Source organism: Phenylobacterium sp. (assembly GCF_024508875.1).
GTDB lineage: Bacteria > Pseudomonadota > Alphaproteobacteria > Caulobacterales > Caulobacteraceae > Phenylobacterium.
Genome location: NZ_JANINU010000081.1, coordinates 1 through 45,273, shown reverse-complemented (window position 1 = coordinate 45,273; position 45,273 = coordinate 1). Strand labels below are relative to the sequence as shown.

Annotated in this window: 41 protein-coding genes and 1 tRNA gene; 23 read left to right on the top strand and 19 right to left on the bottom strand. The window is 70.3% G+C overall.

Going from position 1 to position 45,273, the window contains the following annotated elements:
* Nucleotides 1–497 (bottom strand): glycoside hydrolase family 3 N-terminal domain-containing protein (locus tag Q0L11_RS07570; RefSeq protein ID WP_296596424.1); only part of this gene is annotated, 497 nt, incomplete at its 3' end.
* Between the two features lie 72 nt (nucleotides 498–569).
* On the opposite strand from Q0L11_RS07570, the gene Q0L11_RS07565 reads away from it, so the two are divergent.
* Complete coding sequence (locus Q0L11_RS07565) at nucleotides 570–1,679, top strand: S-(hydroxymethyl)glutathione dehydrogenase/class III alcohol dehydrogenase (RefSeq protein WP_296596423.1); 1,110 nt, start codon at nucleotides 570–572, stop codon at nucleotides 1,677–1,679.
* Nucleotides 1,680–1,835: 156 nt separating this feature from the next.
* Nucleotides 1,836–2,450: a response regulator FixJ gene (fixJ, locus tag Q0L11_RS07560; protein ID WP_296596421.1), complete on the top strand. Its 615-nt coding sequence runs from the start codon at nucleotides 1,836–1,838 to the stop codon at nucleotides 2,448–2,450.
* Nucleotides 2,451–2,591: 141 nt separating this feature from the next.
* Here the strand turns inward: fixJ and Q0L11_RS07555 are convergent, their stop codons facing one another.
* Complete coding sequence (locus Q0L11_RS07555) at nucleotides 2,592–4,241, bottom strand: GMC family oxidoreductase (RefSeq protein WP_296596420.1); 1,650 nt, start codon at nucleotides 4,239–4,241, stop codon at nucleotides 2,592–2,594.
* A gap of 78 nt (nucleotides 4,242–4,319) precedes the next feature.
* Between Q0L11_RS07555 and Q0L11_RS07550 the strand changes: the two genes are divergently transcribed.
* Nucleotides 4,320–5,180 (top strand): AraC family transcriptional regulator, encoded by an 861-nt coding sequence (locus Q0L11_RS07550; protein ID WP_296596418.1) that lies wholly within the window; start codon nucleotides 4,320–4,322, stop codon nucleotides 5,178–5,180.
* Between the two features lie 120 nt (nucleotides 5,181–5,300).
* Here the strand turns inward: Q0L11_RS07550 and Q0L11_RS07545 are convergent, their stop codons facing one another.
* The 3 genes from Q0L11_RS07545 to phhA form a co-directional block, all read right to left on the bottom strand.
* A complete protein-coding gene (locus Q0L11_RS07545) occupies nucleotides 5,301–5,867 on the bottom strand; it encodes an outer membrane beta-barrel protein (protein WP_296596417.1) in 567 nt (188 codons plus the stop codon).
* A gap of 147 nt (nucleotides 5,868–6,014) precedes the next feature.
* Nucleotides 6,015–6,986, bottom strand: a complete 972-nt coding sequence (locus Q0L11_RS07540; RefSeq protein WP_296596415.1) for a nitronate monooxygenase family protein — start codon at nucleotides 6,984–6,986, stop codon at nucleotides 6,015–6,017.
* 131 nt (nucleotides 6,987–7,117) lie between these two features.
* Nucleotides 7,118–7,996 carry a phenylalanine 4-monooxygenase gene (gene phhA / locus Q0L11_RS07535; RefSeq protein ID WP_296596427.1) on the bottom strand — a complete coding sequence of 293 codons (879 nt, stop codon included), beginning with the start codon at nucleotides 7,994–7,996 and terminating at the stop codon, nucleotides 7,118–7,120.
* A gap of 99 nt (nucleotides 7,997–8,095) precedes the next feature.
* Here phhA and Q0L11_RS07530 point away from each other — a divergent pair, with 99 nt between their 5' ends.
* Nucleotides 8,096–8,566 (top strand): Lrp/AsnC family transcriptional regulator, encoded by a 471-nt coding sequence (locus tag Q0L11_RS07530; protein WP_296596414.1) that lies wholly within the window; start codon nucleotides 8,096–8,098, stop codon nucleotides 8,564–8,566.
* Between the two features lie 3 nt (nucleotides 8,567–8,569).
* Here the strand turns inward: Q0L11_RS07530 and metW are convergent, their stop codons facing one another.
* Both metW and Q0L11_RS07520 read right to left on the bottom strand, forming a co-directional pair.
* Nucleotides 8,570–9,280 carry a methionine biosynthesis protein MetW gene (gene metW, locus Q0L11_RS07525; protein ID WP_296596412.1) on the bottom strand — a complete coding sequence of 237 codons (711 nt, stop codon included), beginning with the start codon at nucleotides 9,278–9,280 and terminating at the stop codon, nucleotides 8,570–8,572.
* Nucleotides 9,277–10,434, bottom strand: a complete 1,158-nt coding sequence (locus Q0L11_RS07520; protein ID WP_296596410.1) for a homoserine O-acetyltransferase — start codon at nucleotides 10,432–10,434, stop codon at nucleotides 9,277–9,279. Before Q0L11_RS07520 ends, metW begins: the two co-directional genes overlap by 4 nt.
* 170 nt (nucleotides 10,435–10,604) lie before the next feature.
* Between Q0L11_RS07520 and Q0L11_RS07515 the strand changes: the two genes are divergently transcribed.
* Genes Q0L11_RS07515 through Q0L11_RS07495 form a run of 5 tightly spaced genes read left to right on the top strand, consistent with a single transcriptional unit; the run spans nucleotide 10,605 to nucleotide 14,842 of the window.
* Nucleotides 10,605–11,096, top strand: a complete 492-nt coding sequence (locus Q0L11_RS07515) for a histidine phosphatase family protein (protein WP_296596408.1) — start codon at nucleotides 10,605–10,607, stop codon at nucleotides 11,094–11,096.
* A gap of 3 nt (nucleotides 11,097–11,099) precedes the next feature.
* A complete protein-coding gene (locus tag Q0L11_RS07510; protein WP_296596407.1) occupies nucleotides 11,100–11,432 on the top strand; it encodes a DUF952 domain-containing protein in 333 nt (110 codons plus the stop codon).
* A complete protein-coding gene (locus Q0L11_RS07505; RefSeq protein ID WP_296596405.1) occupies nucleotides 11,429–12,472 on the top strand; it encodes a quinone-dependent dihydroorotate dehydrogenase in 1,044 nt (347 codons plus the stop codon). The genes Q0L11_RS07510 and Q0L11_RS07505 overlap by 4 nt, the downstream gene beginning before the upstream one ends.
* Before the next feature lie 60 nt (nucleotides 12,473–12,532).
* Nucleotides 12,533–14,008, top strand: coding sequence for a HAMP domain-containing sensor histidine kinase (locus Q0L11_RS07500; protein WP_296596404.1), 1,476 nt, complete (start codon nucleotides 12,533–12,535; stop codon nucleotides 14,006–14,008).
* A gap of 57 nt (nucleotides 14,009–14,065) precedes the next feature.
* Nucleotides 14,066–14,842, top strand: a complete 777-nt coding sequence (locus tag Q0L11_RS07495) for an acyltransferase (RefSeq protein ID WP_296596402.1) — start codon at nucleotides 14,066–14,068, stop codon at nucleotides 14,840–14,842.
* A gap of 15 nt (nucleotides 14,843–14,857) precedes the next feature.
* On the opposite strand, the gene Q0L11_RS07490 is transcribed toward Q0L11_RS07495, so the two are convergent.
* Nucleotides 14,858–16,537, bottom strand: a complete 1,680-nt coding sequence (locus Q0L11_RS07490; protein ID WP_296596426.1) for a gamma-glutamyltransferase family protein — start codon at nucleotides 16,535–16,537, stop codon at nucleotides 14,858–14,860.
* Between the two features lie 132 nt (nucleotides 16,538–16,669).
* Between Q0L11_RS07490 and Q0L11_RS07485 the strand changes: the two genes are divergently transcribed.
* From Q0L11_RS07485 to Q0L11_RS07465, 5 genes are all read left to right on the top strand, one after another.
* On the top strand, nucleotides 16,670–17,680 hold the full coding sequence (locus Q0L11_RS07485) for a P1 family peptidase (RefSeq protein ID WP_296596401.1): 1,011 nt from the start codon (nucleotides 16,670–16,672) through the stop codon (nucleotides 17,678–17,680).
* Between the two features lie 108 nt (nucleotides 17,681–17,788).
* A complete protein-coding gene (locus Q0L11_RS07480; protein ID WP_296596400.1) occupies nucleotides 17,789–19,081 on the top strand; it encodes a hypothetical protein in 1,293 nt (430 codons plus the stop codon).
* A 107-nt stretch (nucleotides 19,082–19,188) separates the two neighbouring features.
* Nucleotides 19,189–19,265 (top strand) — tRNA-Arg (locus Q0L11_RS07475).
* A gap of 175 nt (nucleotides 19,266–19,440) precedes the next feature.
* Nucleotides 19,441–19,659 carry a helix-turn-helix transcriptional regulator gene (locus Q0L11_RS07470; protein ID WP_296596399.1) on the top strand — a complete coding sequence of 73 codons (219 nt, stop codon included), beginning with the start codon at nucleotides 19,441–19,443 and terminating at the stop codon, nucleotides 19,657–19,659.
* 76 nt (nucleotides 19,660–19,735) lie between these two features.
* Nucleotides 19,736–21,196, top strand: coding sequence for a deoxyribodipyrimidine photo-lyase (locus Q0L11_RS07465; protein WP_296596397.1), 1,461 nt, complete (start codon nucleotides 19,736–19,738; stop codon nucleotides 21,194–21,196).
* Here the strand turns inward: Q0L11_RS07465 and Q0L11_RS07460 are convergent.
* On the bottom strand, nucleotides 21,193–22,434 hold the full coding sequence (locus tag Q0L11_RS07460) for an LLM class flavin-dependent oxidoreductase (RefSeq protein WP_296596395.1): 1,242 nt from the start codon (nucleotides 22,432–22,434) through the stop codon (nucleotides 21,193–21,195). The genes Q0L11_RS07465 and Q0L11_RS07460 overlap by 4 nt on opposite strands.
* 135 nt (nucleotides 22,435–22,569) lie before the next feature.
* Between Q0L11_RS07460 and Q0L11_RS07455 the strand changes: the two genes are divergently transcribed.
* Together Q0L11_RS07455 and Q0L11_RS07450 are read left to right on the top strand one after the other, a co-directional pair.
* Nucleotides 22,570–23,844 (top strand): MFS transporter, encoded by a 1,275-nt coding sequence (locus Q0L11_RS07455; protein WP_296596393.1) that lies wholly within the window; start codon nucleotides 22,570–22,572, stop codon nucleotides 23,842–23,844.
* A 50-nt stretch (nucleotides 23,845–23,894) separates the two neighbouring features.
* Nucleotides 23,895–25,205 carry an aspartate aminotransferase family protein gene (locus Q0L11_RS07450; RefSeq protein ID WP_296596391.1) on the top strand — a complete coding sequence of 437 codons (1,311 nt, stop codon included), beginning with the start codon at nucleotides 23,895–23,897 and terminating at the stop codon, nucleotides 25,203–25,205.
* On the opposite strand, the gene Q0L11_RS07445 is transcribed toward Q0L11_RS07450, so the two are convergent.
* On the bottom strand, nucleotides 25,186–25,968 hold the full coding sequence (locus tag Q0L11_RS07445) for an aminotransferase class IV (RefSeq protein ID WP_296596389.1): 783 nt from the start codon (nucleotides 25,966–25,968) through the stop codon (nucleotides 25,186–25,188). The genes Q0L11_RS07450 and Q0L11_RS07445 overlap by 20 nt on opposite strands.
* 186 nt (nucleotides 25,969–26,154) lie before the next feature.
* On the opposite strand from Q0L11_RS07445, the gene Q0L11_RS07440 reads away from it, so the two are divergent.
* Complete coding sequence (locus tag Q0L11_RS07440; protein WP_296596388.1) at nucleotides 26,155–27,024, top strand: enoyl-CoA hydratase-related protein; 870 nt, start codon at nucleotides 26,155–26,157, stop codon at nucleotides 27,022–27,024.
* Nucleotides 27,025–27,028: 4 nt separating this feature from the next.
* On the opposite strand, the gene Q0L11_RS07435 is transcribed toward Q0L11_RS07440, so the two are convergent.
* From Q0L11_RS07435 to dgcA, 3 genes are all read right to left on the bottom strand, one after another.
* On the bottom strand, nucleotides 27,029–29,374 hold the full coding sequence (locus tag Q0L11_RS07435) for a TonB-dependent receptor (RefSeq protein WP_296596387.1): 2,346 nt from the start codon (nucleotides 29,372–29,374) through the stop codon (nucleotides 27,029–27,031).
* A gap of 25 nt (nucleotides 29,375–29,399) precedes the next feature.
* A complete protein-coding gene (locus Q0L11_RS07430) occupies nucleotides 29,400–31,217 on the bottom strand; it encodes a tetratricopeptide repeat-containing sulfotransferase family protein (RefSeq protein WP_296596386.1) in 1,818 nt (605 codons plus the stop codon).
* 77 nt (nucleotides 31,218–31,294) lie between these two features.
* Nucleotides 31,295–32,275, bottom strand: a complete 981-nt coding sequence (gene dgcA / locus Q0L11_RS07425) for an N-acetyl-D-Glu racemase DgcA (RefSeq protein ID WP_296596385.1) — start codon at nucleotides 32,273–32,275, stop codon at nucleotides 31,295–31,297.
* Between the two features lie 96 nt (nucleotides 32,276–32,371).
* On the opposite strand from dgcA, the gene Q0L11_RS07420 reads away from it, so the two are divergent.
* Entirely contained in the window at nucleotides 32,372–33,169 is a 798-nt protein-coding gene (locus tag Q0L11_RS07420; RefSeq protein ID WP_296596384.1) for a hypothetical protein, read from the top strand.
* Here the strand turns inward: Q0L11_RS07420 and Q0L11_RS07415 are convergent.
* The 6 genes from Q0L11_RS07415 to Q0L11_RS07390 are packed head-to-tail and all read right to left on the bottom strand — an operon-like array spanning nucleotide 33,166 to nucleotide 39,188.
* Nucleotides 33,166–34,083 carry an RDD family protein gene (locus Q0L11_RS07415; protein WP_296596382.1) on the bottom strand — a complete coding sequence of 306 codons (918 nt, stop codon included), beginning with the start codon at nucleotides 34,081–34,083 and terminating at the stop codon, nucleotides 33,166–33,168. The genes Q0L11_RS07420 and Q0L11_RS07415 overlap by 4 nt on opposite strands.
* Entirely contained in the window at nucleotides 34,080–35,078 is a 999-nt protein-coding gene (locus tag Q0L11_RS07410) for a stage II sporulation protein M (protein WP_296596380.1), read from the bottom strand. The genes Q0L11_RS07415 and Q0L11_RS07410 overlap by 4 nt, the downstream gene beginning before the upstream one ends.
* On the bottom strand, nucleotides 35,078–36,391 hold the full coding sequence (locus tag Q0L11_RS07405) for a DUF58 domain-containing protein (RefSeq protein ID WP_296596379.1): 1,314 nt from the start codon (nucleotides 36,389–36,391) through the stop codon (nucleotides 35,078–35,080). Before Q0L11_RS07405 ends, Q0L11_RS07410 begins: the two co-directional genes overlap by 1 nt.
* Nucleotides 36,392–36,395: 4 nt before the next feature.
* Entirely contained in the window at nucleotides 36,396–37,352 is a 957-nt protein-coding gene (locus tag Q0L11_RS07400; protein WP_296596378.1) for a MoxR family ATPase, read from the bottom strand.
* A complete protein-coding gene (locus Q0L11_RS07395; protein ID WP_296596377.1) occupies nucleotides 37,339–38,556 on the bottom strand; it encodes a DUF4350 domain-containing protein in 1,218 nt (405 codons plus the stop codon). The genes Q0L11_RS07400 and Q0L11_RS07395 overlap by 14 nt, the downstream gene beginning before the upstream one ends.
* Nucleotides 38,553–39,188 (bottom strand): hypothetical protein, encoded by a 636-nt coding sequence (locus tag Q0L11_RS07390; protein ID WP_296596376.1) that lies wholly within the window; start codon nucleotides 39,186–39,188, stop codon nucleotides 38,553–38,555. Before Q0L11_RS07390 ends, Q0L11_RS07395 begins: the two co-directional genes overlap by 4 nt.
* A gap of 107 nt (nucleotides 39,189–39,295) precedes the next feature.
* Between Q0L11_RS07390 and Q0L11_RS07385 the strand changes: the two genes are divergently transcribed.
* The 5 genes from Q0L11_RS07385 to Q0L11_RS07370 all read left to right on the top strand — a co-directional run bounded on the left by Q0L11_RS07385 (nucleotide 39,296) and on the right by Q0L11_RS07370 (nucleotide 45,124).
* On the top strand, nucleotides 39,296–40,306 hold the full coding sequence (locus Q0L11_RS07385; protein ID WP_296596375.1) for an adenosine deaminase: 1,011 nt from the start codon (nucleotides 39,296–39,298) through the stop codon (nucleotides 40,304–40,306).
* A 246-nt stretch (nucleotides 40,307–40,552) separates the two neighbouring features.
* Nucleotides 40,553–41,449, top strand: coding sequence for a DNA/RNA non-specific endonuclease (locus tag Q0L11_RS24655; RefSeq protein WP_367183364.1), 897 nt, complete (start codon nucleotides 40,553–40,555; stop codon nucleotides 41,447–41,449).
* Nucleotides 41,446–42,516, top strand: coding sequence for an SMI1/KNR4 family protein (locus Q0L11_RS07380; protein WP_296596374.1), 1,071 nt, complete (start codon nucleotides 41,446–41,448; stop codon nucleotides 42,514–42,516). Before Q0L11_RS24655 ends, Q0L11_RS07380 begins: the two co-directional genes overlap by 4 nt.
* A gap of 336 nt (nucleotides 42,517–42,852) precedes the next feature.
* Entirely contained in the window at nucleotides 42,853–44,061 is a 1,209-nt protein-coding gene (locus tag Q0L11_RS07375) for a parallel beta-helix domain-containing protein (protein WP_296596372.1), read from the top strand.
* A 10-nt stretch (nucleotides 44,062–44,071) separates the two neighbouring features.
* Complete coding sequence (locus Q0L11_RS07370; protein ID WP_296596371.1) at nucleotides 44,072–45,124, top strand: SO2930 family diheme c-type cytochrome; 1,053 nt, start codon at nucleotides 44,072–44,074, stop codon at nucleotides 45,122–45,124.
* The last annotated feature ends 149 nt before the right edge of the window (nucleotides 45,125–45,273 follow it).

The following is a 45,273-nucleotide window of genomic DNA, read 5'->3' as shown; positions in this document are numbered from 1 at the left end:
GCGTCGACGCGGAAGCGCTCCAGTTCCTGGTTGTTGGCGGCGTAGTGCTTGAGCGAGGCGCCGACGCCCTCCTCCTGGAGGCCCTGCACGTAGGCGACGCCGATCATGCCGGCCAGGTACGGGTCTTCGGAATAGGTCTCGAAGGTCCGTCCCCACGTGGGCGTGCGCATGATGTTGACGGTGGGCGCCAGAACGACCTGTTCACCCATGGCGCGGGCCTCGCGGCCTGTCGCCGCCGCGACCTCCGCGGCCGTATCGACGCTCCAGCTCGCCGCGACCGCGACGCCGACCGGGAAAACCGTCGCGGGCTGGCCACGGATCGAGCGGACACCCGTCGGCCCGTCGGTCATGCTGATCGCCGGGATCCCGAGGCGGTCGACGCCGTGGAGGGCGAAGGCGCTGGCGCCGGCCAGCAGGCGGACCTTCTCCTCAAGCGTGAGCTGCGCCAGCAATTCCCCGACGCGAGCGTCCAGGGCGGGGGATTTCGGATCGCTCATACGCTATCGCCTTTCCATCGGGGCGGGCTTCCGGGATGCTGCCCGCCGCTCAACGAGTCGAGGGAAAAAGCGATGAAGACGCGGGCCGCCGTGGCGTTCGAGGCGAAGAAGCCGCTGGAGATCGTCGAGCTGGACCTGGAAGGCCCGCGCGCCGGCGAGGTGCTGGTGGAGATCAAGGCGACGGGCGTCTGCCACACCGACGCCTACACCCTGGACGGCCTGGACTCGGAAGGCATCTTCCCCTCGATCCTCGGGCACGAGGGCGCGGGCGTGGTGGTCGAGGTCGGGCCGGGCGTCACCAGCGTCGCGGTGGGCGACCACGTGATCCCGCTCTACACGCCCGAATGCCGGCAGTGCAAAAGCTGCCTCTCCCGCAAGACCAACCTCTGCACGGCGATCCGCGCGACCCAGGGTAAGGGCCTGATGCCCGACGGGACCAGCCGGTTTTCCTACAAGGGCCAGACCGTCTACCACTACATGGGCTGCTCGACGTTCTCGAACTACACGGTCCTGCCCGAGATCGCGGTGGCGAAGATCCGCAAGGACGCCCCCTTCGAGACCGCGTGCTACGTCGGCTGCGGCGTGACCACGGGCGTGGGCGCGGTGGTCAACACGGCAGACGTCGAGGCCGGCGCCAACTGCGTGGTCTTCGGCCTCGGCGGCATCGGCCTGAACGTGATCCAGGGCCTGAAGCTGGTGGGCGCCGGCATGATCGTAGGCGTCGACCTCAACCCGGCCCGGGAGGAATGGGGCCGACGCTTCGGCATGACCCATTTCGTCAATCCGACCCAGATTTCCGGCGATCTGGTGGCCCATCTCGTCGAACTGACAGGCGGCGGCGCCGACTATACCTTTGACGCCACCGGCAACACGACCGTGATGCGCCAGGCCCTGGAGGCGTGTCACCGCGGCTGGGGCGAAAGCATCATCATCGGCGTGGCCGAGGCCGGGAAGGAGATCGCCACCCGTCCCTTCCAGCTCGTCACGGGCCGGGTGTGGAAAGGCACGGCGTTCGGCGGCGCCCGCGGCCGCACCGACACGCCGAAGATCGTCGACTGGTACATGGAGGGCAAAATCCAGATCGACCCGATGATCACCCACAAGCTTCCGCTGGACCGCATCAACGAAGCCTTTGACCTGATGCATGCCGGCGAAAGTATTCGAACGGTGGTCGTCTACTGAGGGTCTTCGACCGCGCGTCGAGAAACAACGCTATAGCAATCTGGGATTGTTATTCCGAAGCCTGCAGCTATGGTTACCTTGGCTTGAGTTGACAAGGTGGGGCCGTGTCATTGGCTTGGTGGATGAGCGATACGTCGCGACCGGGGGCATAGTGTGATGGCGCGCATGGGGGCCGTGCACGTCATCGACGACGACGAGGCGGTCCGTGAATCTTTGACGACCGTGCTTGGAGCGGCCGGTTTCGCCGTCACCGCCTATGCATCCGCGTATGCGTTCCTGGAGATCATCGAACACGCGCCGGCCGGATGCGTCGTCACGGACGTCTGCATGCCGCAGATCAGCGGACTGGACCTGCTGCGGCGGCTCCAGGATCGCCTCGACCGCTTTCCCGTCATCGTCCTGACCGGCGAAGCGGACGTCGCCATGGCGGTCGAGGCGCTGAAGAACGGGGCGCTCGACCTCATCGAGAAGCCCTATGCAGCGGAAGCGGTGGTCGCATCCGTGCGCGAGGCAATGACGCAACTGGAGGCGCGGACCGGCCGCGACAGCCTGCGCAGCGAGGCTCTCCAGCGCCTGGCCGCGCTCTCGGCGCGCGAGCGGGAGGTGCTGGATGGGGTGGTCCAGGGCCTCTCCAACAAGGAGGTGGCCCGCGACCTCGGCATCAGCCCACGGACCGTCGAGGCCTATCGGGCCAACCTGATGATGAAGATGGGCGCCGACAGCCTCTCCGAACTGGTGCGCCTCACGATCGCCGCCCGAGGCGAAATCTAGGGGCCGGCCGCCGGGCGGGCGTAGATTTCGCGCGAGTGGCGAAGCTCCGGCTGAAACCCCCTCTCGCTTCGCGAGTTCGCCCAGAGGGAGAGCACCTGCGGATCCTCGCTAACCGCGCGGGAAGAGAACGCGCGGCAGCGGCTAGACCCGCCCGTCCTCGGCGATCATCCGCGCGGCCTTCTCGGCGATCATCATGGTGGGCGAGTTGGTGTTTCCGGAGGTGATGGTCGGCATCACCGAAGCGTCGGCGATGCGCAACCCCTCGATTCCCCTGACGCGCAGGCGGGCGTCGACCACCGCCTGGGGATCCGTGGCCAGCCCCATCTTCGCCGTGCCCGCGGGGTGGAAGATGGTCGTGCCAAGCTGGCGGGCCGAGGCCAGGATATCCTCGTCGGTCAGGGCAGCGGCGCTGGGCGCGCGCTCCCGTGCGCCATAGGCCTTCAACGGCGCCTGATCGGCGATCCTCCGCACCAGCCTTAGGGACTCCACGGCGACCCGTTGGTCCTCCGCCGTCGCGAGATAATTCGGCTGGATCGAAGGCGCCGCGCGGCTGTCCGGGCTCGTCGCGTGGACGCCGCCCCGGCTGGTGGGGCGCAGGTTGCAGACGCTGATGGTGATGGCCGGGAAGGCGTGCAGGGGGTCGCCGAACTTTTCCAGCGAGAGCGGCTGGACGTGGAACTGCAGGTTGGGCGTCGCGTAGTCCGGTGAGGAGCGGGCGAAGGCGCCCATCTGCGACGGGGCCATCGACATGGGGCCCGTGCGGCGCGCGGCGTATTCCAGCGCCATGAGCGGCCGGCGCCACCACGACTTGTAGAGGGCGTTCATGGTCGGCACGCCCGAGACCTCGTAGATCGGCCGGATCTGCAGGTGGTCCTGCAGGTTCTCGCCGACGCCGGGCAGGTGGCGCAGGGTCTCGACGCCGAGGGCCGCGAGCCGCTCGCCGTCGCCAACGCCGGACAGTTCGAGTAGCTGCGGCGTGCCGACCGCCCCGGTCGCCACGACCACCCCGTCGCGCGCGCGGCTTTCGAAGGTCTCGCCGTCCCGGCTCCAGCGCACGCCCACGCAGCGGCCGTCCTCGATGAGCAGCCGCTCCACGTGCGCGCCGGTCTCCAGCCGCAGGTTCGGCCGTCCGAGGGCCGGCTTCAGGAACCCCCGCGCCGCGCTCCACCGCAGGCCCGCCTTCTGGTTCACCTGGAAATAGCCGCTGCCGGCGTTGTCGCCGGTGTTGAAGTCGGCGACCCGCGCGACGCCCGCCATCTCGGCCGCCTCGGCGAAGGCGTCCAGCACGCGCCAGCGCATCCGCGGGTGCTCCACCCGCCAGGCCCCGCCCTGCCGGTGGTGCTCGTTGGGCGGAGCGACGTGGTCCTCCTGGGCGAGGAAAAGCGGCAGCACCTCGTCCCAGCCCCAGCCGGCCAGGCCCATCTGACGCCAGCCGTCATAGTCCGCCGCCTGACCGCGCATGTAGATCATGGCGTTGATGGCAGAGCAGCCGCCGATCACCTTGCCGCGCGGATAGCGCAGGCTGCGGCCCGCCAGTCCGGGAATCGGGTCGGTCTCGAACATCCAGTCGGCGCGCGGGTTGCCGATGGAGAACAGGTAGCCCACCGGGATGTGGAACCAGATCCAGTCGTCCTTGCCGCCCGCCTCCAGCACCAGCACGCGGCGCGCGGGATCGGCCGACAGCCGGTTGGCCAGCACGCAGCCCGCCGAGCCAGCGCCCACGACGATGACGTCGGCGTCTTGCGAGGCGGTGGCGGGACGGGTCAGGGCTAGCTCCTGCGAAGCGCGCAACGCTTCTACCCAGGCTGTGGCCTTCGGGCCACTGGCCTTGCCGTAGCGAGACCCCATCTAGCGCCCGAGAGTTCGAGCGTGTCTTCCAGAGAAGTGATCCCCTTCGCCCGATCGGCGCCAGCGTTGCGCGGCGCCTGGGGCGGCCATCCCGTTCTCACCGTCCGCGCAGGATCCGTCCGGGTCCGGCACCAGGCGGCCGTGGCCTTCGACCTGTCGTACACCGGCGACCGGCCAGTGCTGCTTTATGTCTTCGAGGCGCCGCGGGCCGTGGCCGAGCAAGGCTGCCGGCCGGGCGCGTTCGCGCTGCTGAGGCCGGGCACCGAGCTGGAGATCCACCACCCCGAGCCGATGGAGGTGCTGGCCGTGGCGTACGACGGAGCGCGCGACGTCGACCTGGGTAGATTGGGCGAGACCCCGAAGGGCGCGTCCGATCCCGGCGTTCGGCTGCTGGCGCAGGAGCTGCGGCGCGTGCTTCGCGAGGAGGACGCTGCGGACGTCCGCTACGTCGAAGCCCTGACGCAGAGCCTGCTGGTGCGCGCCGCCGCCGTATTGGCCTCTCCACCGGCGACCATCGCAGTCGCGGCCCCGCTGACGCCCGGCAAGCTGCGCCGGCTCACCGCCTTCATCGACGCGAACCTCGACCGTCCCCTGCAGGTCGCCGAACTCGCGGCCGAGGCAGGTCTCAGCCGCGCCCATTTCACCCGCGCCTTCCAGGCCGCCGTCGGCGAGCCGCCGCACCGGTTCGTCCTGTCCCGCCGCCTGGAGGAGGTGCGGCGCGCACTGGCGGAGACCGATGTCCCGCTCTCGAACCTGGCCGTCCGCTATGGCTTCTCCAGCCACGCGCACATGTCTTCGGCCTTCCGGGCGGCGTTCGGAGCCACCCCGTCCAGCTATCGCCGCAGCCTGGAGCCTCCCCTCCTGCCGCTGGCAGCCTCCTGAAACGCGAAGCGCGCCGGAGCGGGGCTCCGGCGCGCGGCGGGCTTGAAGAAGTACCGGCGCCCCGCCCGGATGTGGGGGTGGGAGCGGAGCGCCGGAGTTAGGGCCTCAGTAGGGGGACCACTAGAGGCCGAGCTTGTAGCGGAAGCCCACCGTCACCGCGTTGGTGTGGTAGTCGCCATCAAAGCGCGTCGGGCCGACGCCCGCTTTGACATCCGTCACACCGAGGTAGCGATAGGCGATTTCGCCGGTCAGTCGGTCGTTGAACGGGTGCGCCACGCCGGCCTTGAACTGGTAGGCGAAGCCGGTGTCGTCGTCGCCGCGCGACTTCACCTGGGCCAGGCCCAGGCCGGCGCCCACGAACGGCTGCCAGGCGCCGCCACGGTTGAAGTCGTAGTAGCCGTTGACGAAGCCGCCGACCGTCGAGGTCTTGCCCGGGACGGCGCCCTTGTTGTCGCCTTGCAGGTAAGCGATCTCCGCCTCGGCCCGCAGGTTGTTCGAGAACTCGCGGCCCACCGCGCCGCTGACGGCCCAGCCCGTGTCGCCCTTGCGGTCAGGCGTGGCGTCGAGGCGGCTTTCGAAGGACGCGCCGGCGTTCCCCTGAACGTACCAGCCCGCATCCTGCGCCGCGGCGGCGCCGGCGGCAAAGGTGGTCGCGGCGGCCACCGCCGCCAGAGTGAGAGACTTCATGCTTTTCTCCTTCCCCGGTTGCCCCGGGCTTCAATGAGGAAGGAGTTGGGGGCGCGCAGGGCCGCCCGCTTTCACGGATGGCGCTGAGCTTTCAAGACTGTGCGGAAAAGCGACGGGGCCGTGACAGCGCCCGCCGCCTCGCGCGGTCTAGAGGAACGCCGGCAGGCGCTTCCTGATGATCGCTTCGGCCTCGGCCATGATGCCGTCGACCAGGTCCTTGCAGGTCGGGATGTCGTGGATCAGGCCCACCACCATGCCGCACGACCAGGCGCCGGCGTCCATCTCGCCTTCCTGCATGATGCGCGGATAGACCCCGCCCACCTCGGCGATGATGTCCTCGAACTTGAGATTGGCGCCGAGGGCCTTCTCCTTCTCGAGCAGGCGCTCGACGGCGGCGTTGTTGAGCACGCGCTCGGTGTTGCGCAGCGGGCGCATGACCAGGCGCGTGTCCAACTCGCTGGCGGCCAGGATCGCCTGCTTCACGTTCTCATGCACCGGCGCTTCCTTCGTGGCGATGAAGCGCGTGCCCATGTTGACGCCCTCGGCGCCCAGGCAGAGCGCGGCGGCGAGCTGCTTGCCGTTGGCCACGCCGCCCGAGGCGACGAACGGGATCTTCAGTTCCTCGGCCGCGCGGGGCAGCAGGATCCAGTTGGGCACGTCGTCCTCGCCCGGATGGCCGCCGCACTCGAAGCCGTCGACGCTGACCGCGTCGCAGCCGATGGCCTCGGCCTTCAGCGAGTGGCGGACCGAGGTGCACTTGTGGATCACCTTGATCCCGGCCTCCTTCAGGGCCGGCAGCCACTTCTGCGGGTTGTTGCCGGCGGTCTCCACCGCCTTCACGCCCCCGTCGATGATCGCCTTCACATAGCCAGGATAGTCCGGCGGCGTGATCGACGGCAGGAAGGTGAGGTTCACGCCGAACGGCTTGTCCGTCATCTCCCGGCAGCGGGCGATCTCCTTCGACAGCAGCTCGGGCGTCCGCTGGGTCAGGCCCGTGATGATGCCGAGGCCACCGGCGTTGGACACGGCCGCCGCCATCTCGGCGAGGCCCACGAAGTGCATCCCCCCCTGAATGATCGGGTGCTCGATGCCGAAGAGTTCGGTGATGCGGGTCTTCATGGGCGTCTTCCTCGCGTCCTGGCTTGGCTTTGGGCGCAAGTTCTTGGACATCCGCGGCCGCTTCGCAACGGCTATCGCGCCGATCCTGACGCAGGGGCGCCGACTTTGGGGCGCCGACCTTTGGGCGCCGCTCAGGTTGCCGGGGCGCCGGCCTTCCGCGACCGGGCGTAGGCCTGGTCGCCGAGGGTATAGACGGTGTCGGACGGCAGCACGGCGTCGGTGCTCAGGTCCTTCGCCCGGGCCAGCCGCGCGTACAGCGGCGCGAAGTCGGTCTCCAGCGTCCGGCGCAGCAGGTCCTCGTAGCTGTCGATGACGAAGTAGGTCTGCTGGTAATCGTCGATGCGGTAGTCGGTCCGCATCACCCGCTCCAGGTCGAAGCCGATGCGGTTCGGAGAGGAATCCTCCAGCGCGAAACGCGACTCGCCGAAGCTGGAGACGATGCCCGCCCCGTAGATCCGCAGCTCGCCGCCCTCGCGGACCAGTCCGAACTCGACCGTGTACCAGTAGAGGCGTGCAAGCTGCTTCAGCGACCCGTACTGCAGCGAGCGAAGCCCGCCCTCGCCATAGGCCTGCATGTAGTCCGCGAAGACTGGGTTCGCGAGCATTGGAACGTGGCCGAACACGTCGTGGAAGACGTCGGGCTCCTGGAGGTAGTCGATCTGCTCCGGCCGACGGATGAACCGGCCGGCGACGAAGGTGCGGTTGGCGAGATGGCGGAAGAAATCTTCGTCCGGCACGAGGCCCGGGACGGCCACCACGCGCCAGCCGGTCAGCTTGTGCAGGCGCTCCGAAAGCTCGTCGAAGTCGGGAATGCCGGGCTTCGACAGGCGCAGCACGTCGAGCCCTTCGAGGAAGGCCGGGCTCGCCCGCCCCGGCAGCATGCGGGCCTGGCGCTCGAACAACGTGTCCCACATGGCATGCTCGGCCAGGGTGTAGGACGCCCAGTCCTGCGGGATCGTCCAGTCCGCGGCGGCGCCCGGCGGCGGCGCAGGCGCTATGGCGTTCGGCATGTCCATGGAACAATAATACGCGTCGATCGCGGAATAGGCGTCCAATCCGCCGTTTGGTTCCGTCGATCCCGAAGTCGTGTTCCAGGATCGAGGCGCATTTTGAAAGACATTCACCAGATGGACGAGGTGGACCGGCGCATCCTGCGCGAGCTCCAGGCCGACGCCAGCCTCAGCCACGCCGTGCTGGCCGAACGGGTGGGCGCCTCGACCACCTCGTGCTGGCGACGGATCAAGGCGCTGGAGGACGCCGGGGTGCTGCACGGGCCGGTGCGCCTGGTCGCGGCCGACCGCGTGGGGCGCGGCGTGAGCGTCATGCTGCAGGTTCGTATGCGCTCGCACGCCCTGGACCGCCGAGAGGCGTTCGAACGCTTCCTCCGTGGCCGGGCCGAGGTGATCGAGTGCTACTCGATGTCGGGCGAGTGGGACTATCTGATGCGGATCGTGGTGGCCGATGTGGCCGACTACGAACGCTTCCTGATGCGCGAATTGCTGAACCACCCCGACGTGGCCACCTCGGCCTCCCACTTCGCCCTGAGCCAGGTGAAGTACACGACGGCCATTCCCGTGTGAGCGTCAGGCGCGCCGGCCGCGGCCCTTCTTCGGCGGCGGCTCGGCCTTCGGCAGCTCCATCTCGCCGAACAGGTTCTGCGGCGGCGGGGCCGGAGCCAAGGGATCGGCCTTGCGGCTGAGTAGGAAGAGGGCCGTCTCGGCGCGCCAGTTCTCGATCGGCTGGCGCGGGTCGATGGACCGGGCGGGCTTCCCGTCCGACAGGGCGGCGCAGGCGTCGATCCGCAGGCCCAGCTCGTCGCAGAGGGCCGTGAAGTCGCGCAGCGTGCAGAGGTGTATGTTCGGCGTCGAATACCAAGGCTCCGGCAAGGCGCCGGTCTCGGGCATCCGCCCGCGCGAGAGCAACGCCCAGCGGACCTTCCAGTGACCGAAGTTCGGCACCGAGACGACAGCCTGGTCGGCGACGCGCAGCAGTTCGGACAGCACGTGCTTGGGCTCGCGCATCTGCTGCAGCGTCTTCGACAGGATCGCGTAGTCGAAGGCGCGACTCGGGAAATGGTCCAGGTCGCGGTCGCCATCGCCCTGCACCACCGCAAGGCCCCGGGCCAGGCCGGCGGCGACGCCCTCGGGACTGATCTCGAGGCCCTGGCCGTCGACGCCTTTCTCCCGCGTAAGCAGCTCCAGCAGCTCGCCGTCCTCGCAGCCGATGTCGAGCACGCGGGCGCCGGGCCGCACGAGTTTCAGGATCTCGGCGAAGTCCTCACGGATGGCGCTCAAGCGAGGCCCCGCGAGTGGGACTGGGCGGCCAGAAAGCCGCGCAGCGTCTGGTCCAGCAGCGGCTCGTCCAGGAAGAAGGCGTCGTGGCCCTTGTCGGTCTGGATCTCGGCGAAGCTGGCGCGGCAGCCGGCGCCGTTCAGCGCGCGGACGATGTCGCGGCTCTCGGGCGTCGGGTAGAGCCAGTCCGACGAGAAGCTGAGCACGCAGAACTTCACGTGCCGGGCCCTCGTGAAGGCCTCAGCCAGCACGCCGCCGTGGCTGGCGGCGAGGTCGAAGTAGTCGAGCGCGCGGGTGATGTAGAGGTAGCTGTTGGCGTCGAAGCGATCGACGAAGCTGGTCCCCTGGTGACGCAGGTAGCTCTCGACCTGGAAGTCGGCGTCGAAGCCCCACGACAGGCCGTCCCGCTGCAGTTCGCGGCCGAACTTGCGCTGCAGGGCGGCCTCGGAAAGATAGGTGATGTGCGCGGCCATGCGCGCCACGGCCAAACCCTTCTCGGGCCGGACACCAGCCGTGAGATAGGCGCCGTTCACCCAGTTCGGGTCGGCCATGATCGCCTGGCGGCCCACCTCGTGGAACGCGATGTTCTGCGCCGAGTGGCGCGCGGCGGCGGCGATGACCACGGCCGAGAACAGCTTTTCAGGGTAGTCGGCCGCCCACTGCAGCACCTGCATGCCGCCCATCGATCCGCCGATGGCCGCGAACAGGGTCTCGATGCCCATGGCCTCGATCAGCATCGCCTGGGCGCGCACCATGTCGCCGATGGTGATGACCGGGAAGGTCAGGCCGTAAGGCGCCTTGGTGGCCGGGTCGATCGACGCCGGCCCGGTCGTGCCCATGCAGCCGCCGACCACGTTGGTGCAGATGATGAAGTAGCGCTCGGGGTCGAGCGGCAGGCCGGGGCCCACGAAGCGGTCCCACCAGCCGGGCTTGCCGGTGACCGGGTGGGTCGAGGCCAGATGCTGGTCGCCCGTCAGCGCGTGACAGACGAGGACGGCGTTGGAACGGTCCTCGTTGAGCCGTCCGTAGGTCTTGTAGGCGATCTCGAGCGGGGCGAGCTTGGCGCCCGAATCCAGGCGCAGAGGTTGGCTCGCCGGGAACCGCCAGGTCCCGCCGCCGATCTCGATCCCCGCCTTGATGGGGCCCTGCGCCGTCATGGCCGCGTTGGACCGCCTCGCCCCACCGGTGTCAATGGCTTGCAGCGAGGCTCACCTAGGCTATGGAGGACATGGGGAGCGCGGTCAGCAAAAGTGGTCGGCGGTTTTGCATCCGGACCGCGTTCAGTCTTAGTCGACGCATCGCGCTCGCGGCGCGTTGGGGAGCTTACATGGATCGTCTGATCCTTCTGCGGCACGGCAAGGCCGAGGCCGATTCCGCCAGCGGCGACGATTTCGACCGGCGGCTGGCCCCTCGCGGCATGCGCGAGTCGGCCGAGATGGCCGCGCAATTGGCCGACATGGGCTTCCGCCCCGATGTGGTGCTGATCTCGCCCGCCGCCCGGACACGCGGCACCTGGGAGAGCGCCGGCGTCGCGTTCCCAGACGCCGAGACACGGTTCGACGACCAGCTCTACCATGCCGACTCCGGGACCATCCGCCGCGCCGCCGAGGCCGCGGGACAGGCCTGCGCGACGGTGATGGTCGTCGGGCACAACCCCGGCCTGCAGGAGCTGACGGTCCGCCTGCTGATGGAAGGCTCGGCGCCCTCCGGCCTCATCGCCAAGGCCCAGCGCAACTTTCCCACCGCGGCGGCGGCGGTCTTCCTGTTCGACGCTAACGGCCGGCCCCACTTCGACGGCCTGTTCTATCCGGAGCGCTGAGCCGTGCGCATCTACAAGATCCTGCCCCGGTCCGAATGGGAGGCCGCGCTGCGGTTCGGCGTCTTCAAGGGCTCGGCGATCGACCTGCAGGACGGCTACATCCACTTCTCCACGGCCCCCCAGGCGCCCGAGACGGCGCGGCGCTATTTCAAGGACCTGCCCGACCTCGTCGTGCTGGAGGTCGAGGGCGACGACCTGGGCGCCGCGCTCAAGTGGGAGCCGTCGCGCGGCGGCGATCTCTTCCCGCACCTCTACGCCGACCTCGACTGCGCTCACGTCCGCGCCGTGCACGAGGCGCCGCTGGGCGAAGACGGCGTTCCGGCGACGCCCGCATGACCGACCTTCATGGCTTGGCGACGCGCGCCCTGCGCAGCGTCGATCCCGAGGATGCGCACACCCTGGCGCTGAAGGGGCTCAAGCTAGGCCTCGGCCCGCGCGCGCCGGCGGACGACCCAATCCTGCGAACCCGCCTCGCCGGGCTGGACCTGCCCAATCCGGTCGGCCTCGCCCCGGGTTTCGACAAGAACGCCGAGGTGTTCGCGCCCATGCTCAAGGCGGGTTTCGGCTTCGCCGAATGCGGCACGGTCACGCCGCTGCCGCAGGCCGGCAACCCCCGCCCCCGGCTGTTCCGGCTCTCCGAGGACCGGGCCGTGATCAACCGCATGGGCTTCAATAACGAGGGCCTGGAAGCTTTCGCAGCCCGCTTGGCCCACCGACGCCACGGCGTGGTCGGCGCCAACCTGGGCGCCAACAAGGACTCGGTCGATCGCCTCGCCGACTACACGGCAGGCCTGCGCCGTCTCTGGGGCATGGCGTCGTACTTCACCATCAACATCTCCTCCCCCAACACGCCCGGACTGCGCGCGCTGCAGACGAAGGCGGCGCTGGACGAACTGCTTGGACGGCTGGTCGCGACAGCCGATTCGCTGCCTCAGGGCGTGGCGGTCCCCATGTTCCTGAAGGTCGCGCCCGACCTGGAGGACGGGGAGGTCGAGGCGATCTCCGACACCGTGGCCACCCATGGCCTGGCCGGCGTGATCGTCTCGAACACCACTGTCAGCCGCCCACCGCTGAAGTCGCGTCACCGTGACGAGACGGGAGGCCTTTCCGGCGCGCCGCTGCTCGCCATGTCCACCGAGATGCTGCGGCGCTTCCACCAGGCCGCCGCCGGCCGCTTCCTGCTGATCGGCGCGGGCGGGATCGCATCGGGCGCGGACGCCTACGCCAAGCTCCGGGCCGGCGCTTCGGCGGTGCAACTCTATTCGGCGCTGGCGTACGAGGGCCCCGGCCTGGTGGTGCGCATCAAGCGGGATCTGGCCGCGCGGCTTCGGGCCGACGGCTTTGCGTCTGTGGCGGAGGCAGTCGGCGCGGGTTAGCCTGCGCCTTCCGTACCTTACGTTGCCGCCGCGGCCACGCTGCACTAAGTCGAAAGGACGATGGCGGACGCACCGACCGAAGCTCCCGAGCGGAACCGGCGCCGCCGCCTCTTCTGGCCCGGCGGCCTCTCTGCGCGCCTCCTGGTGCTCACGGTGGTGTTCGCGGCCCTAGGCGGAGCCATGGCGATCCCGCCGGCCATGGCCGCCTACGAGAAACAGTGGCTGCTGGACCGGGTGCGCGCCGCCGAGCTGGCGTCGCTGGCCGCCGAGGTGGCGCCCGACCGCGTCGTCTCCGAGCAACTGAAGACCCAGCTTCTGGAAGGCGCGGGGGTCGAGATCGTGGCGGTTTCGAACGAGGGCGTACGCCGGCTGGTGTTCGCCCGCTCGCGGCCGGCCCGGGCGCCCTACCTCGTGGACCTGAGACCCAAGGCGACGGGCCTGGCCCTCTTCGCCCCGTTCCAGACCCTGCTGGGCGATGGCGGGCGCGTGCGGGTGGTGGCCGAACCGCGCTTCCGCCAGGCCGACTTCATCGAGTTCGTCGCCACGGACACCGAGCTGAAACGCGCCCTGGCCAGCTACCTGTGGCGCCTGGTGGCCATCGTCGCCGGCGTGGCGGCCCTGGCCGGCGTGATCGTCTATTTCGCACTGAACCTGTTCCTCGTACGCCCTATGCAGCGGATCACCTTCGCCATGGAGCGGTTCCGCGCGGACCCGGAGGACCCCGAGGCGCACATACAGCTCTCGGGCCGTCGGGACGAGATCGGCCGCGCCGAGGCCGAGCTGGACCGCATGCAGGCCGACTTGCGCGCCGCGCTGAACTCGCGCGCGCGACTCGCGGCCCTGGGCGAGGCGGTGGCCAAGATCAACCACGACCTGAAGAACATGCTGACCGGGGCCCAGCTCGCCTCTGAGCGGCTGGCGGCGTCCAAGGACCCCAAGGTCAGCCAGGCCCTGCCCCGCCTGGAGCGCGCGCTGGACCGGGCCGTGAAGCTGGCCGCCGACGTGCTGGTCTACGGCAAGACCGAGGAAGCCGCGCCCGAGGCCCAGGCGGTCAGCCTGTCCGAAGCCGTCAAGGAAGCCGCGGCCGAGGCGCGCCTGGCCGAGACCGGCGTGAAACTGGTTTCCAAGGTCTCGGCCTCGGACCAGGTGATGGCCGATCCCGACCAGCTACATCGCATCCTGGTCAACCTGCTGCGCAACGCTCGCCAGGCGATCGAGCACCAGGAAGGCCGCACGGCGCCCGGCCGGGTCGAGGTCTCCATAGAAGCCCAGGCCGGGGCCAGCCTCATCCGCATCTCCGACGATGGCCCGGGCGTGCCACCGCGGATTCGCGAGCGCCTGTTCCAGCCGTTCGCGGGATCGGGGCGTCCGGACTCGACCGGCCTCGGCCTCGCCATCGCCCGCGAGCTGGCTCAGGGACACGGCGGCGACCTCAGCCTGTCGGTGACCGGCGAGCAGGGTACGGTCTTCGAACTGCGGCTCCCCGGCGCGCCTCCGCCGAGGCCCAGGGCGCGGAAGGTGAAGGCGGAAGGCTAGAACCCGTTCGGGCTTGGAACGACGTGAGAGCCCAGGCGTGCCGCGCCTCGACAACGCATGAACCGCGGCGCTAGCGTCGATCGCATGAAGATCCACCCGACCGCGCACGTCGACCCGGCGGCCTCCATCGGCGACGGCGTGACCATCGGCGCCTTCACGATCATCCACCCGAGCGTCCACATCGGGCCGGGCTCGACCATCGGGTCACACTGCGAGATCGGCGTGCCTACTGCCCTCGCCGACCCGCTGCGGCCGGATCTTGTCATCGGCGCGGGCGCGAACATCCGCTCGCACAGCGTCTTCTACCAGGGTTCGCAGTTCGGCGACGGCCTGACGACCGGGCACCGCGTGACCGTGCGGGAAAAGGTCTTCTGTGGCCGCAAGGCCCAGATCGGCACGCTGAGCGACCTGCAGGGCGACGCGGAGATCGGCGACTACTTCCGGACCCACTCCAACGTCCACGTCTGCAAGGGCTCGAAGATCGGCGATTTCGTGTGGATCTTTCCGTACGTCGTCCTGACCAACGATCCCACGCCGCCCAGCGAGGTCTGCACGGGCCCCACCATCGGCGACTATGCGGTGATCGCGACCATGTCGGTGATCCTGCCCGGTGTGACCGTGGGCCGGCACGCCCTGGTCGGGGCGCACTCCTCGGTGACCCGGGATGTAGAGCCGGGAATGGTGGTGGCCGGCAACCCCGCCAAGCCCATTCGTCCGGCCGCGGAAATCAAGCTGCGCGACGGCTCCGGCCGCCCCGCCTACCCGTGGCCGTCGCACTTCTCGCGCGGCTATCCCGAGGGCGCGCTCGCGGGCTGGGACGACGACGAGGCGTGAGCGGCGGCGGCGGCGTCAGGGCGCCTTCGCCACGCCTTCGCGGCGCGGGTCCGCGCCGCCCCGCAGGCCCTGCGGCGTCATCTCGATCCCATGCAGGCCCGAGCCCTCCGCGCCAAATCCAGCGGTCAGCTTGACGCCCTTGGCTTCCAGCCCCGCGCGAAGTTCCGGCGAGAACTTGTCCACCTCGGCCGCGTAGAAGCTGCCGCCGGCGATCATGTTGGGCAGGGCGATGGCGTCCTGGACCGGCAGCTTCCAGTCCAGCATCCCGACCAGGGCCTTGAGGTTGTAGGCCAGGATCGACGGCCCGCCCGGCGAGCCGACGGCCGCGACGAATCGATGGTTCTTGTCCAGCACGATGGCCGGAGCCATCGACGAGCGGGGGCGCTTGCCCGGCGCGACCGCATTGGCGGCGGGGGCCCCGTCACGTTCCTCCGGCGTGAACGAGAAGTCGGTGAGCTGATTGTTCAGGAAGAAGCCGTGCACCATCCGGCCCGAGCCGAAGATGCTTTCGACGGTGGTGGTCATCGAAACGACGTTGCCCCACTGGTCGACGATGACGAGGTGGGTGGTGCCGTGCACCTCCTGGGTCGCGTCAGGCGCGCGAGGACCGGCGCCCTTGGGCTTGCCGGGCGCAACCGACGCCGCGGGAGCCGGACCGATCAGCTTCGCCCGTTCGGCGACGTAGGCCGGGTCGAGCAGGCCCTCGACCGGCACGCTCACGAAGTCCGGGTCGCCGATGTAGCGGTCGCGGTCGGCGTACATCAGGCGGCTGGCCTGGCTGAACAGGTACCAGCCCTCGACGTCGTTGCGGTGCTTGTCGATCGGGGTGTGACCGAGGATGCCCAGGCCCTCCAGCACCGCCGGCCCGCCCGACGGAGCGCCGGGAACGCAGACGATGTAGATCCGGTAGGGGCGGCAGAGGCCGGCTTCCGACTTCGGCCTGTAGGCCTTGAGGTCGGCGAGGCTGAGCGTGCCCGGCAGGGCGCCTTCGTGCACCTTGTCGACGATGGCCTGGGCGATTTCACCCTCGAGCAGCGCCTTCGGCCCCTCGGCGGCGATTTTGCGCACCGTGGCGGCGTAGGCCGGGTTCTTCATGATCTCGCCCGCCTGGACCTTCGTCCCGTCGGGCTTTGTGAAATAGGCGATGGCGTCGGGCGTAGCCGCCTGGCCCGCCTTGCTGGCGGCTGCGGCAGCCATGCGGCCGGGGACGGGGAAGCCGCCGTCGGCCAGGCGCTCTGCCTCGCCGAAGAGGTCCTTCCAGGCCAGCTTGCCGTGCTGGGACTGGGCGAGGTGCAGCATGGCGATGGCGCCGGGCACGCCGGTGGAGCGGCCGGAGAGGATCGCGGTCATCCGGTTCAGCGGCTTGCCGTCGTCGCCGTAGAACAGCTTGGGCGTCGCCCCCATCGGCGCCGTCTCACGGCCGTTGTAGGCGGTGACCTGCTTCGTCTTGGCGTCGTAGTAGGTCATGAACGAGCCGCCGCCGAGGCCCGAGCTCTGCGGTTCCACGAGGCCCAGCGTGGCCTGCACGGCCACGGCGGCGTCGACTGCCGTGCCACCGGCCCGCAGCACCTTGAGACCAGCCTCAACGGCCAACGGGTTGGCGGCGGCGACCATCGCCTTCGGCCCGGCCGGCGCCTTGGCGGCGGGCTGCGCGGCCGTCGTCGGGGTCGCGCAGGCGGACAGGGCGGCGGCAATGGCGAGGGCGGCGAGCGAAAGCGGGGACTTCACGGAACGGGCGGCTCCTGAACAGGTGAACTTGACCATAGCTGGCGGGCCGCGTGGACAACAAACGCCCGGACGTGCGAGGTCCCTCCTATGGACGGAAAGATGCCAGGTCCAGGGCCGCGAAACCTGATCACCGACGTTCCCGGCCTATCCGTTGGGCAGGCGGAGGACGCGGCCGTGCGAACGGGCGTCACAGTGATCCTACCGGACGAACGCGCCGTGTGCGCGGTGGACGTGCGCGGCGGCGCGCCGGGCACGCGCGAAACCGACGCCCTGGCGCCGGAGAATCTGGTCGACGCGGTCGACGCCGTGGTGCTGTCCGGGGGCTCGGTCTACGGCCTGGCGGCCGCCGACGGCGTGACCGCCTGGCTCGGCGCGCGAGGGCGCGGCTACGGCCTGGTGGAGGGAATCCCGAAGTCGCCGGTCGTCCCGGGCGCCATCCTGTTCGACATGGCGAACGGCGGCGACAAGCGCTGGGGCGAGGACCCGCCCTACCGTGAGCTGGGCAAGCGGGCCGTGGCCGCGGCGGCGGCGGATTTCGCACTGGGCACGGCGGGCTGCGGCTACGGCGCAATGGCGGGAACGCTGAAGGGCGGCACGGGCTCGGCGTCGGCGGTGACTCACGACGGCTACACGGTCGGCGCGATCGTGGGTGTGAACAGTTGGGGCTCGGTGGTAGCGCCGGGCGGGCGCACGTTCTGGGCGGCGCCCTTTGAGCTCGACGCGGAATTCGGCGGGCTCGGGCCGGAGGGCTTGCGGGCCGGGCCCGACGCCTGGGGCCTCGCCAAGCGCCCGGCCGATCAGCGCAACACCACCATCGCCTGCGTCGCCACCGACGCGGCGCTGACGCCGGCGCAAGCGAAGCGGCTGGCGGTCATGGCCCAGGACGGCTTCGCCCGCGCCATCCGCCCGGTCCACGCACCGTTCGACGGGGACGTGGTGTTCGCGATCTCCACCGGCCGGTGCCCTCTGGCCGAGCCAGAGAACTATGTGCTGGCGCGGCTGGGAGCCCTGGCGGCCGACTGCCTCGCCCGCGCGACCGCCCGTGGCGTTTTTGAAGCCAAGCCTTGGCCGGACGCGTATGTCCCCTGCTGGCGGGACCTGCCGAGCTGAAGGCGGCCTTGGTCGCAAATCCGCAGGGCGGTTCCGCAGAAAAGCGCATTTCCCTTCGGCCGTTCGCGGACTAGCGTTCGGCCGGGTTTGTTCAGGAGAGATTTCCCAATGGGTCTGGGACGCAAGCTGGCTCTCGTCGCCGGCGCCGCCGCTATCGCCACCGTCACGATCACCTCCGGCGCCGTGGCGCAGCAGAAGGTGACCGGCCCCGTCGCCGTCTACTGGATGAGCGCCCAGACGCAGACCGGCTTCGGCATGCCTTCGATGGGCGCGGGCGGCGGCGGCCGGCCGGACGCCGGCGCGATGATGCGCGCGATGATGGGCGGCGGCGGCGCGTCGAAGACGCTGCACCTCGACCTCGGCTCCAGCCAGACCAACGCCGCCCCGGCGGCCGACCACCTGCCGCCGTCCGGCCTGGAGGTCGGCCCGCGCCTGCCGCTGCTGACGCCGAAGATCGAGCCGGTCCAGCGCGAGGAGCGCCAGGACTATGTCCCCGAGGAGTACCGCAAGCCCAAGGGCAAGATGCTGATCTTCTGGGGCTGCGGCGAGCACGCCCGCCCCGGTCAGCCCTATGTGATCGACTTCGCCAAGATGGCCGACGGCAAGCAGAACCCGGCCAACCTGTTCCGCGGCATCGACTATCGCCCCATGCAGCCGCCGTCGCCCAGCCGCAACCGCACCTACGGCGAATGGCCGAACAAGGACACGCGGGACATGGTGCCGTCCGGCGGCTCGCTGATCGGCGCGCACACCATCCGCGGCAACTACAGCCCCGAGATCAACTTCACCCTCAACGAGGACCAGGACTTTCTGGCCCCGCTGAACCTGACGTCGAATTCCAAGGCGCCGGGCGGCTGGGTGAACCTCGGCTGGAACCTCGTGGGCAACGCCGAGGCCTATTACGCCAGCGCCATCGGCGGCGGCGGCGAGGACGACACGGTCGTCATGTGGTCGTCCTCCGAGGTGCAGACCTCGGCGTTCTCGAACCCCGACTTCCTCAGCCCGGGCGATATCAACCGCCTGGTGGCCAACAAGACGCTGATGGGGCCGGCCACCAAGACCTGCGCCGTGCCGAAGGAGGTGCTGGACGCCGCGCCCTCGGCGATGCTGCAGCTCGTGGCCTACGGCGGCGAGGCGAACTTCGTCTATCCGCCGCGGCCGCAGGATCCCAAGATCGCGTGGAACCAGCAGTGGGCCGTCAAGGTGCGCTACCGCTCGGCCACCGGCGGCATCCTCGGCCAGGACATGGGCGAGATGATGGGCGGCGGCAACCGCGGCCGCGCGGGCGCGCCCGCCCAGCGTCCCGGCCAGCAGCCTCAGCAGCCGCCCAAGGCTCCCAGCGCCGCCGATATCCTGCGCCAGGGCATCCTGGGCGGCGGCCTGCCCTTCCCGCGGCGCTAGGGCGGGCGGACACGGCCCGGCGGACCCTGGAAAAAAATCGGTCGGAGGGGGACTTGCGCTCCCCTCCGCCCCCGACTAGGTTCCGCGCCCTCGCCGCAAGGCAGTGCGCGCCCGTAGCTCAGCTGGATAGAGCATCAGACTACGAATCTGAGGGTCGGACGTTCGAATCGTTCCGGGCGCGCCAATTTCTCCCCATTGAAATCGATCGTAGCGGCTTCGCTTTCGCGGCGCGCGGCTGGCGGCCGTCGCGCGGCGACGTTGCAGGGCGCGTAGCTCCGCTTTTTGGGGTAGGGAGGCGACACGTTTCGCCAACCGGCGGCCGGGCGATCTCGTCGCCGGCCCCCAGATCGAGGACCAAGGTGATCCAGACGGGAGAGCATTTGCGCCAGGCGCGCGAGGCCATGGGATGGTCGCCGGCCGACCTCGCCCGGGCGCTGCGGTTCGGGGAGAACCACGGCGGCAGCCGGATCCTCGAGATGGAGTCGGGCAAGCGCCAGATCACCGGACCGGTGTCGGTGGCGGTGGAGGCGCTGCTGCGCGGCTTCGTCCCCGAGGGGTTCACGCCGCCTCCGCGCTGACCGTCAGGACTGTGAACATGGGCGCAGCGGTGGGGTGCCCATGACGTCATCGTCCCCCTGATCCTGGACCACGCTCTTGACCGTCATCCTCTGGCTCCGGCGCGACCTGCGCCTACACGACAACCCCGCGGTCGCCGCCGCGATGGCCACGGGGCAGCCCGTGCTGCCGGTCCATGTCCGCGACGATGAGGATGCGGGCGGCCACGCGCCGGGCGGCGCCTCGCGCTGGTGGCTGCACGGCTCGCTCGAAAGCCTGGCGGCCGACTTCGAGGCGCGGGGCAATCGGCTGGTTCTCCGGACGGGCCCGGCGGCCCAGGTCCTGGCCCAGCTCGCGGCGGAGGTCGGGGCCCGCCAGGTGGTCTGGACCCGCCGCTATGAACCCTGGGCGCTCGTGCAGGCCGCGTCGGTGCGCGACCGCCTGCAGGCGGCCGGGGCGAGCTGCCGGGAAGGCGGCGGCGGCCTGCTGCACGATCCGGCGGAATTGAGGACCGGGTCGGGCGGCCCCTACCGGGTTTTCTCGCCGTTCTGGCGGGCGCTGAGGGAGCGGCTGCGCCTGCCGCCGGAAGCGGCCGCGCCTGCACATATCCCGCCTGCAGCCAAGGTGACGTCGGAAGACCTTACGGATTGGGGCCTACGACCGACCCGCCCGGATTGGGCGGGCGGCTTGCGCGATGCTTGGCGGCCGGGCGAAGCGGGCGCCGCCTCGCAGCTCGCCCGGTTCCTGGACGACGGCCTCTCAGGATACCGCACGCAGCGAGACATTCCGGGACGGGACGGCACCTCACGGCTGTCGCCCCACCTGCACTTCGGCGAGATCGGACCCGCACAGATCTGGCGCGCAGTCGCTGGCCGGGCCATGGCGGACTTCGGCGATCCGTGGGGCGGTGGCGCGGAATCGTTCCTGTCCGAGATCGCCTGGCGGGAGTTCTCGCAGCACCTGCTCGCCGCCTTCCCGGACCTGCCCGACAAGCCCCTGCGGCCGGAGTTCGGCGCCATGCCGTGGCGGGACGCGCCGGACGAGCTGGCCGCCTGGACGCGCGGACGGACGGGGTTCCCGATCGTCGATGCGGGCATGCGCCAGCTCTGGCGCACCGGCTGGATGCACAACCGGGTGCGCATGATCGTCGCCTCGTTCCTGGTGAAGGACCTGCTGATCCCGTGGCAGGCCGGCGAGGCCTGGTTCTGGGACACGCTGGTGGACGCCGACCTCGCCAGCAATGCCGCGAGCTGGCAGTGGGTCGCCGGCAGTGGGGCGGACGCGGCGCCCTATTTCCGCGTGTTCAACCCCGTCAGCCAGGGGCGGAAGTTCGATCCGGACGGAGCCTATGTACGGCGCTGGGTTCCGGAGCTGGCAGGGCTGTCCGACGCCTTCATCCACGAGCCGTGGGCCGCCTCGCCTATCGAGCGCGCGGCCGCCGGCGTCACGCTGGGCCTCGACTACCCGAACCCGATCGTCGATCACGCCGCCGCGCGGGTGCGCGCCCTGGCGGCGCTGGAGACCAGCCGCAATACGGCGGGCGCCGAAAGCCAGGACTAGCGCGCGCCCTCGTTGATCTGGGCCTTGGCGCGCGAGGCGGGGACGATGGGGATCTCGTGATCCTCCAGCGGCTTCATCCAGCGCTTGCGAGCCATGGCCGCCTCGACGAACGGCGCCAGCTCCGCCGCCTTCTTCACCTCGCGCTCGGCGGCTCCCGCCTTGAAGGCGGGCATGACCTCGGCGGCGAACAGCTCCAGCGACTGCACGATGTGGTCGTGCCGGTTGCGCCCCGCCTGCTGCATGAAGATCACCTGGTCGACGCCCGCGTCCTGGAACGCCTGGATGTGGGCGCGGATGTCGTCGGGCGTGCCGATGCCGCTGGCGTTGACCTGGGCGGCCTTGCGGGCGGCGATGATCTCGTCGTCGCTGGCCGCGCGGCTTTTCTGGAAGTCGGCGAACAGGTTCGAGCGGCCGGGCAGCACGTCGTGGGCCACCAGCGCATTGACCGCGTAGGAGAAGAACTCGAAACCTTCCTGCCCCCGCCGGATCGCCTCGTCGCGGTCGGGGTGGACCGAGAAGTTCGAGACCATGGCCAGGTTGGCGTTCACGCTGTGGCCCAGCGGCACGCACTGATCCGACTTGATGATGCCGTAGTAGATCTCGGCCCACCCGCGGGCCTCTTCCGGATCGAGGAACGAGAAGGCGAGCGCGCCCAGGCCGTTGGCGGCCGCGACCTTGATGGTGTCGCGGTTGGTGCAGGCCATCCACATCGGCGGATGCGGGGTCTGCACCGGCTTGGGCACGATGTTGCGGCAGGGCATGGAGAAGCCCACGCCCTCGAACCCGGGATAGGGGCTCATCGCCATCATGTTGGCGATCTGCTCGGCGGCCTCCAGCGCGAGCGCGCGCTTCTCCTTGGCCGGAATGCCGAAGCCGCCCAGCTCCAGCCGGGTGGCGCCCTCGCCGATGCCGAATTCGAGCCGCCCGTTCGAGACGATGTCCAGCGTGCCCAGCGCCTCGGCGGTGCGGGCGGGATGGTTGTAGTTCGGGATCACTTGGCGGATGCCGTGGCCCAGGCGGATGGTCTTCGTCAGCGCCGCGCAGGCGGCCAGAAACACCTCCGGCGCCGAGGAGTGGGAATACTCCTCGAGGAAGTGGTGCTCGACCTCCCAGGCGTAGTCGTAACCGAGGCGGTCGGCGAGCTGGACCTGTTCGAGCGCTTCGTGGAAAAGCCGCGCCTCGTCGCCGGGATTCCACGGCTTGGGCAACTGGTGCTCGTAGAAGACGCCGAAGCGCATGAGAGGTCCTCCCGGCCGACGCTCGTGCGCCGGCTCATTGCCCACAGCATCCTGCCCCGCCCCACCGTTGTCATCCCGGTTTCGGCGCCGGCGCTCATTCCCACGCGTCGCGACTCGGCGGCGTGATTCGGCCTCATGGCCCACCCCTATGCCGAGCTGTTGAAGGACCGGGACGTTCGGGTCCTCTGGAGCGGCCTCTCGCTGTCGGCGATCGGCAGCGAGCTCTTCCGCGTCGGCGCGATCTGGCTGGCGGCAACGATGGCGGGAGCGGACGCATCCCTGCTGGTGACCGCCCAGGCGGCCGCGATGCTGGCGGTGAGCCTGCTGGCCGGGCCGCTGATCGAGATGGTCCCGCGGCGGCGGTTCCTGGTGGTCGGCGAGATCGTCTCGGCTGCGGGCGCCGGGCTGGTCGTGGTCGCCGGCCTGACCTGGGGGCTCAGCCTGCCGATGCTGGTGGCCTCCAGCACGGCGCTCAGCGCCATCGGCGTGATGGCGCGGCCGGTGTTCCTGTCCAGCCTGCCGCTCGTGGCGCCGGGGAGGGTGCGAGAGGTGAACGGCCTCTTCGACTCGTCCGTCCGGATCGCCCAGGCCGCCGGGCCCTTCCTGGCCGCGCTGGCGCTGAAGGTGATAGCGCCGATCCATCTCCTGACCGTCAACGCGGTCACCTTCCTGGCGTCCGCCCTGGCCGTGGCGCTGGTCGGCCGGCGACTCGAGAGCGGCGCCCACCCACCGGCCGCGGCGCCCGGCATCTTCCGGCGCTTGGCGCGGGGCGTCCGGGCGGCCAGCGGCTGTCCCGGGGTCTGGAGCGTGCTGATCGCCACCGGCATCCGAGGCGGCGGCTATGCCCTGGGCTACACCGTCGCCGTGCCGCTGCTGTTCGTGCAGGGCGATGTCGGCCTGCCGGGACTGGCGATCGTCATGCGCGTGGGCGCGACGGCCGAGATCGTCTCCACCCCGCTGCTGGTCCTCGCCGAGGCGAGGCGGCCCCTGCGCAGGCTCTTCCAGGGCTACGTCATGATCGGCGTCAGCCTGTCGGTGATGGGCGCGGTCGCCATCGCGCTGGCCGGGGCGCCGACGGCCTGGCTGGTGGCCGGGCTGGCCGCGGCCGCCGCGCTGGTGGGCGTGGGCAACAGCGTCGCGACGTTGCAGATCACCACCTTCTTCGCCACCCGCCTGGCTAGCGACGACTACGCCGCCGTGCTGCGCCTGCGCATGGTGACGATCATCGGGTCGATGATGGCCGCCACCGCCGCCGGGCCGTGGGTCCTGCACGCGCTGGGACCGGCCAACACCATCCTGGCCTGCGGCGCGGCGGCGGCCATCGCCGGTTTTGCGGGCATGCTGGGCGGTCCGGCGCGGCGGCTGGGGCCAGGCTTCGCCGAACCCAAGCCCCAGGGCGCGCAGGGGTAGCGAGACGCCCGCGAAGCTGTTTTCGTGAGGCGAGCAGAAGGACATGCGCGATGGCCTACGACCGCGACAACCGCCCCGACCTCTCGCACTACTGGATGCCGTTCACGGCCAACCGCCAGTTCAAGAGCGCGCCACGCCTGCTCGTCTCGGCCAAGGGCATGCACTACCGGTCGGAGGACGGGCGCGAGGTGCTCGACGGCACGTCCGGGCTCTGGTGCGTGAACGCCGGCCACGCGCGGCCCGAGATCGCCGCGGCGGTGAACCAGCAGCTCATGACCCTGGACTACGCGCCGTCGTTCCAGATGGGCCACCCCATCGCCTTCGACTTCGCCACCGCGCTGGCGGAGGTCGCGCCCGCCGGTCTGGACCGGGTGTTCTTCACCAATTCGGGCTCGGAATCGGTCGACACCGCGCTGAAGATCGCCATCGCCTACCACCGGGGCCGCGGCCAGGGGCAGCGCAGCAAGATCATCGGCCGGGAGAAGGGCTATCACGGCGTCGGCTTCGGCGGGATCTCGGCGGGCGGGCTGGTGAACAACCGTCGCGTCTATCCGTTGCTGCCGGCCGACCACCTGCGCCACACCCTGGATGTTGGCCGCAACGCCTTTTCGCGCGGACTGCCGCCGCACGGCGCCGAACTGGCCGACGACCTGGAGGGGCTGATCGCGTTGCACGGCGCCGAGACCCTGGCGGCCGTGATCGTCGAGCCGGTGGCCGGGTCGGCGGGCGTGCTGCCGCCGCCGCAGGGCTATCTCGAGCGCCTGCGGAAGATCTGCGACGCCCACGGCATCCTGCTGATCTTCGACGAGGTGATCACGGGATTCGGGCGGCTCGGGGCGCCGTTCGCCGGCCAGTACTTCGGCGTCACGCCCGACCTGATGACCACCGCCAAGGGCATCACCAACGGCGTCCTGCCAATGGGCGCGGTCTTCGCCAGCCGCGCGGTGCACGACGCCGTCGTGAACGGTTCGGAGACTCCGATGGAGCTGTTCCACGGCTACACCTATTCGGGCCACCCCGTGGCCTGCGCTGCGGGCCTGGCCACTCTCGATATCTACCGCCGCGAGGGGCTGTTCACCCGGGCCGGCGAGCTGGCGGAGGCCTGGGCCGACGCCGTGCACGGGCTGAAGGACCTGCCGCTGGTGACCGACGTCCGCAACCTGGGCCTGATGGCCGGCATCGACCTCGCGCCCAAGGGCGGCGAGCGCGGCTATGCGGCGATGGTGGCGGCGTTCGAGGCGGGCATCCTGGTGCGCTGCACCGGCGACACCCTGGCGATGTCTCCGCCGCTGATCGTGAGCGAGGCCCAGATCGACCAGTTGGCCACGACGCTGCGGGCGGTCATTTCGAAGCTCGACTGACCGCCTTGGCGATGGCCGCGACCAGGGGCGACGTCGGCAGCTCGCGCCCGTCCAGGCTGGCCACGGGCCGGACGCCGGACAGGCTGCTCGTCAGGAACATCGGGGCCCCCGCCATGCGGCCCAGGTTGGCATAGACCTCCTGCACCGGCAGGCCCAGGTCGTGGCAGGCGGCGATCACCTGCCTTCGCATGATCCCATCGAGCACCCCACAGTCCAGGTCCGGCGTGAACACCTCCTCGTGACGCACCCAGAAGACGTTGGCCGCCGCCGCGCAGGCGACCTCGCCCGCCGTGTTCAGCATCAGCGCCTCGTCGGCGCCGCTCTCCAACGCCTCGGCGCGGGCGATCACATTATCGAGGCACGACAGCGACTTGAGGCGCGAGGTCGGTGAACGGTCGTTGCGTCGCACATGCGCGGTGACCAGTTTGGCCGGCCCCGGCGCGGGCCCCAGCGCCCAGGCCATCGCGGTGAGGCCGGGGCGCAGTTCGGCCGGGGGATCCAGGTCGCCTGTTCCGCCCGCGCCGGCGGTCCAGTTGATCCGCACCGCCCCCCGTTTGGGCGCGCTGGCGGCGGCCACGGCCGCCTGGGCGGCGGCGAGCGCGGCGGCGCGTTCGGGCGGCGGCAGGCGCAGCGTGCGGCAACCACGCTCCAGCCGTTCGAGGTGGTCGTCCCAGTGCTCGAGCCGCCCACCGGTCCAGAGGACGGTCTCGAACAGGCCGTGCCCCAGCAGGAAGCCGCGGTCGTCGAGCGGGATCTCCGTCATGGCCCCTCCGTCTGCGCGCACCGAGGATGGCGCCGATCCACGCCGTCGTCTGCGGCGCCGTTGCGGCAAGGCTCGGTCACGCCGTCGTCGCCGCTTTTTCGACCAGCGTTCCTGGAGGTCGCCGGCGCTTGACCTGCCGCTTCGTCAAGCGCGCGGGATGGCGCAAACGACAGCCGGGAGGACAAGATGGCCTACGAGACGATCCTGTACGAAGTCGACGGCCCGGTGCTGACGATCACCCTCAACCGGCCCGACAAGCTGAACGCCTATACGGCCGTAATGGGCGCCGAGTTGGCCGACGCGTTCCAGCGGGCGGACCAGGACGACGACGTGCGGGTGGTCCTCGTCACGGGCGCCGGGCGGGCTTTCTGCGCGGGGGCGGACATCTCCGGCGGCGCCGGCGCCTTCGACGCCAAGGCCGAGGGGTCGGTCGCGTTCGCCGCGCCGGGCAAACCCCGGCAGACGGGCGGCGGCTTCGTCGAGGCGATCTTCAACTGCCGCAAGCCGTCGATCGCCGCGCTGAATGGAGCAGCCGTGGGCGTGGGCGCCACCATGACCCTGCCGATGGACATCCGCATCGCGGCGGCCGGCGCACGGGTCGGCTTCATCTTCGCCCGGCGCGGACTGGTGCCGGAGGCTGGCAGCGCCTGGTTCCTGCCGCGGCTCGTGGGCCTGCCGCAGGCGCTGCGCTGGTGCCTGACGGGTTCGCTCATCCCGGCCGAGGAGGGCAAAGCCGCGGGACTGGTCAGCGAGGTCGTCGAACCGGAAGCCCTGCTCGCCCGGGCCCGCGAACTGGCGCTGGAGATCGCCGAGAACACGGCGCCGGTCTCCATCGCGCTGGCGCGGCAGATGCTGTGGCGGTTCGCCGGGGCGCCCGATCCGTGGGAGTTGCTGAAGGTGGACGGGCCGCTGTCGATGCAGCTTGGCGCGGGGCCGGACGTGCGCGAGGGCGTCAGCGCCTTCCTCGAGAAGCGCCCGCCCCGGTTCCCGGGGCGGGTCTCCTCGGACATGCCGCCGGCCTACCCCTGGTGGGACGAGCCGGCGGCGACTTCCTGAACGCTTAGAACGTCTGGCCGACCTTCACGCCGATGATCCGCGGGCGGATCGGCACCGTGTAGACGCGGGTGCAGACCGACGAGGCGCACTGCACGAAGCGGTCGTTCTGGCCGTCGTCGTCGAACAGGTTCTTGGCGAAGGCCTCGATCCGCCAGCTATCCCGTTCCACGCCGAACGTCAGGTCGAAGGTAGTGGAGCTGGGCAGCTTGCCGATGACCGAGCGGTCCGAAATCCGCAGGTCGGGATAGGCCGAGCCGGTGTAGACCGCCGACGCCTGGACGTGGGCGTCCATGTCGCCGATCGTCCATTCGTAGCGCGCCGACAGGTTGCCCTTGAACTTGGGCGTGACCGGCAGCGACGTGCCCTTCGTGGCCTCGGGCGGCGCGGCGGGATTGGGGACGTAGTCCTCGTTCAGTTCGGCGTCGGTGTAGGCGCCGGCGCCGATGAGGGTGAAGCCGTCGGCCACCAGCCAGTTGATGTCGGATTCCACGCCCTTCATCTTCGCCTTGCCCGCGTTGCGGATCTCGGTGAGGCCGTTGGCGCCGAGGAAGGAAAATTGGAAGTTGTTCCACTTCTCGTAGAAGATCGCGCCGTTCCACCGCAGCCGGTTGTCGAGCCACGACGTCTTCCAGCCGATCTCGTGGTTCTTCAGGAAGTCGGCGTCATAGGGCGGCAGGGTGCCGCGCCGGTTGATGCCGCCGGGCCGGAAGCCGGTGGACAGGGTGGCGTAGACCATCTTGTCCGGCGTGATCTTGTAGGTGGCGTTGATCCGGTAGGTGTGGCCGTCGCCCTTGGTGGTCTTGTCCACGTTGGTGCAGGGACCGCCCTCGACGATCGGCGTGGGGGACCCCAGAGGGGCCACGCACTGCCGCTGGCCGGTGCTGCCATAGCCCGCGCCGAAGCCGAAGAAGCCCTGTAGCGAGTTCTTGTACTTGAAGAACCGGATGCCGCCGGTGATCGAGAGCTGGTCGGTGATATCGAACGTGCCGTCGGCGAACGCGGCGTAGTCGCGGTCGGTCCGTAGCTGCTTGGTCAGCCACAGGGTGTCCGGCCAGCCCGGCACCTCGCTGACCGCGGCCAGGTTGTCGATCCGGTAGCGCTGCTCGATGTTGTGGGTCTGCTTCTGGTAGAAGAGGCCGGCCACCACCTTGAAACGGTTCTCGGTGGGCGAGGCCAGCCGCAGCTCGTGGCTGGTCTTCTTGAAGTAGTCGCGGCCCTGGATGTACTGCGACGTGTTGATGAAGTTGCCGGCGTCGTCGGTGGTGTAGGCGCCGTACCCGAACAGCGTGTCGTAGAAGAAGCTGTAGTCGGAGTAGTCGGAGTCGGTGTCGATCCAGCGCCGCATGTGCGCGCCGGCGTACAGCACGTCGAGGTTGGCGACCTTGCCCTCGATCGTGGCGGCCGCCTGGAACCACTTGTCGTCAGAACCCTCCGGATAGTAGCGGCTGATCTTCAGGTCGCCCTTGCTGGGGTCGGCCGCGAAGCCGCCGTCGGCCTGGGTGCGCTGGCCCATCAGGGTGGGCGTGACGGTCCAGTTGTCGGTAAGGTCGATCTTCAGCGCGGCGCGCGCGCCGACCGTGTCGACCTCGTTGTAGTCGTTCTTCACTTCCTTGGCGTTGTTCACCGCGATGGCGCCTGTCGGGAAGACGAAGGAGCCCGGCACGTTGTCGATGTAGCCGCCGTCGTGCTCGGCCCAGGCCACGAGGCGGATGGCCGCCTTCTCATGCAGCGGGATGTTGACGAAGCCCTCGGCGCCGTAGCCGAAGTCGCCGTGCGCCGTGGAGTTGACCTCGAGGTCGTAGCCGGCCTTGAAGCCCTTCGTGTCGGGCTTGTTGGTGATGATCCGGATCGTGCCGGCCTGGGAACTGGCGCCGTACAGCGTGCCCTGCGGCCCGGCGAGAACCTCGACGCGCGCGATGTCGTAGATGTGGACGTCCAGGGGGCCGGTGATCGTCGTCACCGGCTGCTCGTCGAGATAGACGCCCACGCTGGGCAGCGGACCGGAGTGGTTGTTGTTCTCGCCCGAGGCGACGCCACGCATGTAGAAGTTCGAGAAACCCGGCGCACCCGTGGGCGCCGAGACGCTGGGCATGAAGCGGACATAGTCGGTGGTGTCGTTGACCTGCAGCGACTCCAGCCGCTCCGTGCCCAGGGCCTGGATGCTGATCGGCACGTCCTGCAGGTTTTCGGACCGCTTCTGCGCGGTGACCACCACTTCTTCCAGGCCGACCTCGCCGGACGGCGCCGTCTGGGCCAGCGCGGTCCCGGCGACCCCGGTGAGCATGGTTGTGGCGAGCAAGCCCGCCGACCAGCGCGTGGCGCGCCTGAAGTTCCGCCGATTGTTCGTCATGGTATCCCCCTCACAAGACAGCGCCTCAGGTCCCGGGCGCGTGCGGGTAAGTGTCGAGCACAGGTCCCAGCGCGGCCTTGAGCGGGCCGAGCCAGGGTTCGTAGTTCCGCCAATGATCGGCGGCGTCGGTGAAGATCGGGCGGCGCACCTGCTCCGAACTGGCCGTGCGCACGGCGCGGTCGTTCTCGTAGAACCGCAGGCAGGCCTCCTCGAAGGGCAGACCGCAGTAGTCCAGCAGCGCGCGCGTTTCCGCCTCGGGATCGGCCACCATGTGCTCATAGATCACGCGATGGACGCGGCCGGGCAGGATTGCGTCGAAGTGCGCTAAATACTCGACGTACGACACGTAGTAGCGGCCGATGTCGGTCAGGTCGTAGGTGAAGCCCTGGCCCCGGGCGAAGTGCTGCTTGAAGCCGGAGAAGCCGCATCCGAGCGGATGGCGGCGCGCGTCGACGATCTTGGCGTTCGGCAGGGCCAGATGGATGAGCCCGAGGTGCGCCCAGTTGTTGGGCATCTTGTCGATGAAGAAGGGCCGCCCCAGCTTCCGATGCGGCTCGGCGCGCGCCATGTACTCCTCGCCGAGGGCGGTGAGCTCGCGCGGCCCGAGTTCGGCCAGCACCTCCGGATAGCGGCTTTCGGAGGCCCGCTTCGCCTTGCCGCCCAGCCGCCGGGCTAGCGCGATGATGTCGGGCAGTTCCTGGGTGCCCTCCACCTGGCTGTGGCTGGCGAGGATCTGCTCCACCAGCGTCGACCCGGCGCGGGGCAGGCCGACGACGAAGATCGGATCGGGTGCGGAACACCCCTGCCCCGCCCGCGCCGCGAAGAACGGCTTGTCGAACAGCGCCTTCGCACGCCGCACCTGGTCCTCGGTCTCGACGGCCTCGTAGTCCAGCGCCTGGCGACGCAGCGCGTTGCCGCGGGCGTAGTGGCCGAAGGAGGCCTCGTACTCGCCCAGATCCTCCCGCGCCTTGCCGAGGGCGAACTCCAGGTGGAAGCGGTCCTCGTCGGTGAGGTCGGCCCGGCGAAGCTGTCCCTCCATCGCGGCGATGTCTGCGGCGTCGAAGCTGACGGTCTTGAGGTTGGCCAGGCTCCACCAGGCCTCGCCGAACTGGGGCGCCAGGGCCACGCACCGGCGATAGGCCTCGATGCATTCCGCCTGGCGGCCGACGGTCTTCAGCGAATGGCCGTAGCTCATCCAGACCTTTGGCTGGCGGGGCTGGTCCTTCAGCACCGCCCCGTAGAGGGCGATGGCCTGCTCGTACTCGCCGATCCGCGCGAGGGCCGCGGCCTTGAGGTTGCGATAGCCCGGATTGCCCGGATCGTCCGCCAGCAGGCGATCCACCTCGGCGACGGCCTCCAGCGACTTGTTCTGCCGGTAGAGGACGGTGGCGTAGTTGTGCCGGGCGGCGGTGAAGCCGGGGGCGAGTTCGACGCAGCGGGCCAGCAGGTTCTCGGCGTCGTCGTAGCGGCCCAGGCGCATCCCGGTCTCGGCCAGCATGCGTATCGCCGCGATGTCGGTGGGCCGGGCCATGAGGATGGCCCGCAGGGTCTGCTCGGCAATGGAAAGCCGGTTCTCCACGAGGGCGTTGGCGGCGCGGATCAGGTCGGGGTCGCGGGTGGAGCCCTTCACGGATCGGAGGTAGGCGGCCTCGGCCCCCTCGACGTCCCCCTGCCGACGCAGCGCCTCGCCCAACAGCCGCAGCGTTGCGGGATGTTCGGGCACGACCTTGAGAATCTCACGGGCCTGCGCCTCGGCCGCGGCCGGATCGACGCCGAGCAGGCGCGCGGCGTGGCCGAGGGCGACCTCGAGCGTTCCGACCGTCTCTGCCGCCGCGCCCGACACTGGGCCTCCGCCGAAATATTGCAGTCCGATGAAATCGATGATGCGCGAACGCTGTCAACCGAAGGTCGAGGAGGCGACTAACCCCAGAAGCCCGGCTGTGGCGGATAGAGCACGCCGTTCTCGATGCGGCAGCCGCCGACGCGGTCCTCGACGAGCCACCAGGGACCGTCCAGATCGACGGCGTCCGCGAGCGCCGCGGCCCATATCGCGGGTGCGATCGAGAGCGAGCTCGACACCATGCAGCCGACCAGCACGCCCAGCCCCAGGTCGCGAGCCTGGGTGACCATCGCCAACGCCTCGGTCAGCCCACCCGCCTTGTCGAGCTTGACGTTGACCATCCCGTAGCGGTCCGCGACCCGCGCGACATCGGCCGCGGTGTGCACGGCCTCGTCGGCGCAGATCGGCGCGGGATAGCGGAGGCCCTTCAACCCGCCGTCCTGGTCGGCCGGCAGCGGCTGTTCGACCATCGCGACCGGCAGCCGCGAGATCGGCTCGGCCATCGCCAGCAGGACCGGAAGCGTCCAGCCTTCGTTGGGGTCGACGATCAGACGCGCCGTCGGCGCAGCTTGCGCGACGGCGAGGAGGCGTTCGCCCGGATCGTCGGCGCCCAGCTTCACCTTCAGGAGAGGCGCGTCACGGACCGCATGCGCCGCGGCGGCCATGGCCTGGGGCGCGTCGAGGCTGATGGTGACGGCGGTCGGGATCGGGCCGGGCGGCGCCCGCCCGAGACGCTGGGAGACAGGACGGCCACGGCGCGCCTCCAGGTCCCAGGTCGCGCAATCCAGCGCGTTGCGCGCCGCGCCCGCAGGCAAGTCCGCCAGGACATCCCGCACCGCGTCGCCGCTTGCCAGCCGCCGGCCCGCCTCCGACAATTGTGCGTGGACCGAGGCCGCCGTCTCGCCATAGCGCGCATAGGGGACGCACTCGCCGGACCCCGTCACGCCGCCATCTCTGAGTTCGGCGACCACCACCTCGGCGTGGGTCTTCACGCCGCGCGAGATGCGGAAAGGCGCCTTCAGGGCCAGGCGCTCGGTGCGGGCGTGGAGGACGGGGCTCACGCCTCGAAGCTTCCCCCATCGCGGGCGGCGCGTCGACAGCTCCTGCGACCCGTGGTTAGCATCGTCGCCGAGGACGCGTACAGGGGGAGAAAAGCGATGACCGACGCCGCCATTCCAGGCGCCGCGAAGCTCGACATCGGCCAGGTGATCGAAGGCACGTTCAAGGTGCTGGGGCGCAACATCGTAACCTTCGGCGTCTTGGCCCTGATCCTCTCGGGCATACCGACGGCGATCGTCGCCTACTTCCAGGCGACCAACATCGAGTCCGCGGCGAACTTCGAGCTGCGGCCGGGGTACTTCCAGGCCATCGGGTTCAGCGGCCTCGCCGCGCTGATCACCAGCGCGATCCTGCAGGGCGCTCTCGTCTACGGTACGGTGCAGGACCTGAACGGCCAACGGCCGAGCATCGCCGACTGCCTCACCACCGGCCTGCGTGCGTTCCTGCCGCTCATCGGCCTGACCATCCTGCTCTTCATCGCGCTGATGTTCGGCCTGATCCTCCTGATCGTGCCGGGGATCATGATGGGCTGCGCCTGGTGCGTGGCCGTCCCGTCGCTGGTGGCGGACCGGACCGGCGTGTTCGGCGCGTTCAGCCGCAGCGCCGAGCTGACGCGCGGCAACCGGTGGCGGATCTTCGCCCTGTTCATCGTGGTCTGGATCATCGCCATGGTCATCGGCGCGGTAATCGGCGGCGTCACCCTCGCTATGACTTTCGGCAGCGGCGGACTGGACCCGGTCGCCCTGGCGCGCAGCCCCGTCCAGATCCTGGGCAACCTCCTCAGCAACGCCCTGAGTTCGCTGATCACTTCGACCGGCGTGGCGGTGCTCTACGTCGAACTGCGCAAGGCGCGCGAGGGGGCCGCGCCGCAGTGGCTGGCCGAGATCTTCAGCTAGGTGCGGTCGAACTTGTCCTTGCGGCGGTGGCCGAACAGCATGCGGCTCTCCAGGCGGCCGCGCAGCCCGGCGTAGTACGCGTTGAGGAAGGTGCGGTCGGCGATGTCCGTCGGGCCTTCCCAGCCGATCTTGCCGCGGATGCGCATCGCCACTTCGGCCATCGACTTGCGGTCGCCCGCGCGGATCACGTCCTCCAGCACGTGCAGTTCCTTGATGCCGTAGGCGTCGAGCTGCGCCGGCGTGAAGACCAGCCCACCGGAGGCCGTCCGCTCGGTGTCGGCCAGGTCCGCCTGCAGCACCTTCTTCGGCGCCTTCACCACCATGGTGCCTGCCACCAGGTCGCCCATGCGGCGGCGGTCGCGGTTGAACAGCGGGAAAAGCACGAAGACCAGGCTCCAGAGGGCGCCCAGGCCGATCAGCGCCGCGTCCACGCCCTCGCCACGGGCCAGGAAGAAGGTGGCCGGCAGGACGACCTCGACCTCGCGCATGGCGTTGCGGGCGAAGACCATGTCCGCGGTCAGGCGCCCGCCGTCGGCGGCGGCGACGCGCAGGCCCATGGCGCGCTTGCCCGGCGTGGCGGCCTTCGGACCGACCTCGAAGACCAGGAAGTAGAAGTTGCGGCCGACAAACATGCCGAGCAGCCAGACCACGCCCAGGAACTCGGCCGACCAGCTCGCCCGCGTGACCCAGAATGCGCCCAGCGCCAGCAGGCTGAAGAGCGCCAGGCCGAGCACCAGGACGAGGATGTCGATCAGCAGGGCCGCGAAGCGTTCGGCATAGCTCCCGACCTTGAGGCGCAGGTCGACGCCTTCCGGCGTCACCAGCTCGCGCCAGCCGTCGCCGAGCTCGCGCTTCGCCGGCGCGGCCTTGCCCCGACCCTGGCGGAAGCGGCCGATGACGCCCTGAAGACTCACGTCGCAGCCCTCCGCGGCCAGTAGAAGTAGGCCAGCCAGGCGACGAGGCTGCCCACGGCAATGGCGTAGCGGACGAGGTCGTCCTTGATGAGCTGGCGCCCGAAACCCTCCAGGATGCCGGCCACGAACAGCATGACGACGACCCCCGCCATGGCGGTGGCGGCGCGGCGGCCGGCCTCGGCGGCGGCGTCGACGCGGCTGCGCTCGCCTGGGAAGCACACGGACCAGCCGATCGATAAGCCCGCGGCGCCGGCGAGGATGATGGCGTAGAGCTCCGTCGCGCCGTGGATCATCAGCCAGCCGCCGGCCTCGACGCCGAGCCCTCGCGAGGCGAACAGCGCCACGAAGGCGCCGAACATGCCGCCGTTCAGGATCAGCAGCGCCGCCGTGGGCAGGCAGAGGAGGAAGCCGAGGGCGAAGGCGAAGAGCGCGATCTGGGCGTTGTGGGTGAACAGGAAGGTGGCGAAGAACGACAGGCCCTGGCTCACCGGTCCATCGTGGTAGAGGGTGTCGCGCAGCGACTGCGTGGTCGCCGTCGGATCGCGCCCGCTGGCGAGGCTCGGGTCGACGAAGGCGTGAAACCAGTCGGGGTCGCGCCGCACCAGGATGTAGGCCGCAAGCGCCGCCGCCGCCGAGAGCACGAAGGACACCAGCGTCTCGCGCCAGAGCGCCTGCACCGCCGCGGGCCAGTCGCGCACGAAGAAGGCGGCGATCCGCTCCGGCAGCCGGGTCCGGGCGCCGTAGACGATGAAATAGGCGCGGGTGCAGAGGCTTTCGAGATAGGCGACCAGGCTCTGGTCCAGCGAGATCGACCGGGCCACCGACAGCGACGACAGCGCCTGGCGATAGAGCACCGGCATCTCCAGCAGCTCGTCGCGGCGGAGGTTCCGGGCGCCGCCGGCCGCCTCGGCCTTGCTGAGCAGGGTCTCCAACCGACGCCAGTCCTGCTCGCGCTCGGCCCGGAACCGCCAGCTCTTGAGGTGCAGCTCGGCCATCAGACCAGCCCCCGCCGCTTCACGTCGAGGTAGCTGTTGAGCAGGTTGGCGGCGAGGCCCTCGGCCGGTGCGTCGACGATCTGCGCGCCCAGGCGGCGCAGCCGCGCGGCCACCGCCTCGCGCTGGCGCAGAATCCGCTCTGCTATGACGGCGCGGGAGACGTCTTCGGGATCGCCCGGCTCGCGGCCCACCAGGCCCTCCAGCTCCTCGTCGCGGAAGACGACGAACAGGACGAGGTGCGTGCGCATCAGGCGCGCGACGTTCTCGATCATCAGCTCGGCCGAGGTGGCGTCGGCGAAGTCGGTGAACACGACGATGACCGCGCGGCGGTCCAGGCGACCCGCCAGGGCCGTCAGGCCCAGGGTGAAGTTGGTTTCCTCGGCCGAATAGTCGATCGAGGCGCAAAGCTTCTGAAGCAGGGGGAACGCCGCGGGCCCGGAGGCGAGGCCGCTGGCCAGGCGCGGCTTTGAATCGAACGCGAAGACGCCGACGCGGTCGCCCATCCGCAGGCCCACGAAGGCCAGCAGCAGGGCCGCATTGATGGCCCGGTCGATGCGCGGCAGGCCGGCGGCGGGCGCGCTCATCAGTCGGCCGGTGTCGAGCGCCAGCAGGATGTGGTGGTTACGCTCGGTGCGGTACTCGCGGCCGATAAGCTTGGCGTGGCGGGCCGACTGCTTCCAGTCGATATCGCCCAGGTCCATGCCGGTCTGGAATTCCTTCAACGCATGGAAGTCCGAGCCTTCGCCGGCGTCGGTCAGCGGCTTGGCGCCCAGGGGCGCGTCGCGGGCGAACAGGCGCAGGGCCTGCTCCTTCACCCCGGCGACGTCGGGCGTGATGGCGAGCGGCGGCCCCGGCGGCTCCTGCCGTTGCAGCCAGACCAGGCCGAGCGGCCCGCGCCAGCGCGCCCACAGTCCCTCAATGCGACCCTCGCCACGACGGGCCGGCGAGAGGGTCAGGTCGGCCTCGGCGCGGCCATCCTTCAGCAAAACCGCCTGGCGGTCAGGCTCGGCCACGAGGCGGTCGTTGACGCCGACAGCCAGTTCCAGCCGCTCGGGCCGACGGCCAGCGAAGGCGGCGGTGATGCGCGCGGTCTCGGGCCGGCCCACCCCCAGCACGCGAGGCGCCGCCAGCGCCAGCTCCAGCGAGCGCGGCGGCGCGGCCAGCAGGGCGTCGGCCAGCATCAGCCCGAAGGCGAGCACGATCCAGGCCGCCGCCGCCGTCCACAGCCCAGGCGCGAGCAGCGCCACGGCCAGGGCCGGCGCGGCGCCCACGGCCATCAGCACGATCGCACGTCGGGTCGGGTAGAGCCTCAAGACGTCAACGCGGCGCCGCGGCCAGGTCGACGAGGCCCTGCAGGATCTGGTCGGGCCGGCGGCCGTCGATCTCGGCGGCCGGCGAAAGGATCACCCGGTGCCGCAGCGCGGGCAGGGCCAGCGCCTTCACGTCGTCGGGGATGACGTAGTCCCGCCCGTCCAGCGCCGCCCGGGCGCGGGCGGCGAGCGCCAGTTGGGCGGCCGCGCGGGGCGAGGCGCCGCTGGAAAGGTCGGGCGTCTCGCGGGTCGAGCGGACCAGGTCCAGGACGTAATCCACGATCTCGTCGGTCAACCGGACGCCGGCCACCGCCTTGTGCGCGTCAGTGAGCTGCCGCGCCGTGACCACTCGGGCGACGCCCCGGGTCGCCGGGTCCGCGTGGCCGCTCTGCATGCCGTACTCGGCGACGATCCGGCGCTCCTCCTCGCGGCTGGGATAGCCCAGGGTCTGCTTGAACAGAAAGCGGTCGAGCTGGGCCTCCGGCAGGGGATAGGTGCCCTGCTGCTCCAGCGGGTTCTGCGTGGCGACCACCATGAAGCTGGCGGAAAGTTCCCGCGCCTTGCCGTCGATGGTGACCCGGCGCTCCTGCATGGCCTCGAGCAGGGCGGCCTGGGTCTTGGGCGGCGTGCGGTTCACCTCGTCGGCCAGCAGCAGCTCGCAGAACAGAGGGCCCTCGGTCAGCGAGAACGTCGAGGTCTGGAAGTTGAAGACGTTCGACCCGATGATGTCCGCCGGCATCAGGTCGGGCGTGAACTGGATGCGGCCGAAGTCGAGCCCGAGCGTCCGGGCGAACGACTGGGCCAGGTAGGTCTTGGCCACGCCCGGCGGCCCTTCCAGCAGCACGTGGCCGCGGGCGAACAGCGCGGTGAGCAGGAGGTCGACCGTATCCTGCTGGCCCACGATGGCCTTGCCGATCTCGGCCCGCACCTTGTCGGCCAGCCCCTTCACGTCAGCGACGTTCACGCGTCATCTCCCCTCGCCAGTCGTACAGCTTTCGCGCGACGGCCATCAGCTCGTCGCGGGTCTTGGCCTGCGCGGCCTCGGCCGCCAGTTCGCCGGGCGAGGCCGCGCCGCGACGGCGCGCCAGATCGTCCAGCCAGTGTTCCTGCGCCGCATGCCCGCCGGCGGCGCGGGCCACCAGGGCGCGCGTCAGGTCGGCATAGGCGGGCGCCATCTCCGCCTCCCGGCGCGCCATGCGCACGAGGCCGGCGGTGTTGTCCACCAGCGCGCGGGCGCCCAGGGCGAAGGCCCGGCCCTTTCGGCGCGGCTGGCCGAAGCGCGCCAGGGCATGCAGCCCCATCAGCAGGCCGGCGGCGACGCCGATCAGGGTGGCGGCCAGCAGCGGCGGCTCCAGCATCAGCCGCCCAAGGCCCCGGCCGCGCTCCAGCCCGTTCAGGGTCACGTCGAACAGCAGGGGGCGGCCATCGGCGGCCGCGGCCTGCAGGATCGCGGCGCCGGCGCGCGCGGTGTCCAGGCTGGCGAGGCCCTGGTTGTTGAGCAGGTCGGCGTCGGCCAGCACCCAGACGCTGGGCGTCTTCGTCGAGCGAACCAGCACCGCCCGGCCCTGGTCGTCGACCAGCAGCGGCGTCCAGCCGTCGCCGGAGACGGTGCGGAACGTATCGATCTCGCCGAGGCGGCCCGAGAAGCCGGCCAGCGGCGTGCCGCCGACGCCGTAGACCGACGGCCGCGACTTGCCCTTGCGCAGCGCCAGCCGGGTCTGCGGCGCGTACGACGCCAGCAGCGCCTGGACCGCGCGATCGTCCTTCATCACCCCGGCCTTGCGCACGAAGGCGCCGCGCAGCGGGTCGCGGGCGGTCCACCACTTGGGCAGGACGATCAGGGTGAGCGGGCCCTTCGGAAAGGCCTTCAGCTCGTCCGCGCTGAGGCCCTGGTCCGGCGTCAGCACCACGGCCGATTGGGACGGGCGCGTGGGCCGCGTGCGGCTGACCACCACCGGGGCGCCCAGCGCCCTCATCAGGATCGGCGCGCCGGCGTAGCCCACGGCCGACTTCGACAGCGCATGCGCCCGGCCGTCCTGGCCGGAGCGCAGGTCGGGGGCGTAGGCCGACAGCACGGCCATGGCGGCCGCGGCCACCACGCCGACTACCACCAGGGCGAGGATCGCGCCGGCGGCGAAGGCCGGGCGCTGCGCGGGCGCCTCGCTCATCGCCAGGCCTCGGCGAAGGCGAAGGCCTCGTAGTCGCGGCGGGCGGAGCCGAACTCCTCGGCCCCGGCGGGCCGGCCGCCGAAGAAGGTCAGCTCCACGGCGCGGGCCAGGCTGGCGAACGCGGCGCGCGGACCGGCCGGCAGCACGTCGAGCCCGGCGATGTCGCGGCTGGTCAGGGCGGGCTTCACCACCCCCGGCCGACGGGCGCGCAGGTCGTCGATGGAGCGGAAGAGCAGGAGGTGGATCGCCTCCTCGAAGCGGCCGGCGGCGGCCAGGCCGTCGGCGTCGTCCAGCAGCGCGCGCGCCTTCTCCGGCTCGGGCCGCCAGTCGGCGGCCGGGGCCTCGACGCGCTTGCGTCGGAACCAGCGCTCGGGGACCACCTCGCGGGCGATGAAGAACAGGATCAGCCCGACGCCCAGGATCACCCCGCCCCAGAACACGTACGGAAGGACCGGGGCGATGAACTTCAGCAGCTTCGCCAGGGGCTCCAGCCACGCCGGCGCCTTCGGGGGCGCGGGCAGGCCCTGGAAGTCGAACTGGATGCCCGGGGTCTTGCGCAACGCGGCGTGCGCCGCGGCGAGCTTCTGCTCCGCCGCCGGACCGACCGTCCCCGCCCCGTCCGAACCCTGCACGCACACTCCCGAGTTGCGGGCACGAACCTAGACGACCGCGACGCCACCGCAACCCCCGCCGCGCCCCAAGCCTTGACCCGGCGCGCCTTCGGGCCGACCACATCCGGATGACCGACGCCGACTTCATCCGCGGCCTGCCCAAGGCCGAACTGCACCTGCACATCGAGGGCAGCCTGGAGCCCGAGCTGATGTTCGAGCTGGCCCGGCGCAACGGGATCGACCTGCCGTTCAAGACGGTGGACGAGGTGCGCGCCGCCTACGCCTTCTCCAACCTGCAGGACTTCCTGGACATCTACTACCAGGGCGCCGGCGTGCTGATCGCCGAGCAGGATTTCCACGACCTGGCCATGGCCTACTTCCGCCGCGTCGCCGCCGACGGCTGCCGGCACGTGGAGCTGTTCTTCGACCCGCAGACCCACACCGACCGGGGGATCGCCTTCGCCACCGTGATCGAGGGCCTGCTGGCGGGGATGGCGCAGGCCGAGCGCGAGCTGGGGGTGACCTCCAGCCTGATCCTCTGCTTCCTGCGCCACCTGGACGAGGACGCCGCCTTCGCCACGCTGAAGGCCGCCGAGCCGTGGCTGGACCGGATCGCGGGCGTGGGGCTCGACAGCTCGGAAGTGGGCCACCCGCCCGCGAAGTTCGCCCGTGTCTTCGCCGCCGCCAAGGCCAAGGGCCTCAAGGTCGTGGCCCACGCCGGCGAGGAGGGGCCGCCCGAGTACGTTTGGGAGGCGCTGGACCTGCTGCACGTGGACCGCATCGACCACGGCAACCGGGCGCTGGAAGACGCGGCGCTGGTGAAGCGGCTGGTCGCCGAGGGGATGACGCTGACCGTCTGCCCGCTGTCGAACCTCAAGCTCTGCGTGGTGGACGACCTCGCGGCCCACCCGCTGAAGCGGATGCTGGGGCTGGGGCTGAAGGCCACCCTGAACTCCGACGACCCGGCGTACTTCGGCGGCTACCTCGGCGAGAACTGGACCCAGACGGCGCAGGCGCTGGGCCTGACGCGGGACGAGCTGGTGACCCTGGCGAAGAACAGCTTCACGGGCTCGTTCCTGCCGAAGGATCAGGTGGCCAAGCGGCTGGCCGAGATCGACGCGTACGTGGCGGGGGCGTAGGCCTCAGAGGGGTCGTCATGGCCGGGCTCGACCCGGCCGTCCATTCCAGTGCGTCGCTTGGTTCGCGCTGACCAGCCAGCATGGATTCAATAGCCTACCGAGCCTCCCGGTCGGGCCGACACGCTAGCGATGTTCTACTTTTGTTCTTGGCTAATGGCCAAGCTTGTGCGAGGGTGTTGAGAGTCGGAGCTGTAGCGCTCGCTGCCAGCGCGCGCCGGGGTCATCGAATAGAAGGAGGTGTGCGCAATGGCTCAAACACCAAAGGGAAGAGCGCGCTTGACGCCAGGACAGGCCGCGCCGCCCGGTCGGTCGCAAGCCTCGCCGTTCACCCGATTCCCTTCCCCTTTTGAACATCACTTCGACTTCCGCGATGAAGGGGCCAGTCTTCGGCAGAGGGTGACCATCGGCGGGCAGACCTACCGGGAGGTCGACAACGGACGTGCGAACGTCCTCGTGCCGGTCGATGACCCGCTACGCCCGCCAGCGTTGGTCGCACAGCAGCGAAAGGCCGTCGTGGACAGCCTGTTCATGGCGCAGCACCCCATCTCGGGAACGCTATCTGGTGTCGCCGCGATGTTCGGCGCATCAGCACAGACGCGCGACCGGGCGATGATGGCGGGCGCGACGGCGGATGCTGTTCTGTCGATGGTGACTCCGCGAGGTGGGGCGCCAGTCCGCAGGCCGGCGCCCGCTGGGCAAGGCCAGGTTGCGGCTCCAGGCTTGAAGCGGGACAATATTCGGCCAAGCGAGCTCAACGCCCTAGGGCAGGCCGGGCGCGTCGAGGCCACAGCCGTAGCTCCGATGCTTGGAACCGGAACGAAGGCCTATTGGCGACGACGGCCGCCAGGCTTCGAGAGCGGCTACGACAGGGGCCACCTTTATCCAAGACAGTTGGGCGGCTCGGGCAAGGATCTGCGCAACTTGGTCACGCTCACCCCACGGCCGACGAATCGTACGCACATGGCGAGCTTTGAGCGGGAGATTGCAAAGAGGGTGCGCTCGGGTGAAGTCGTCGAATATTCTTCGACCCCGCTTTACGCGCCCGGCGTTCTTCCTCCGGGGGCCGTTCTCATGACAGCTACAGGGTCCCGAGGTACGCAGATGGCGCGAGTTGTTCCCAACCCAGCCGGTAGACAAAGGTGAGCATCGAAAGGCTGCTTCGAGTGGTTCCGCCCCCGGCGGAGCCTTTCGAGCCGTTTGATGGGCCTTGGGAGCCCGTAGAGGCCTTTCTCGGAACGCCGCTCCCTGCCGACTACAAGGAACTCGCCCGGCGGTATGGCCGTGGCCGGTTCGTGGGGTCAGTCGTCGTCAACCTGCCGGGGAGTCGCGAACGGCGAGGCAGCCTCGAAGGCGAACTCCACATGGCGCGTGACATGATCAACCTGGGTATGTCGGTTCCCTATCCGGCATGGCCTGAAGCCGGCGGGCTGCTGAACATCGGGCTCACCGACTTCAACGATCGGCTCTTCTGGTTGCCGCGCGGGCGGCCGGAGGATTGGCGCATCGTCGTATGGGATCGAGCCTTGCAGAATTTAGAGGTTTTCGACTGCAGCCTCACCGACTTTCTCGCAGGCCTCGCGAGCGGCACGATCCAGCCCGAGGGCTTGCCGGAAGGGATGGCGTCAACCGCGCCCGGCTTCGAGCCGTTCAAGGCTGCAGCACGCCAAACCCGTTCACCTCGCCGGCGCGGCATTGAGGCGCTAACCCAGATCGTCCCTCCGCCGGAGAAACCCTTCCAGCCGTTCCTCGGTCCCTGGGGACCGGTCGAGGCCTATCTTGGTACGGAACTTCCGCAAGACTACAAGGACTTCGCTCGGCTCTACGGCAGCGGTCTCTTCATGAACCTCTTCACCGTCTACGTTCCGAACACCACGCTTCCGTACGCAAATCTTCTTATCCAAGCGAGGGATATCGCACGCTACTTCGAGCCTCCCGAGGAACAGCCGTATCCGATTTGGCCGCGAACGGATGGTCTCATCGTCGCTGGGGGTTCCGACAACGCCGATCAGTTCTATTGGTCGCCGCAGGGAGCGCCGGACGAATGGACGATCGTCTTCCAGGATGGCGCCGCGCTCGAACCGTTCGAGGAATTCGACTACGGCCTCGCCGAATTCCTCGCTGCATTGGCGAGCGGAGTCGTTTTCCCCCGCGGCTATACCGAGGAAGACTTCGAACCTTGCGGCCCCTTATTCCAACCTTACTCCGTCTAATCCTGGGCCCCATCTGACGGTATGGTGCGCCCTCTGGCCGGGCGTATCCCCCTGCCTCCAACCTCATACGCAAACATCACCACCGCCGGAGCCTCTGCGCCGCGCTTTGCACAGGGCGCCCGGGCCGGCCTCGTTGTCGGGCTCGGTGGGGGGCCCGGCTTCGTCGCGACCTCCGGCTAGGTCCGCGCGACAATTCCTTCAGCAGTTGGGCAGGCCTCGCCGCCCGGTGTCCTGGGTCGCGCTTTAGGCTTGCGCGCGGCCGCTGAACCGCGCCACGTTCGAAGTTGAACGGCGCGTCACGATGCCGGGACAGCAAGGACGAGAGGAAGCGGGATGATGCGGCTCACCACGGCGCTGCTGGCGGCCACGATGCTGGGCGGGGCGGCGCAGGCGAAGACCATTGCGGTGGCGCCGGGGCCCGACGCGCAGGAGCGGATCCAGACGGCGCTGCTGGACGCCAAGCCGGGCGACACGGTGCAACTGGCGGCGGGGCGCTACGAGCTGAGCGACGGGCTGTCGCTGGACGTGGACGACGTGACGGTGAAGGGCGCCGGGCCGGACGCGACGGTGCTGTCGTTCAAGGGGCAGAAGGGCGCCGGCGAGGGCCTCTTGGTCACGTCCGACCGGGTGACGGTGCGCGACCTGGGCGTGGAGGACACGCGCGGCGACGGGGTGAAGTCGAAGGCCTCGGACCAGATCTCGTTCATCAACCTGCGCGTCGAGTGGACGGGCGGGCCGAACGAGAAGAACGGCGCCTATGGCGTCTATCCGGTGAGCTCGACCAACGTGCTGATCGACAAGGTGGTCGTGAAGGGCGCGTCGGACGCCGGCATCTATGTCGGCCAGTCGAAGAACATCGTGGTCAAGAACAGCCGCGCCGAGTTCAACGTCGCCGGCATCGAGATCGAGAACTCGATGAACGCCGACGTGTTCGACAACGTCGCCACGCACAACGCCGGCGGCATCCTGGTGTTCGACCTGCCGAACCTGCCGCAGATGGGCGGCCATTCCACGCGGCTGTTCCGCAACAAGGTGGTGCAGAACGACACGGCCAACTTCGCGCCCAAGGGCAACATCGTGGCCCAGGTGCCGACGGGCACGGGCGTGATGATCATGGCCAACCGCAACGTCCACGTCTTCGAGAACGAGATCGCCGAGAACCAGACGGCGGCCGTGATGCTGGTGAGCTACGTCCAGAAGTTCGACGACAAGACCTACAACCCCCTGCCCCGCGACATCGTCGTGCGCGACAACAAGTTGGGCCGCAACGGCTGGGATCCGAAGTTCGACGGCGGCGCCGTGCTGGCGAAGATGATGGGCGGGACGCTGCCGCCGGTGATGTGGGACGGGGTGACCAGTTTCCCCGGCACGAGCGACCCGGTGCGGGTGGTGATCTCGAACGGCCCGATCCTGAACCTGAACCTGCCGGCGCCGGGCGCGCTGCTGGCGGCCAAGCCGAAGGTGGAGCCGACGCTGGGCGATGCGAAGATCGCCGAGCCTTCGCCCGTGGTGCTGCCCAAGCGGCAGGCCGACCTGGGGGCCTGAGGCGGAGCGGATGAAGCGCCTCGTCGCCGCCCTCGCCGCCGTCATGTGCCTGGGCGCCGCGCCGACGCCCGCGCCGGTCGCGCTGGACGCCCTGCTGGCCGAGGCGCCGGCGCCCAAGCTGTCGGACTACCGCCTGTTCCGGGACGCGGGCGGGCGGGCGCCGAACGGGCTGACGCCCTATGGCCTCAACACGCCGCTGTTCACCGACTACGCCGAGAAGCACCGCTTCCTCTACCTGCCGCCGGGGGCGAAGGCGGCATACCGGGCGGACGGGGTGCTGGACTTCCCGGTGGGCGCCACGCTGGTGAAGACCTTCGCCTATCCGGCCGACCTGCGCCGGCCGGACCAGAAGGTGCGCTACCTGGAGACGCGCCTGCTGATCCACAAGCGCGAGGGCTGGGCAGCCCTGACCTATGTGTGGAACGAGGACCAGACCGAGGCGGTGCTGAAGCGCGCCGGGGCGCGGATCGACGTGAGCTTCGTCGACGCGCACGGGCAGGCGCGGCGGATCGACTACGCCGTGCCGAACCAGAACCAGTGCAAGGAGTGCCACCAGCTCGACAAGACGCTGAGCCCGATCGGCCCCAAGGCGCGGAACCTGAACGGGACCTACGCCTATGCCGGCGGGGCGGAGAACCAGCTCGCCCACTGGAGCCGCCTGGGCCTGCTGGCCGGGGCGCCGAAGCCGGACAAGGCGCTGCGCACCGCCCGCTGGGACGACCCGGCCGAGCCGCTGGAGGCGCGGGCGCGGGCCTATCTCGACGTGAACTGCGCCCACTGCCACAACCCGCGGGGCGTGGCCTCGAACTCGGGCCTGTTCCTGAACCTGGAGGAGACGCGGGCGGCCGCGCTGGGCGTCGGCAAGGGGCCGGTGGCCGCGGGCCGCGGCTCGGGCGGGCTGAAGGTGGGGATCGAGCCCGGCCATCCCGAGCAGTCGATCCTGGCGTACCGCATGGCGTCGGACGAGCCGGGGGTGATGATGCCCGAGCTGGGCCGCACGATCACCCACGAGGAGGGCCTGGCGCTGGTGCGCGCCTATATCGCCGGCATGAAGCCGCAGTGAGGCGCGGGCCGTGGCTCTGACGCGGCGCGGCGCGCTGGCCGGCGGACTGTGGCTGGCGGCGACGCCGGCGCTGGCGGAAGCCGCCCTGGACGCCGCGCCGCCGGCCACGGACATCGCGGCCTGGACCCGGTACGAGGCGCGGCTGCGCG

Coding starts and splice junctions, on each gene's coding strand:
- Q0L11_RS07495 (WP_296596402.1), top strand. CDS start 14,066: ATGAACCGCGGCGCTAGCGTCGATCGCATGAAGATCCACCCGACCGCG.
- Q0L11_RS07435 (WP_296596387.1), bottom strand. CDS start 29,374: ATGACGAACAATCGGCGGAACTTCAGGCGCGCCACGCGCTGGTCGGCG.
- Q0L11_RS07545 (WP_296596417.1), bottom strand. CDS start 5,867: ATGAAGTCTCTCACTCTGGCGGCGGTGGCCGCCGCGACCACCTTTGCC.
- Q0L11_RS07485 (WP_296596401.1), top strand. CDS start 16,670: ATGCCAGGTCCAGGGCCGCGAAACCTGATCACCGACGTTCCCGGCCTA.
- fixJ (WP_296596421.1), top strand. CDS start 1,836: ATGGCGCGCATGGGGGCCGTGCACGTCATCGACGACGACGAGGCGGTC.
- Q0L11_RS07370 (WP_296596371.1), top strand. CDS start 44,072: ATGAAGCGCCTCGTCGCCGCCCTCGCCGCCGTCATGTGCCTGGGCGCC.
- Q0L11_RS07565 (WP_296596423.1), top strand. CDS start 570: ATGAAGACGCGGGCCGCCGTGGCGTTCGAGGCGAAGAAGCCGCTGGAG.
- Q0L11_RS24655 (WP_367183364.1), top strand. CDS start 40,553: ATGGCTCAAACACCAAAGGGAAGAGCGCGCTTGACGCCAGGACAGGCC.
- Q0L11_RS07455 (WP_296596393.1), top strand. CDS start 22,570: ATGGCCCACCCCTATGCCGAGCTGTTGAAGGACCGGGACGTTCGGGTC.
- Q0L11_RS07500 (WP_296596404.1), top strand. CDS start 12,533: ATGGCGGACGCACCGACCGAAGCTCCCGAGCGGAACCGGCGCCGCCGC.
- phhA (WP_296596427.1), bottom strand. CDS start 7,996: ATGCCGAACGCCATAGCGCCTGCGCCGCCGCCGGGCGCCGCCGCGGAC.
- Q0L11_RS07420 (WP_296596384.1), top strand. CDS start 32,372: ATGACCGACGCCGCCATTCCAGGCGCCGCGAAGCTCGACATCGGCCAG.
- Q0L11_RS07460 (WP_296596395.1), bottom strand. CDS start 22,434: ATGCGCTTCGGCGTCTTCTACGAGCACCAGTTGCCCAAGCCGTGGAAT.
- Q0L11_RS07375 (WP_296596372.1), top strand. CDS start 42,853: ATGCGGCTCACCACGGCGCTGCTGGCGGCCACGATGCTGGGCGGGGCG.
- Q0L11_RS07440 (WP_296596388.1), top strand. CDS start 26,155: ATGGCCTACGAGACGATCCTGTACGAAGTCGACGGCCCGGTGCTGACG.
- Q0L11_RS07505 (WP_296596405.1), top strand. CDS start 11,429: ATGACCGACCTTCATGGCTTGGCGACGCGCGCCCTGCGCAGCGTCGAT.
- Q0L11_RS07385 (WP_296596375.1), top strand. CDS start 39,296: ATGACCGACGCCGACTTCATCCGCGGCCTGCCCAAGGCCGAACTGCAC.
- Q0L11_RS07395 (WP_296596377.1), bottom strand. CDS start 38,556: ATGAGCGAGGCGCCCGCGCAGCGCCCGGCCTTCGCCGCCGGCGCGATC.
- Q0L11_RS07515 (WP_296596408.1), top strand. CDS start 10,605: ATGGATCGTCTGATCCTTCTGCGGCACGGCAAGGCCGAGGCCGATTCC.
- Q0L11_RS07520 (WP_296596410.1), bottom strand. CDS start 10,434: ATGACGGCGCAGGGCCCCATCAAGGCGGGGATCGAGATCGGCGGCGGG.
- Q0L11_RS07445 (WP_296596389.1), bottom strand. CDS start 25,968: ATGACGGAGATCCCGCTCGACGACCGCGGCTTCCTGCTGGGGCACGGC.
- Q0L11_RS07410 (WP_296596380.1), bottom strand. CDS start 35,078: ATGGCCGAGCTGCACCTCAAGAGCTGGCGGTTCCGGGCCGAGCGCGAG.
- Q0L11_RS07450 (WP_296596391.1), top strand. CDS start 23,895: ATGGCCTACGACCGCGACAACCGCCCCGACCTCTCGCACTACTGGATG.
- Q0L11_RS07480 (WP_296596400.1), top strand. CDS start 17,789: ATGGGTCTGGGACGCAAGCTGGCTCTCGTCGCCGGCGCCGCCGCTATC.
- Q0L11_RS07540 (WP_296596415.1), bottom strand. CDS start 6,986: ATGAAGACCCGCATCACCGAACTCTTCGGCATCGAGCACCCGATCATT.